Annotated in this window: 35 protein-coding genes, 1 tRNA gene and 1 pseudogene; 32 read left to right on the top strand and 5 right to left on the bottom strand. The window is 42.8% G+C overall.

What is annotated here, in order from left to right:
- From G625_RS22855 to G625_RS21300, 3 genes and pseudogenes are all read left to right on the top strand, one after another.
- Positions 1-244 (top strand): annotated as a pseudogene (locus tag G625_RS22855) (IS66 family transposase); the annotation flags it as partial.
- 273 nt (positions 245-517) lie between these two features.
- Entirely contained in the window at positions 518-706 is a 189-nt protein-coding gene (locus G625_RS0110265; protein WP_029201057.1) for a hypothetical protein, read from the top strand.
- A 322-nt stretch (positions 707-1,028) separates the two neighbouring features.
- Entirely contained in the window at positions 1,029-6,263 is a 5,235-nt protein-coding gene (locus tag G625_RS21300; RefSeq protein ID WP_049895846.1) for an EAL domain-containing protein, read from the top strand.
- Between the two features lie 143 nt (positions 6,264-6,406).
- Here the strand turns inward: G625_RS21300 and G625_RS0110255 are convergent, their stop codons facing one another.
- Positions 6,407-6,961 carry a chromate transporter gene (locus G625_RS0110255; protein ID WP_029201056.1) on the bottom strand — a complete coding sequence of 185 codons (555 nt, stop codon included), beginning with the start codon at positions 6,959-6,961 and terminating at the stop codon, positions 6,407-6,409.
- Positions 6,954-7,523 carry a chromate transporter gene (locus G625_RS0110250; protein WP_044932276.1) on the bottom strand — a complete coding sequence of 190 codons (570 nt, stop codon included), beginning with the start codon at positions 7,521-7,523 and terminating at the stop codon, positions 6,954-6,956. Before G625_RS0110250 ends, G625_RS0110255 begins: the two co-directional genes overlap by 8 nt.
- Positions 7,524-7,844: 321 nt before the next feature.
- Here G625_RS0110250 and G625_RS21295 point away from each other — a divergent pair, with 321 nt between their 5' ends.
- From G625_RS21295 to G625_RS0110170, 16 genes are all read left to right on the top strand, one after another.
- Positions 7,845-9,416, top strand: coding sequence for a MotA/TolQ/ExbB proton channel family protein (locus tag G625_RS21295; protein WP_049895845.1), 1,572 nt, complete (start codon positions 7,845-7,847; stop codon positions 9,414-9,416).
- Position 9,417: 1 nt separating this feature from the next.
- On the top strand, positions 9,418-10,446 hold the full coding sequence (locus G625_RS19350) for an OmpA family protein (RefSeq protein WP_049895844.1): 1,029 nt from the start codon (positions 9,418-9,420) through the stop codon (positions 10,444-10,446).
- Between the two features lie 177 nt (positions 10,447-10,623).
- Complete coding sequence (locus tag G625_RS0110235) at positions 10,624-12,228, top strand: Na+/H+ antiporter NhaC family protein (RefSeq protein WP_029201054.1); 1,605 nt, start codon at positions 10,624-10,626, stop codon at positions 12,226-12,228.
- Positions 12,229-12,366: 138 nt separating this feature from the next.
- The gene (locus tag G625_RS0110230) at positions 12,367-13,011 is read left to right on the top strand and encodes a hypothetical protein (RefSeq protein WP_029201053.1); all 645 of its coding nucleotides are present in this window, start codon (positions 12,367-12,369) and stop codon (positions 13,009-13,011) included.
- Positions 13,012-13,345: 334 nt separating this feature from the next.
- Complete coding sequence (locus G625_RS21290; protein WP_049895843.1) at positions 13,346-14,647, top strand: sensor histidine kinase; 1,302 nt, start codon at positions 13,346-13,348, stop codon at positions 14,645-14,647.
- Positions 14,648-14,697: 50 nt separating this feature from the next.
- A complete protein-coding gene (locus tag G625_RS0110220; protein ID WP_044932274.1) occupies positions 14,698-14,976 on the top strand; it encodes an STAS domain-containing protein in 279 nt (92 codons plus the stop codon).
- A 50-nt stretch (positions 14,977-15,026) separates the two neighbouring features.
- Complete coding sequence (locus tag G625_RS0110215) at positions 15,027-15,815, top strand: response regulator (protein WP_029201051.1); 789 nt, start codon at positions 15,027-15,029, stop codon at positions 15,813-15,815.
- A 187-nt stretch (positions 15,816-16,002) separates the two neighbouring features.
- Positions 16,003-16,845: an SDR family NAD(P)-dependent oxidoreductase gene (locus G625_RS0110210; protein ID WP_029201050.1), complete on the top strand. Its 843-nt coding sequence runs from the start codon at positions 16,003-16,005 to the stop codon at positions 16,843-16,845.
- Positions 16,846-17,157: 312 nt separating this feature from the next.
- Positions 17,158-18,207, top strand: coding sequence for a 3-deoxy-7-phosphoheptulonate synthase (locus G625_RS0110205; protein ID WP_029201049.1), 1,050 nt, complete (start codon positions 17,158-17,160; stop codon positions 18,205-18,207).
- Between the two features lie 117 nt (positions 18,208-18,324).
- Positions 18,325-19,545 (top strand): tyrosine--tRNA ligase, encoded by a 1,221-nt coding sequence (gene tyrS, locus G625_RS0110200; protein WP_029201048.1) that lies wholly within the window; start codon positions 18,325-18,327, stop codon positions 19,543-19,545.
- A 312-nt stretch (positions 19,546-19,857) separates the two neighbouring features.
- Entirely contained in the window at positions 19,858-20,433 is a 576-nt protein-coding gene (locus G625_RS0110195; protein WP_029201047.1) for a hypothetical protein, read from the top strand.
- A 235-nt stretch (positions 20,434-20,668) separates the two neighbouring features.
- Positions 20,669-22,477: a DUF5722 domain-containing protein gene (locus tag G625_RS19340; protein WP_156885092.1), complete on the top strand. Its 1,809-nt coding sequence runs from the start codon at positions 20,669-20,671 to the stop codon at positions 22,475-22,477.
- A gap of 397 nt (positions 22,478-22,874) precedes the next feature.
- Positions 22,875-23,177: a DUF6110 family protein gene (locus G625_RS0110185; RefSeq protein WP_029201046.1), complete on the top strand. Its 303-nt coding sequence runs from the start codon at positions 22,875-22,877 to the stop codon at positions 23,175-23,177.
- A gap of 8 nt (positions 23,178-23,185) precedes the next feature.
- Entirely contained in the window at positions 23,186-25,273 is a 2,088-nt protein-coding gene (locus tag G625_RS0110180; protein WP_029201045.1) for a heavy metal translocating P-type ATPase, read from the top strand.
- A 241-nt stretch (positions 25,274-25,514) separates the two neighbouring features.
- Complete coding sequence (locus G625_RS0110175) at positions 25,515-26,096, top strand: Uma2 family endonuclease (protein ID WP_029201044.1); 582 nt, start codon at positions 25,515-25,517, stop codon at positions 26,094-26,096.
- Positions 26,097-26,248: 152 nt separating this feature from the next.
- The gene (locus G625_RS0110170) at positions 26,249-27,520 is read left to right on the top strand and encodes an SPFH domain-containing protein (RefSeq protein WP_029201043.1); all 1,272 of its coding nucleotides are present in this window, start codon (positions 26,249-26,251) and stop codon (positions 27,518-27,520) included.
- Between the two features lie 62 nt (positions 27,521-27,582).
- On the opposite strand, the gene G625_RS0110165 is transcribed toward G625_RS0110170, so the two are convergent.
- Positions 27,583-27,655, bottom strand: a tRNA-Arg gene (locus G625_RS0110165).
- Between the two features lie 403 nt (positions 27,656-28,058).
- Here G625_RS0110165 and G625_RS0110160 point away from each other — a divergent pair.
- Positions 28,059-28,922: a MurR/RpiR family transcriptional regulator gene (locus tag G625_RS0110160; RefSeq protein ID WP_029201042.1), complete on the top strand. Its 864-nt coding sequence runs from the start codon at positions 28,059-28,061 to the stop codon at positions 28,920-28,922.
- A 40-nt stretch (positions 28,923-28,962) separates the two neighbouring features.
- Here the strand turns inward: G625_RS0110160 and uvrB are convergent, their stop codons facing one another.
- A complete protein-coding gene (gene uvrB, locus G625_RS0110155) occupies positions 28,963-30,957 on the bottom strand; it encodes an excinuclease ABC subunit UvrB (RefSeq protein WP_029201041.1) in 1,995 nt (664 codons plus the stop codon).
- Between the two features lie 223 nt (positions 30,958-31,180).
- Here uvrB and leuB point away from each other — a divergent pair, with 223 nt between their 5' ends.
- The 5 genes from leuB to ftsH all read left to right on the top strand — a co-directional run bounded on the left by leuB (position 31,181) and on the right by ftsH (position 38,834).
- Complete coding sequence (gene leuB / locus G625_RS0110150; protein WP_029201040.1) at positions 31,181-32,275, top strand: 3-isopropylmalate dehydrogenase; 1,095 nt, start codon at positions 31,181-31,183, stop codon at positions 32,273-32,275.
- Positions 32,276-32,597: 322 nt separating this feature from the next.
- Positions 32,598-33,680, top strand: coding sequence for a 3-phosphoserine/phosphohydroxythreonine transaminase (gene serC / locus G625_RS0110145; RefSeq protein WP_029201039.1), 1,083 nt, complete (start codon positions 32,598-32,600; stop codon positions 33,678-33,680).
- A gap of 21 nt (positions 33,681-33,701) precedes the next feature.
- On the top strand, positions 33,702-34,871 hold the full coding sequence (locus G625_RS0110140; RefSeq protein ID WP_029201038.1) for a phosphoglycerate dehydrogenase: 1,170 nt from the start codon (positions 33,702-33,704) through the stop codon (positions 34,869-34,871).
- A gap of 241 nt (positions 34,872-35,112) precedes the next feature.
- Positions 35,113-36,402, top strand: a complete 1,290-nt coding sequence (locus G625_RS0110135; RefSeq protein ID WP_029201037.1) for a DUF1015 domain-containing protein — start codon at positions 35,113-35,115, stop codon at positions 36,400-36,402.
- 239 nt (positions 36,403-36,641) lie between these two features.
- Positions 36,642-38,834: an ATP-dependent zinc metalloprotease FtsH gene (ftsH, locus tag G625_RS19330; RefSeq protein ID WP_084152850.1), complete on the top strand. Its 2,193-nt coding sequence runs from the start codon at positions 36,642-36,644 to the stop codon at positions 38,832-38,834.
- Positions 38,835-38,944: 110 nt separating this feature from the next.
- Here ftsH and G625_RS22750 read toward each other — a convergent pair whose 3' ends face one another.
- The gene (locus G625_RS22750) at positions 38,945-39,205 is read right to left on the bottom strand and encodes a helix-turn-helix domain-containing protein (protein ID WP_044932258.1); all 261 of its coding nucleotides are present in this window, start codon (positions 39,203-39,205) and stop codon (positions 38,945-38,947) included.
- Positions 39,206-39,338: 133 nt separating this feature from the next.
- Here G625_RS22750 and G625_RS0110120 point away from each other — a divergent pair, with 133 nt between their 5' ends.
- From G625_RS0110120 to G625_RS19315, 7 genes are all read left to right on the top strand, one after another.
- On the top strand, positions 39,339-40,271 hold the full coding sequence (locus tag G625_RS0110120; RefSeq protein ID WP_029201035.1) for a metallophosphoesterase: 933 nt from the start codon (positions 39,339-39,341) through the stop codon (positions 40,269-40,271).
- An 11-nt stretch (positions 40,272-40,282) separates the two neighbouring features.
- Positions 40,283-41,083: a segregation and condensation protein A gene (locus G625_RS0110115; RefSeq protein WP_029201034.1), complete on the top strand. Its 801-nt coding sequence runs from the start codon at positions 40,283-40,285 to the stop codon at positions 41,081-41,083.
- Positions 41,084-41,086: 3 nt separating this feature from the next.
- Positions 41,087-41,842, top strand: a complete 756-nt coding sequence (gene scpB, locus G625_RS19325) for an SMC-Scp complex subunit ScpB (RefSeq protein WP_084152848.1) — start codon at positions 41,087-41,089, stop codon at positions 41,840-41,842.
- Positions 41,843-41,916: 74 nt separating this feature from the next.
- The gene (locus G625_RS0110105) at positions 41,917-42,354 is read left to right on the top strand and encodes a dUTP diphosphatase (RefSeq protein ID WP_029201033.1); all 438 of its coding nucleotides are present in this window, start codon (positions 41,917-41,919) and stop codon (positions 42,352-42,354) included.
- Positions 42,355-42,380: 26 nt separating this feature from the next.
- Positions 42,381-43,007: a tetratricopeptide repeat protein gene (locus tag G625_RS19320; protein ID WP_084152847.1), complete on the top strand. Its 627-nt coding sequence runs from the start codon at positions 42,381-42,383 to the stop codon at positions 43,005-43,007.
- 178 nt (positions 43,008-43,185) lie between these two features.
- Positions 43,186-44,532 (top strand): aminotransferase, encoded by a 1,347-nt coding sequence (locus tag G625_RS0110095; protein ID WP_029201032.1) that lies wholly within the window; start codon positions 43,186-43,188, stop codon positions 44,530-44,532.
- 227 nt (positions 44,533-44,759) lie between these two features.
- Positions 44,760-44,926 (top strand): transposase (locus G625_RS19315; RefSeq protein ID WP_031553846.1); only part of this gene is annotated, 167 nt, incomplete at its 3' end.

Genomic DNA, 44,926 nt, shown 5'->3' with positions numbered 1-44,926 from the left:
TTTGAGAATGAGAAAACATTCCAAAGAACATCTTCTGTTTCTTCATAATGTCAATGTACCGAGCACAAACAACATAGCGGAGCGCTTTCTACGTGGCTACAAGCGCAAACAAGGGCAGGTGATGTCTTTCAGATGCTTTGATACAATAACGCATCATTGTGAAGGCAGGAGCGTGCTTGTTAAGATACGGCAAAATGAAGGAGCCAATGTGTTTGATGAAGTGACACAAAGATTTGACTCATAGTTGGCAGAACAGCCGACCCGTTATTACTGAGACTCAGTTTAACGGATCGGCTGTTTTACTACAAGTTCACCTGTGAACAGTAACCAAATTTGACTAAAATTTAATGAAAATGATCTGAAGCCCTTTTAAAATGCGGAAAATAGATTATAATATGTCAAGCGGTTTGCAGAAGGCAGACATATAGGCTTATTGGCGGGACATTAGGTTCGGATAAAAACCATGACGATATATTTTTATTCCCGCAGGATTAAAAATTCAGAGAGGTTTATAATAATGAGCGCACAGTCAACAGAAGAAATGGTAAAGAACAATAATCTTGTTTATGTAACGGATTGTGAAACAGGAGATAAGATGAAATTTCTTGTAAAAGGCTTCAACAATCCATTTTATGGCAAAATGATCGGAAACAATGTGACAGTTGGTTCAGACAGATATGTTATCGAAGGAATCATTTCACAATAAATCTCCCTTTCTGTGTACTCTGCTTCGCACGGAACAGCCGGAGTAGAGATTTAAAACAGGAAAGCTGCGGAAAATTAAAAAACAATGGTTAAAGCTTAACCGGCGGAATCATTTTGGAAAGAATGAATATAATTCTTATCTGAAAGGATACCGCCGGTTTTTTATAGTATTAAAGAAAAATCCGGGAATCTTTTATAAAAGAATAAAAGTGTCGATACTAATAGTATGAAAATCTCTGATCATAACCTTTTTTCAGGGTGTTTTAAATACTTCATGGGGATGAAATGACACGGCAATATTGCTACGTGTCACTGGTGTGCTAATGATGGATCACAGACTGCATAAAGGAAAAAATTTCATATTAAACGGTTTATCTGCTATGCCTGGAGGATTTTTTATCTATCGTAGCGGTGAAAATGATGAAATTTTATATGTTAACTCTGCGCTATTAAAAATATTCGAGTGCGATACCGAAGAAGAATTCATGGAGCTTACCGGCGGGACATTTACCGGTATGGTCCATAAGGATGATTGCAGCAAGGTAAAGAAGAGCAAGGAATATCAGATTGAGACCGGCAGCGATCAGTTTGAAAAGGTACGCTACAGGATCATAACCAAAAAAGATAATATAAAATATGTTGAGGACTTCGGAAGATATTATAAGGATGATGAAGAAGGCCCTCTTTTCTATACATTTTTTTCCGAGATCCAGTTGATGACTGACCCTCTTACGGCTCTTTCAACAAGATGGGGATTTTTTATAGGTGCGGAAAAATATGTAAAGATAATTTTTGAGGCAATGGAGAGTCCTGTCATACTGGCTCTGGATCTAAGCGGCATGAAGGGCTTCAATGCAAGATACGGCACACACGAAGGCGACAAATTCCTTTGCATGTTCGCAGATCTCCTGAGGAAATATTTTGGTGATCATTGCTCAAGATTCGGAGAGGATCATTTCTTTGCCATAGCCCCCCATGAAGGACTTGAAAAGAAGCTTGATAAGCTCATACAGGAGCTTTGTGAGATGAACAGCGGGAAAACTTTGCCTGTTAAGATCGGTATGTGTACCATTCGGGAAGGTATGTCGATCCATCTGGCCTGCGATTATGCAAGGATGGCCTGTGAAGCACAAAAAGTCCAGTATGGCTCAAGCTATGGCAGCTTTGATGAAAGGATGGGTCAGCATTATGTAAAAGCTGAGTACATTCTCAGCCATCTGGATCAGGCTCTCGATGAAGGCTGGATACATGTTTATCTTCAGCCTGTTGTCCGTACGCTTACAGGAAGAGTCTGCGGTCTGGAAGCATTGGCAAGATGGATAGACCCTGTCTATGGCATGATCAGCCCCGGGGATTTTGTTCCCCTTCTGGAAGAAAACGGATTGTCCTATAAGCTTGATATATTCATGGTAAAGCGCGTGGTCGATCTTCAGGCGCGTAATATCAGGGCCGGAAATCCTGTTATACCCATATCTGTCAATATCTCCCGTTCTGACTTTGATTACTGCGATCCTGTGAAGATCATCAAGGATACTCTTGATGAAAATAATGTCCGCAGAAATCTCATTTGTGTTGAGATAACGGAAACGACACTTATGAATGATACCGGCCTCATGAAAAATGAGATCAAAAAGCTTCATGAAGCCGGGATAGAGATATGGATGGATGATTTCGGGTCTGGATACTCTTCGCTGAATGTGCTTAAGGATTTCGAATTTGACGAGATCAAGATCGATATGCAGTTCATGAGGGATTTCAGCGAAAAGTCAAGGACTATCGTGACCATGGCGGTTAAGATGGCAAAGGAGCTTGGTATCCATACTCTTGCGGAGGGTGTTGAAACAGAAGAGCAGCTTGAATTCCTGAAATCCATAGGCTGTGAAAAAATCCAGGGTTATTATTATTCTAAGCCCCTGCCTATTTCGGATATCAGAAGATATCTGGCAGATCATGGGCTTATCATGGAGACCAGGGAAGCCAGGTCTGTTTATGAAAAAACAGGCCTTGTTGATGTTGCCCGGGATCAGGCCCTGGCACTGTTGTTCTATGACAGATCCAGCTTTAGCTTGTTGTTCATAAATGATAAGTGCCGGAGGATCATCAGCAGGCATAAAGAGCTTTCCGCACAGGAAATAGAAAGAGAGATAAACACGGAAGATACTGTGTACCATCAGAGGTGTGTGTCTCTCGCGGAAAATTGCATCATCAGTCATCAGGAGGAAATGATGTCTTTCTTCTCCGAGGGAAGATATGTTGAATTAAGCTTTAAAGATATAGCTGACAGCAGGCAGGGCTGCATGATCCTGGCATCCTTTGATGACAGAAGATATGAAGAGAGCAGGCAGCTCCAGATGCATGAGTATGTAATGAGAAATGTGATCTCTTACTATGACGCTGTTTATTATCTTGATTTTTCGGAAGACACCAGAACGGTTATTTACACCAATCTTTATGATGAGAAGGTGGGAAGTGTAATAAAAGGACTTGAAGACTATTACAGTGATTATCGTTTGAAATATATACACCCTGATGACAAAGAAAGGTGGAAGGAGTTTACTGCTCCGGTGCGCTATAAGGAAAAGCCTGAACGTAAGGACAGCATCGTCAGGGATATCTTCAGGGTCAAAAAACCGAATGGAAATTATGTGTGGACGGAATTTATGATCGTCCTTATTTACGGTGCGGAAGAGAGAAAAGCCATTGCCTGTGTGAGACCTTCATCCATTGAACATGAAGCTGAGGTATATGGCTCGGTTACAGATATCACCACAAGAACCTCGCAGATCTCAGGTGAGGCTCTTATGGATGCCTTTAGGAGGAACTCGGATCTATGCTGCTTCTGGAAGGATAAGAACAGAAGGTTTGTCGGAGTTTCAGATGCCTTCCTTAGGTTCTACGGATTTGAATCCAGGGATGCTGTACTTGGAAAGACAGATGAAGAGGTAGGCTGGCATATAGATGATACACCCTTCATGACTGATGAAGAGAGAGTGCTTCTGAAAGGTGAGATCATCCGTAATGCCGTAGGGCAGAATGTTATTAATGGTGTAACTCATTATATAGCCGCAAGCAAATTCCCTGTTTATAACAATGGGGAGATCGTGGGGCTCATGGGCTATTTTATTGATATCAATCAGGATATGGAATCCGATCGGTCCATTCAGAGCCAGATGGATAATGTTACCGGCCTTATGAACAGCTTTGGGCAGATGGTGACACTGGCTCAGCTGATGGATAATCTGCAGACTAACGGAGAGGATTTTACCTATGCTGTACTGGAGGTTTCGGAATTTGAAAATATCAGGGAGGATTACGGAAGGGAAGTTGCCGAAAAACTGATCAGGGTTGTTGCAAAATACATAACTTCATGTTTTGGCCATGCGGCTTTGATTTCCCGTTTATATGGCTGCTGCTTTGGCGTATGCAGGAGAAATGCGTCAAAGGAGGAGATCATCAGGAGAGCAGAGCTTTGGAAGAGATATGTGGGCACCTTGAGAGAGATCGATGGAAAAGAGATCAGAGTGGAGGGTAAATTCGGGCTTATCAACGGTTCTGAGTGTTCAAACACCCATGAGGTCATAGAAGGGGGTAGAAAAGATCTCATCACGAGACTGAGCAAGAAGAATGCCGGGAATACGGCATCTCAAGATAAAAATGAATACTTTGACAGTATGCCCATTTCCTATGTGGTTTTAAAGCCTTTGCTCAGTGAGGATAAAAAAACTGCTCTGGATTTTGAGTATATCTATGTAAACAATAAATATTGTGAGGCTACGGGAAAGAGAGCCTCAGAACTTGTAGGGCATACCTATACAAGTGTATATGATGATAACCGGAGTGAGAACTGGATAAATGTGGCTTTCCGGGCATCCCTCGGAGAATATATATATGACAGGGCATACAGCCATGCCCTTAGGCGCTGGATTAATTTCATAGCGGCTCCGTCTTCCCATCTAGGCATTTGCTCACTTGTGATATTGAATTCTGATGAAGATAAAAAGAATAAGGCTGAGTCAGTCTCCGAAAGTATATCTCATGATCTCATACAGGATGAGCCGGAGATGAGCAGGGAAAAGCATGAGGTTAACAGGAATCATAAGCTCGAAGACATCAGCCTCCGCATAGCAAGGGTGCTAAGCGGAGATGATGATTATGAAAGAGCCATGAACGGCGCCATCAGTATTATTAAAGAAAATATAGAAATTGACCGTCTGTATATCATGGAGTGTACGGATGAAGGTATCAGCAATACCTTTGAGTGGTGTGCCCAGAACGTGAGACCGGTCATCGATAAATGGCAGAATATGTCTCTGGTGGAATATGCCTCTGAAAACGAGGAGATAAAACCCGGAACCGGCATTGTTTTAACCGACCTTGAGAGATATAAATACATCAATCCTTCCAGAGCCATTTATATGATAAGCCAGGGTATCAGGAATGTAATAGAGGTTCCGTTCTTTTTTGACGGAAAGCTTCTTGGTTTCATCGGTGTTGACAATTATAAGGAGGAGGATGAAGAATACGTAAAGACATTGCTTGAAAACGCATCATACTTTATGGCCTTCAGGGTTCATAATAACGCACTTATCAAGAAGAATAAGGCTCTTAATGTAGCCAGATTACAGAATGCAAATGTGTCAGTAAGAGATACCGGGGCCGTGAAGACCGAGGATCACAAGGGTATATATATCCCTGATCCCTATACGGATTTCCCGGTGGATTATATCGTAGGAAAGATAATTCTCGATAATCAGAGCCTTCATCCTGTAGACTTTGAATTTATATTTGCCAATAATAAATTCTGTGGGAAGGTGGGCAAGAGCCAGAGAGAGATAATCGGCAAACGATTCAGGGATACTTTTTTCAATGCTGACTCCACATGGATATTCGAAGGTTATCAGGCGGCAGTCCACGGGAAGATCATAAACGGAAGGAAGTACAGTGCTTTGGGTAAGGCATGGGTTGCCTATCGCATGGTTCAGGGACATGAGGAGGGAACCTTTATCCTCACGATGATAGACATTAATGAAAGCTACAATAAAGAGGTGGAAAAGCAGAAGGAAAACAAGAGAAATGTTTCCCTTGTTAAGCTTGCAAACATTCTTTCCGGGACCGAAGGCCACAGGACAGTCATTGATAAAGCCCTTGAGGAGCTTGCGAAGTTCTTCTATGCCTCCAGAGTTTATATCATACTGAAGGAAGGCGATGAGTATAAAACCGAATTCCAGTACTGCTCAAAGGGTATAAAGCCCAATGATTACAAATTCAGTGATGTCGATAAGGATTTTAACAGGCATTGTCGTGAGAATCTGATCGAATATGGAAACATCATAAGATTCGATGTGGAAATGATAAGGGATCTGTATCCTGAGATATATGAAAAGCTTCGGTATATCAATGTGAGAAATATGACTGGAGTTCCCATCTTAAGGGGAGAAGAAGAGATAGGACTTCTGTGTATAGAAAACTACGAACTCAGCAGGATAGAAGAGACTGCAAGCCTGATAAAGACTGCTTCAAAACTGATATCCTTCAGATTGAATATCATGATGAAGTGATCACCGGAGTATAAAACAGGGGTTTCTGATATAGGAAGAAGAGCACTGTCCGGACCATTGATCCGGGGAGCCACTTTAAGTGCTTTATAAGGATCCGGAAGGATCCTTTCTATATCAGAAACCCCCTTTGCTCTATAGTAGGATCATAATTTCAGAACACCGTAAACCACTATTCCTATCACTGCACTGATGATGATCACAGTGGGTATTCCGAGATTTGCGAATTTCAAAAGTATAATGTCTAAGATGCTTATGACTATGGCTACCATGGAAATGCTTCCCTCCGACATATAGTTTGTCTGGGACAGTGTGAAAAGGACACCGATAACCATGGCGATACATGCGGGACGGACACCTATAAGGATCTTATGCATTATCTTTGAATTTTTGAATTTTTCAAAGAAAACTGCTCCTACAAGACAAAGAGTCAGTGAGGGGGTTATGACACCAAGGTTTGCGAATATGGCTCCCGGATAACCGCCTCCTTTAAGACCTGCGAAGGTTGCACAGTTAAGTCCGAGAGGCCCCGGAGTCATTTCGGCAATGGCAACTATATCCGAGATTTCGGAACTGTTAAGCCATCCATGCGCCAGCATCTCACTGGTGATGAGGGGGATCATGGATAATCCGCCGAAGCTGGTGAAACCGATTTTTAAAAAACTCCAGTAAAGCTGCAGACAGGTTAATGCCTCATTCATGATCTGCGGCCTCCTTTCTCTGATAAATCTCACTGATGATCATTCCGGCGATGCCGCCAAGTATCACAAGATATACACAGCTGACATTGAAAAAAAGATAAAGGATGACACATAATACCATCACAAAGTAGCAGGGTGGATATTTGAAGGCACCGTTTACCATTTTCAGGGCTGCAATAAATATGATGGGTACAACAGCAGATCTTATGCCGCTCATGGCTGCGGAGATCCAGTAGTTGGTACGGAAAGCATTATAGAAGTTTGCTACAATGAGAAGAACCAGAAAAGGAGGAAATATCATTCCGAATAAGCAGATGACTGCTCCGGGTATTCCGGCCTGACTGTAACCAAAAAGAATAGCGATGTTTCCTATCATGGTCCCTGGAAGGCTTCGTCCCACACTGGTCATATCAAGGAGCTCCTCACTCGTTATAAGCTTTCGTTCCTCCACGTATAGCTTCTGCATCTGGGCCACTATGCTCCAGCCGCCACCGAAGGTGAACAGTCCGAACTTCAGAAAATCAACGAATAAAGTGACCAGAGATATTTTTTTATTTTTCATAATTACCTCCGCGTTACGCTGGTTCATTAACAAAATCAAGTCTTATTATACATAGTGTCTGCATTTTTTCATAATATTAATACAATAAATAAGGAAAAATAAAATGACAATTTTGTCAGTAAAAGCCGGGCGACATTTAAACCGTCGAAATATATTATCTTTTTTAATCCTAATTTAAGGTAAATTTTAAGAAGAATTGCTATAATTTTATTCAGATAGCCTGAATAGGAAAGGCATATGAAAGTATCAAAGTTCTGAGTATCATAAGTGGATGCATTTATGACACCTGTACAATATGTAACTGATCGGAGGGAAAGAAACATGCAGAGAAAAAAATGGTATGAATGGATTATGGCTGTGGTATTTATCGCCATGGTGGGATTGTGTGTATACCTTAACCTGTTTTCTGCCCAGGGCAGGGATATGTCAAGTATAGTGGTTAACAGTGCCATGTTTTTTATTGTTGCCATTATTCTCATCGCCTGTGATAAGAAGGCATTTACACCTATTAACCGTATCATTCACGATCTTCAGCGTGTAACCGGAAAGATTAAAAATGATGCACTGAACAGTCATGCTTTTCTTTTTGACAGCTATAAGGCAAACCAGGAAATGCTTTTTGAAGAGGCACATCTCAAGGACCTGTATCAGGATTATAACTTTGAACTCAATCGCATAAATGAGATGAGAGAGCACAGCTATAAATGTGATATAGAGGATTTTATAAATGATAGTATCATCGACAGTGTTATGCATCGTGACCAGCTGAATCAGGTGGCCGGTGCCATGACGGGCCTCGGAATTCTCGGAACCTTTATCGGTCTTTCCCTGGGACTTCAGGAGTTTAATACCGGATCCACCCTTGAGATCACAAACAGTATCGCTCCCCTTATGAACGGTATAAAGGTTGCATTCCATACATCTATATATGGAATGATATTTTCTCTTACCTTTAATTATGTTTTCAGGAGAAAGCTGGATGAGGCTGAAACCTCTGTCCGTGATTTTGTTAATGCTTACAGAAAGTATGTACTTCCGGACACTGAGTTTGACAGCGTAAACAGACTGATCGAGCTTCAGGAAAAGCAGCTTGGTTCCATTGAGAACCTCGGAGATAAGATAACTGAAGAACTCACAAGAGTTCTGAATCCTCAGTTCGACCGCATGAACAGAGTCATTACCGATTTTGCCAATATTGCAACCCAGAATCAGAGTGATGCCCTCAGGTCGGTTGTTAATGCCTTTATCATCGAGATGAATAAATCCCTCAACGATGCATTTAAGCAATTATCCGATACCATATCCGAGTGTTACAACATTCAGAATAATAATGCAGATCTCATGAGGCAGGTAATGGATGAAACCGGCAGCACCCGCGAGATTGCTCATCGTATAAATGAAGAGGCCAAGCTTCTCGGTGAGCAGCTGGCAGGCTTCACTGCAAGTGTTGTGGAGACACAGCAGGAGATCAAGCGCAGCATGAATGATCTTTGGGTATCCAATGGCACAAACCAGAAGCTTATCGCTGATGACAGACAGTACCTTAGAGACCTTGAAAGCTACAGAAGTATGCTCAACGAGTCCGTTAAGGTATTCCAGAAGGAGCTTAATGCCCAGAAGGAGCTGCTTGATGCCATAAGACTTTCCGTTAACCAGCTGCCGAAGAATATCGACAACACCTTCAAGGTTATCGATAACAATCTTATAAATGTTGAGTCACATCTCGTAAATCAGGCAGCTGAGATAAAGAAAGCCAATGATCAGCTTCCGAGGCTCATTAATAACAGTTACAGAGATATGCAGGATGCGGTTGAACGGGCTGTGTCTTCTGTGAATGGTCTCACTCTTGCCATTGAAGAAGCAAAGAGAGGCAATGGCGTAAGGAGAAACTAAAATGTTTAAAGTCAGAAAAAAGAATGATCGTCCGGTAAAACAGGACGGAGAAACCACCTACTGGCTGTCGTATTCCGATATGATGGCGGGACTGCTTTTGTGTTTCGTTCTTATCATTGCCCTTACGACCCTTCATTCGCAGATGAAGTTTGATCTTAAGGAAGAACAGCTGGCAGGAAAAGAGAAGGAACTGGTGGTTCAGGCATCGGAACTGGATGAACAGAAAAAAGTAGTGGCTACCCAAAAGGAAGAGCTGGAAGAGCAGCAGGCAAAGCTTGCTGCTCAGAGGGAGCTTCTGCTTACACAGGAGAGTAAGCTTAACTCCCAGGAAGAGACGCTGAACGAGCAGTCACGTCTTCTTGCGGAGCTTCAGGAAATCATGAATACCCAGCAGGCAAAGCTTGACAGGATCATAGGCGTAAGGTCTGAGCTTATCGAGGAACTGAAAGAAGAGTTTTCCGGTTCCAACTTAAACATAAAGGTTGATGAAAAGACCGGTGCCATCACCATGGATTCAAGCATTCTCTTTGAATATAACAAATCGGAACTGAAGGAATCGGGTGAGAAATTCCTTGCAGAGTTTCTTCCGAGATATGCCAACATTCTTCTGAATGATAAGTATAGGGATTATGTTTCGTCTATTTCCATAGAGGGACATACGGATACAAAGGGTAATTATCTTTTTAATCTTGATCTTTCACTTAAGCGTGCATATTCCGTGGCCGCATATTGTCTTGGAGATAATTCGACCATTCTTTCCGGTAAACAGCTGAGTGAGATGAGAGAGCTTGTATCTACTGACGGAAAGTCCTATACGGATCCTGTTTACAATGAGGATGGTACCGAAAACAGTGAGGCTTCAAGGCGAGTAGAATTTCTGTTCACCCTGAAGGATGAGGATATGATCCGTGAGATGATCGAGATTCTGAATGAGCAGGAGAATGCTCCTTCCGCTTCTGAAATCATAAGTGCAGGACCTACTGTGCCGACAGAAACCGAAGCTTCGGGACCTTCGGATGAACCCGGCTGAACTGTTACTGTATATTTATTAATTATGTGTATATATACCATTGAATGAAATATATTTGGAGTGTAATATATAGGATATTAAGTTTTTGGATTGCCACATTAATCTGTTAAAGCGGTAAAGAACCGTCTTTGTGTGACAATTTGAAGCAATGTTAAATCAAAAAAGAAGGGGAGTAACATGAAACAAAATATCAAGCGCTATTACACCATAGGCTCTCTTGGTCTGGTGGTTTTCATCCTGATCATTGCCGGGTTTATGACTACGGCAGAAACGGTTCAGATGACTGCCTGGTCGCTTTTGCCGCCTATCATTGCCATAGGACTTGCTCTTGTAACTAAGGAAGTTTACAGTTCTTTGTTCATGGGTATACTGACGGGTGCGTTACTTTATTCCGGTTTTAATTTTGAGGGAACCATCAATCATATTTTTTCAGATGGTATAATCTCTGTTCTTTCTGACAGTTATAATGTCGGAATCCTTTGCTTCCTGGTTATACTTGGAGCTATGGTACAGCTTATGAATAAGAGCGGAGGCTCCGCAGCTTTCGGAAAATGGGCTTCAAGTCAGATTAAGACAAGAGCGGGTGCCCAGCTTGCTACCATTGCTTTCGGATGCCTTATCTTTATTGATGACTATTTCAACTGTCTGACTGTAGGCTCTGTTATGCGTCCTGTAACTGATAAACATAAGGTAAGCCGTGCAAAGCTTGCATATCTTATCGATGCCACGGCAGCACCTGTTTGTATCATTGCACCTATCTCTTCATGGGCAGCAGCTGTTTCCGGATTTGTTGAGGGTGAGAACGGAATGAAGCTTTTCCTTCAGACCATCCCTTACAATTTTTATGCGGTTCTTACTATCGTTATGATGATAATGCTGGTTATGTTCAGGGTTGATTATGGTCCTATGCGTAAGCATGAGATCAATGCCATTGAAAAGAATGATCTTTTCACCACAACAGACAGAGATGTGGAAACAAATCCCGAGGAGAATATGAGGGAAGACGGTCATGTGCTTAACATGTTGGTTCCTATCGTTTCACTCATAGTATGCTGTGTTATCGGAATGATTTATTCCGGCGGATTTTTCAGTGGCACAGGTTTCATTGATGCTTTTGCGGGATCTGATGCTTCGGTAGGTCTTGTTCTCGGTTCTTCTTCGGCACTGGTTATCACAATTGCGTTCTATCTTATCGGAAATGTTCTTTCTTTCGATGATTGTATGGGTTCACTTCCCGATGGATTTAAGGCAATGATCGCTCCTATACTGATCCTTACTTTTGCATGGTCTCTTAAGGCTATGACAGACAGTCTCGGAGCAAAGGAATTTGTGGCAGCGGTTGTTGAGCATTCAGCTGCAAACTATCTCAGCTTCCTGCCTTTCATCATTTTCCTTATTTCAATCGGTCTCAGTTTTGCAACAGGTACCTCATGGGGAACCTTTGGTATTCTCATTCCTATCGTAGTTGCCTGCTTTGAGGGAATCGATCATACAATGATGATCATTGCCATGTCTGCATGTATGGCAGGTGCGGTTTGCGGAGATCACTGCTCACCGATTTCGGATACTACCATCATGTCAAGTGCCGGTGCCCAGTGTGTTCACATTAATCACGTATACACACAGCTTCCTTATGCACTCACTGCAGCAGCTATATCAGCATTGGCATATATTGTGGCCGGAATCACCAAGAGCGCGGTTATTTCGCTTATTGTCGGAGCTATAGCCATTGCAGCGGTACTTTTTATGATCCGCAGCAAGACCGGTATAGAAAAAGAATAAATAAAGGTGTTTTGTCCAAAGGCGGTGCAGAAATGCACCGCCTTTTTGCAGTCATAATTGATTAAAAATTTATCAAAAGTGTGACTCTTTTGTGATATTTCATGTTGTATCATGCCGCTATAGGAGTGAAAAAAGAAAATGAGTTCTTATTTTGATGTTGAAAATCCGGTTAAAACTGAGACCGAAGAACTGATCGGCATTTCTTCGAATAATCGGAATATACCTGATATAAGAGTCGTCATGGTGCCGGAAGTGATTTTTCCGGAGAACTCAGAAGGATTTAAGCTTGTTGATTATCTCCGAAGATCCACGAGGGGGTATCAGACTGTTGAGGAGCATGATGAATTTCTGAGATATGTATTTGAACCCTTCAGTAATACAGAGAAGCTGAAGCTTGGCTTCTGGTGTGTTGAAGAAGTTGGTAAGATGCCTTTAAATCTCATTGAGATGTATTCGTACATATTTACCAACTGCTTTGGGGACAATGGCAGAGACCTTGTTACATCACCAAGTGCCGTCAGAGATGTTTTTGAACGGATCTTTATAAACGGTGAGAACTATATCGATCATTATAAGCTTAGTCCGGTAAATAAGATGAACTACTACGAGATGGTTTGCGAGTTTATCGAGAATGTAACAAGAGGAGAAGTGGCAGGCAGTTTTTTATCAAAGGAACAGGAGCACATGGTTGTTACCTACATGCCGCCGGGGAAGGATTATGTTAATGTCTATATTCCGGCAGCTTCCGAAGCTTCTGTAAATCCTGAAAAAATGGTGATATGACAATCCGGTACATTATTTAGGGGGTATCGGAAGGTCTTTCAAAATCGGTAGACCTCTTCAGATAACAATATTTGGTCTGTGTTTTCACTTATTGGATGGGAATGTGGGTTAAATCGTTTTCCAAGGTCGGCCTGATAGAAGAGTATAGGGAAAAATCGCTTAAGTCATTATGGAATCTTTTAAAGATTATCCATTGGCTTAAGCGATTTTTCTTTTTTTATGATGTATTATATAAGTATGGTTTACAAAGCTGAATTACCGGCAGATCATATCTCGATTGTGCTGCCGCAAAATGATACTAAAGTAACAGATTAACGGGAACAGGTACAGCCTTATGTTGATTGCAAAAGTCGGGTCGGAAGCCTATGGGACATGCATAGCATTGGTGCTTCTTGTGGGAATGCTGACAACCTTTAAAAAAAGCACAAAAAATTATTGTCTCATATTGATACTTGCCGCCAATAGCTTAATGCTGATCATAGATGCACTTACATGGTGGCTTGAATACAATGATAAGGTAAGGACACTGTATGTCATATTTACCATAAGCTCAGTTTCGCTTTTATACCTTATAGTTACGGTTTTTAACTATTACATCTATTTTTATCTTTCCGAAAAGTGCATCGTGCCGGCATGGATCGGGCACTTTGGAGTACCCTTTTGTGTGCTGGGATTTGTGATGTGGCTGACATCCCCTATACACGGACAGGTTTTCTACATTGAAAACGGGGCATATATACACGGACCTTTATATATGTTTTCCCAGCTTCTGGGTGCCGGAGTTATTTTCTTTGATTTCGTGTTGACCATCATTTACAGAAAAAATCTGGAGCTTCTTGATTTTATTGCTGTAATCGGCTACATGATGCTGCCGCTATTTGCTGTAGCTATGACGATTCTTATGCCATTCGTTGGTTCGGTTTTTATTTACCTGTCCGTAACCCTCAGTATGTTGATGGTATACACTTTTATTCATGTTCAGCAGAGCATAGAACTTAAAGAAAAGGAAAATGCTCTTACCCAGGAAAGACTCGCCATCATGATGAGCCAGATACAGCCGCATTTTTTGTACAATTCCCTTAATGCTATTTATTATCTTTGTGCCAAGGATCCGGAGATGGCTCAGGAAGCCATAGGTAAATTTTCTGATTATCTGCGTGGTAATCTTGATTCCTTAAGGACTAAGGAGCCGGTTCCTTTTGAAAAGGAACTCGACCACATCAAAAACTATCTGGCTCTTGAAAAGATGAGATTTGATGACGATCTGAACATTGTTTATGACATTGAAGCAAAGGATTTTAAACTCCCTGCACTGTCGGTACAACCCATTGTTGAGAATGCAGTGAAATACGGAGTGGGAAAATCTCCCAATGGCGGTACTGTTACGATTTCCAGCCGGGAATATGATGACAGATTTGAGATTGTTGTGGATGATGACGGTGTGGGAGGCTACACGGAAGAAAAGAGAGAGTATGATGGCAGATCTCATATAGGTATACAAAATGTCCGTGAACGCCTGAAGCTTCAGTGCAAAGGTTCCCTTAACATTGTAAGTGAACCCGGAGTAGGAACAACAGTCACCATTGTGATACCAAAAGAGGATGAAAATTATCATAAAATTTTGTATCATATTTAAAAGACTTATTTTTAAACAAACAATAAACATTAAGAAGGAGCGGAATAGTTATGGCAGTAGATTATGTAATGATGGAAAGAGTAGACGGAAAAACTGCACCGCAGCTTGATAAGGATCTGAGAGATTTTATCGAAGCCGGTAATACCGAGATTAATATAGATATGACAAATACAAAGTATATCAGTTCTGCAGGTTTGAGAGCGCTTCTTTCAGCCCAGAAACAGATCAATAAATTGTCAGGCACCATGGTGCTTAAGGGAGTTTCCGAAGCGGTTCGTGAGATATTTGATGTTACGGGATTTTCGGGATTTCTGACTATTGAAGATTGATGACCGTCTTTAAGGGGTGTAGATAAAATTCTAAATTAAGGGGTACAGATATGCAGGTGCTTGCTATTGATGACGAGAAGATAGCATTGGAAGGACTGACGGACCTGATTAAAAAGGCATTACCTGACGCGGAGGTGTATTCTTACAGGAATGCTTTAAAGGCCGTAGAGGAACTGGAAGGGAAGCACATAGATATAGCTTTTCTTGACATTGAAATGAGAGATATAAACGGTCTTCAGTTTGCCGATCATTTAAAAGAACGTTTTCCAAAGATAAATGTAATCTTCACAACCGGTTACAGTGAGTATGTGGGTGATGCTATGGATCTCCATGCCAGCGGTTATATCATGAAGCCGGTAACGCTTGAAAAGATAAAAAAAGAAATAGGAGATCTGAGATATCCTGTTGAGGATGCCGGAAAGAAGAAGGATGTTCTGAGAGTTCAGACCTTCGGGAATTTTGAGGTGTTCAAGAACAATGAGGTTCTTCATTTTCAGTACAATAAGACAAAGGAGCTTTTTGCATATCTTATCGACAGGTGCGGAGCCAGGACCAGTAACGGTGAGATTCTGGGTGTTCTTTGGGAGGATGATGCCAATCCTGAGCGAAAGGCTTCATATCTCCAGAATCTCCGTGCAGATATGATGTCAACTTTAAATGAAGCAGGATTTTCTGATGTTATCGTTCGCCAGAGGGGAACCATCGCTGTTGTTCCCGATAAGATGGAGTGCGATCTTTATGAGTGGAAAAAGGACAGAAATTCCGCAAGCTCGAAGTACACCGGTGAATATATGAATCAGTTCAGTTGGGCGGAGTATAGTAAGGGTGCGTTGGAATAAACCGGCCGGAGCCGGAGGGCATTCAAATGGATGCCCTCCGGCTCCTACGATATGATCTCCGATATGAATCGTTACTTTGTATAAATATTTGCTGAATAATTCATTGAAATTAGTACTACAATTATTTTTTACATCTGCTAAAATATAAATATTGTATGACAATATTTCAAATAAAGGAGTAAATATCATGGAATTGCCATTTAAGATTGATCTTTCGGGAGAAGTTGCTGTTGTTACCGGAGGTACCGGTGTTATCGGTGGTATGTATGCACGCGCACTTGCTGAATGTGGTGCAAAGGTTGCGGTACTTGGACGTAAGAAGGAGAACGGTGCTCAGGTACTTGCTGATATTGAGGCTGACGGCGGTGAGGCTATGGCTGTAGCTGCCAACGTTCTTGACAAGGATAGCCTTCTTGCTGCAAGACAGGAAGTGCTTGATAAGTGGGGACACATTAATATCCTCGTAAACTGTGCCGGCGGTGCTATCAAGGCTGCTCAGGTTCCTCAGGACCATTATCACGAGAAAGAAGAGGGAACAGACACACTGTTCACTATGGACCTCGAAAATGTACACAAGGAGCTTGATCTTAACATTTACGGAACCATGCTTCCTACACAGGTTTTCGGCGAGGTTATGGTTGGTCAGGACAATGCCAACATCGTCAACATTTCCTCTATGGGAGCATATCATCCACTCACCAGAATTCCGGGATATTCTGCAGGTAAGGCAGGTGTTGCAAGCTTCACAGAGTGGTGTGCAATCTACTTTGCAAAGAGCGGCATCAGAGTTAATGCAGTTGCTCCGGGATTCTTCCAGACAACTCAAAATCATGCTCTCCACTTCAACGATGACGGATCACCAAAGCCTCGTGCACAGCACATCATCGACGCAACACCTATGCTGAAGTACGGCGATCCTTCAGATCTCGTAGGAGCTCTCCTTTACCTCGTAAGCCCTAAGGGCTCAGATTTCGTCACCGGCATGGTACTCCCCGTCGACGGCGGCTTCCATGTATATTTGGGTGTTTAAAAAATAAAATCACCCCCTAAGTGGTGGTTACAATATGTAAAGAAAAAGCAAGGGATGGGCCGTCGCCCATCCCTTGCTTTTTCTGTACCATTTCAATAAAAGTTATGGTTTTCATACCTTATTATTACTTGATTTTATGCCTTATAAGCACTATACTTCAGCTAATGCGGCTTTTATCTGCATTTCCGATATCCGTAGGGTGCGGAAAAATATTCCGGAAATCGTCATGACCGGTAAGCATCGGCATGAATTCGGTTAAAAGTCCACGGGAAGGGTAGATATGAAGACCCTCGCATTGAAAGGAGTACACCTATGGGATTTGAATTCAGAGCAAAGCTCCCCTCAAGCTCTGAGATCAGGGAGCAGCTTCCGCTTTCGGCAGAGCTTGCAAAGATAAAAGCGGAAAGAGATGAAGAAATTAAAGCAATATTCAGAGGAGACTCACGAAAGTTTCTTCTTATCATAGGACCGTGTTCTGCAGATCATCCGGATCCTGTACTTGATTACTGCAATCGCCTGAAAGAGATTGCAGATCAGGTTAAGGACAGCATCATGATCGTGCCTCGTATATATACAAACAAGCCACGTACGACAGGACAGGGCTATAAAGGTATGCTCCACCAGCCGGATCCTGAGAAGGATGCCAATGTTTTGGGCGGCATCGCAGCCATCAGAAAGCTTCATATGGAAGTCCTCCAGCAGACAGGTATGTCAACAGCTGACGAGATGCTCTATCCTGATAACCTTCGCTACTTAAGCGACATTATGAGCTATGTTGCGGTAGGTGCGCGTTCCGTAGAGAACCAGCAGCACAGACTTGTGGCTTCAGGCATAGACGTACCTACAGGTATGAAGAACCCGACTTCCGGAGACTTCGGGGTAATGCTTAACTCCATCTATGCAGGACAGCATGCTCACGATTTCATCTTCCGCGAGTGGGAAGTACAGTCGGACGGAAATCCTTATACACATGCCATTTTAAGAGGTGCCCAGTCAAAGCACGGTCAGATGATGCCGAACTACCACTATGAAGATCTGAAGCTCCTCTACAACCTGTATACCAAAAAAGAACTTGTATATCCTGCAGTAGTTGTGGACACCAACCATTGTAATTCAGCCAAGAAGTACAAGGAGCAGCTCCGTATAGCCCAGGAAGTAATGCATTCCCGTAAGTATTCACCTGAGCTTGCAGGCTTTGTAAAGGGTCTCATGGTAGAGTCCTACATTGAAGAAGGCAGCTGCAAGGTTGAAGACCACATTTACGGAAAGTCTATCACCGACGCCTGCATCGGCTGGGATGACACCAAGCGCCTCATTTCAAACGTCTACGATTATGTTCAGATGACAAAATTCGAGGACTGAGAAGACCAGGCCGTCTCTGGCCGTATTGTATCGATTTTATTTGCATTTAGAATTATGCTGCGTATAATAGGGTGATATGAGTGTGAACACACATTATTTGCAAAGGAGAATGATTCGATGGGAGTATACGAAGAATTGGTAGCCAGAGGCCTGATTGCTCAGGTGACAAATGAAGAAGAGATCAAAAATCTCGTTAATAACGGTAAGGCTACATTTTATATAGGCTTTGACCCGACTGCTGATTCTCTGCATGTCGGACACTTTATGGCACTGACACTTATGAAGCGTCTTCAGGAAGCCGGCAATAAGCCGATCGCTCTTGTAGGCGGAGGAACCGCCATGATTGGTGATCCTTCCGGACGTTCAGACATGCGTTCCATGATGACCATTGAGCAGATCGATCATAACTGTGAGTGCTTCAAGAAGCAGATGAGCCGCTTTATCGAGTTTGGAGAAGGCAAGGCCATGCTGGTAAACAATGCTGACTGGCTGAGAAACCTCAACTTCCTTGATTTTATGCGTGAGATCGGTCCCTGCTTCTCAGTAAATGACATGCTTCGTGCAAGATGTTATGTAAACCGTATGGAGCAGGGACTTACCTTCCTTGAGTTCTCATACATGCTTATGCAGGGATATGATTTCTACAGACTCTTCAAGGATTACGGCTGTAACATGGAGTTCGGTGGCGATGATCAGTGGTCAAACATGCTTGCCGGAACAGAGCTCATCCGTAAGAAAGAAGCTAAGGATGCCCATGCCCTTACCATCACACTTCTTACAAACAAAGAAGGAAAGAAGATGGGTAAGACTGCAAGCGGCGCTGTATGGCTTGATCCTGAGAAGACTACACCTTATGACTTCTACCAGTATTGGAGAAATGTTGACGATGCAGACGTAATCAAGTGCCTTAAGCTCCTTACCTTTGTTCCTCTTCCGGAGATTCAGGAGATGGAGAAGTGGGAAGGCGCAGAGCTTAATAAGGCTAAGGAGAGACTTGCATACTCACTTACAGAACTTGTTCACGGAAAGGAAGAGGCTGACAAGGCCGATTCAGCTGCAAAGGCTATATTTGTAAGCGGAAGTGACAGTGAGAATATGCCTAAGTACACACTTAAGGCTGAGGATTACAGAGACGGCGCTGTAGACATTTGCGGAATTCTCACAGTTTCCGGACTTACAAAATCAAGATCCGAAGCACGTCAGAACATACAGCAGGGCGGTGTTTCGGTTGCAGGAGAAAGGGTTTCCGATATAAAGGCAAGCTACACAGCGGACTTCTTTAAGGAAGGTGTTGTAGTACAGCGCGGAAAGAAGAAATTTGTAAAGATTTTCTCCTGATTACTTAAATTAAAGAATCCTTACGTATTCTTTTGTGTCTCTCAAAGCTGTGTGTATCACCCGTTTGAAAATTGAGAGCAGTAACGAAATACTGAAAACTCACCGTATCCAAAGACTTTTCGGCTTTTTTAATGGTGGGTTTATTTAGAAAGAAATACTTCGTTAGTCTTAAATTTAGTTTACAGATGGAGCTTCGGTATTGTCGGGCTCCATCTTTTACTTTATAATGGATTTGTAGGTTGATTAAAATTTAACGTGTTTATGTGCTTTTTAAGTATTTACACGAAATCTTAGAAGGAGCTATATCAATCCATGCTATTAAAAAATATCCTCCGTGGGACAATAGCGGTTTCTGTTATGGCAGCTGCTTTGAGTTTTACGGCATTGGCTTCCTCATCAAAGGAAGGTGCTGTGGATCCCATAAAGATAGTGGTAGACAGCGACTATATATTGTACAAGGTTAATGATCCTGTTACACGTATGACCAAGCAGGCTTATATCGTGTGTGACAATGCAGAATTTCATTTTGTTTCCGGTTCGTACAATGAGGCTGAAGCGATATTCTATATCAACGAATTTATCTCAGGACAGGATGCAGGTGTATCAAACAGAGTGCTGAAGAAGAAAGTACGTATGGGTGAACAGCTTACCATGCTCCCGGAAGATGTATTCGATGAGGATGTAAGCGACGGTTCGGCTTACAGATTTACAGACCGCTGCTATGATGTAAGGGTTTATTACGGACCAGGCGACAATTACAACGATTTCTATTTCGGACTTGTGGACTACAAGACATTTGAAAAGATGTCAGAGAGTATCGGACTTCCGAAAGAAGAGGAAGAGGTAACTGATGTTACCTACATTCCGGGACCGGTTACTGAGAGATGATATCGTTTTAAAATTAAATATTGATGACCAAAGGATACGTACGGGTTCGCCTGTAGGTATCCTTTTTTTATCCACCGGGGACGGTTCTCACCGGTGAGAACCGTCCCCGGTGGATTCACAACAATTAATAATCAAGATATTTATATTTAATCAACTCTTTCGTAAGAGTAAGAAAAAAGCTATAGGTTGGGATTTTTTGAAATGATATACTTTTCATACCTGGGAGGAAAAGTAAATGAAATTTAAATCATATAAGCTCAAATTGATGACATTGGCTGTTACAGGCACATTCGTTGCTTTTTCACAGCTTACAGCCCTTGCGGAGGTTGTGGGAAAAGGTGTGGATCCTTCCCTTATTCAGGGGCCGGTCTCGACCACAACACAAGAGGCTTCTTCGGGAACTGCTGCCAATGCTTCCATCGGCGTCGGAAACGGTTATGGTTACAGAATAGACTATACTACAGCGGATTCCCTGAGAGCATCCTCGGTGGTATCGGGACAGGCAACCATAACAAATGTAAGCTTGAATATCAATGACCCGACCAAAATAAGCATTGCGGTTGATGCAAGCGCTCTTCTTGGTCAGGTTCAGGAATTAGCACTCTTTGATATTAAGCCCTACGAAACAGACCTTTTTACCAGAACAGACCCGCTGTTGGTCCAGCCCATAGGAAACGGAATATTTACAGTGACTGTTGACCTTTTTAAAGAAGATGGAAGCAACAGATTATACGATGCTTTTGTTCTGGGGATTCCTACAGAAAACGGGTACTACGTAGTTTCCAACAGATGTTATATTTCAAATCCGGAGGCCATAGCTGCGGATCAGACACCGGCTCAAAACCTCGGAAAAAAAGGTCTGATGGTTGACCCAAATATACTGGATGATGCCATTGATCAGAACATAAAGCATGCCTTCATTGCCGTAACCACCAGCCAGCTTTTCGGAACCGGAATAAACTATTCCTTCGAAGGAAAAACCTATTCCTTTGATTCGGGACTCATCAATCAGCTGGATCAGGAGATAAACCGTCTCAGCTCAAGCGGCATAGCTGTGACAGCCGGTATCGTAAACGGTTGGAATGCTTCATATCCTGAGCTCTACAGACCCGGTACGGCAGTTCAAAGCTCGGCCGCAGCACTTTACTACGGTTTCAATGTTGAGACCGAGGAAGGCTTCCAAATGGTGAAAGCATTGGCCTCATTCCTGGCTAACCGATACAACGGACATAACAGCCACGGAAAGATCACCAACTGGGTTATAGGAAACGAGATCAACAATCAGTATTGGAATTATGTAGGTAACTATAGTGTCAATGATTATACCAGGATATTCCAGAGAGCCTTCAGAGTATTCTATAACGCTATCAAATCGGTTTCGGCCAATGATAATGTCATGTTCTCACTGGACTTCTACTGGACGATTCCCGCAGAATCCGGATTTGTTGGTAAATATCCCGGAAAGGATGTGCTTGACAGCTTTGCGGCGCTTGATAAACAGGAGGGAAGCTCCAACTGGGCACTTGCCATCCATCCATATCCATATCCCCTGATCGATCCGAATTTCTGGGATGATGAAAGCTCCGGAAAGGTTACTCAGGAGCTTACCACACCTGTTGTAAGCTATCTGAACCTTAGTGTACTTACAAACTATATGCATAACAGCTACATGCTTGATAACAGCGGAAACGTACGTAACATCTTTATGACAGAACAGGGCTTCAGTTCTGTAAGAAATCTGTCCCAGGATGCACAGACGGAACAGGCTGCGGCAGTTGCCTACGGACACTATATAGTGGAAAACAATCCTGACATAGATGCATATATGCTTTCAAGGCAGCTGGATAATGCCGGAGAAACAGTGGATGGTCTGTATTTCGGCCTTTCCACCACAAGTGCCGACGGTTCTCTGGTGGCAAAGCCTGCAAGAGAGGTGTTTAAGTACATCGATGATCCTGCAAAATCTTTACAGGTTTCCGATTTTGCCAAAAAAATAATCGGTATAACAGACTGGTCGGAAGTCATTCCGAATTTCCATATTTAAATAAGATAATGTCTCATTCAGGGCAGACCGGATTCATTCCGGTCTGCCTTAATTAATTTGTAGGGGGGTCTGGTCTGATCCCATTGCATAATTCTTAAGGCAAACCCATCGGGGACGGTTCTCGCCGACGAGAACCGTCCCTACCGGCGAGAACCGTCTCTGGTGGGGTTGCATGAAACAGGAAAAGAGCAGTACAAGTTAGTTATGAAGTGTACAGGTTTCAAAACTAACCGGATGAATTTTTTGTGAAAATTTGTATTAATTTTGATAAAATATAGACGTGACTAACGTTATAGTAAAAAACTATAATTGACTCATATACAGTAAAAGGATTAGGTCAGGGCATCTCATGCCTGATGATCCATCCCGATATATAATGCCGAAAGGAGAACATATTATGTGGTTAACAGATTGTTTTGGTAAGATCAACTGGAAGAAGGTTGGCATTTTCATGAGCGGATTTGCTTTTGGAACAGCCGGTCTCAAGATACTCGCATCAAAGGATGCAAAGAAGGCTTATGTTCAGGCAACAGCCGCCGCACTTCGCGCTAAAGAGTGCGTTCTTGATACAGCAGCCTGCATCCAGGAGAATGCTGAGGACGTTCTTGCCGCTGCAAAGGAAGAAAACGAAAAGAGAGCCGCAGAAGTTATAACAGACGAAGATCTTGCAGAAGATACAGAGTCAGAGGATGAGGCTTAATCAGCATAATGAAGATCATCATTCGTGATGAGAGCAGAGGGCGTATACGTTTCACTTTAGGTAAAAAGAGATTTACTGAAAAGCAGGCGGATATGCTCTTATATTATCTGCTTTCACTTGACCAGGTAGAAAAAGCAAAGGTTTACCAGCGTACGGGGAGTGCGGCAGTCACATATACGGGAGATAAGCAGACTCTTTTAAAAGAGATACTAAGGTTTAGATTTGAATCCGATGAAATTGCAGCTCTTGTGCCGGAGCATACCGGAAGAGCTCTTGCAAATGAATATCAGGATCGTATCGTGACAAAAGTGGTTCTGCATTATCTTTTAAATGTGATTCTTCCCAGACCTCTCAGGAACCTTAAAGCACTTATTCTGTCTGTTAAATATCTTAAAGAAGGACTCAAATGTCTTTGGGAGAAAAAACTTGAAGTCCCTCTGCTGGATGCAACGGCCATAGGAGTATCTATTCTACGGAAGGATTTCAAGACTGCCTCCAGTGTCATGTTTCTTCTCGGCATCGGTGACATCCTTGAAGAATGGACTCACAAAAAATCCGTTGAAGATCTTGCCCGGTCCATGGCCCTTACAGATGAAAAGGTATGGGTTAAGAGCGGTGAGGACGAAGTTCTGGTTCCTGTCAAAAGTGTCAAAGCGGGAACATTGATATGCGTTCATATGGGCAGACAGATTCCTTTGGACGGAGTCGTTGTTGAAGGTGAGGCGATGGTCAACCAGGCATCCCTTACCGGAGAGGGCGTTCCGGTTCACAAGGATGCGGGTGCCTATGTTTACGCCGGAACTGCCATAGAGGAAGGCGATCTCATTATCAGAGTAGAAAATGCCAAGGGATCAACAAGATATGAAAAGATCATCAAGATGATCGAGGACTCCGAGAAGTTAAAAGCCGGACTTGAAACCAAAGCTTCAAATCTTGCGGACAGACTTGTGTCCTGGAGCTTTGCGGGAACAGGATTAACCTATCTTCTCACAGGAAACATCACAAAGGCCATATCCATCCTTATGGTGGATTTCTCCTGTGCTCTTAAGCTCAGCATGCCCGTATCTGTTCTTTCTGCAATGAGAGAAGCTCAGGATCACAATCTGACAGTTAAAGGCGGTCGTTATCTTGAGGCCGTAGCCGAAGCAGATACACTTATATTTGATAAAACGGGAACCCTTACCAAGGCTACTCCGACAGTCGCGGATGTCATACCATTTAACGGTATGGATGAAAAAGAAGTATTGCGGATTGCAGCCTGTCTGGAGGAACATTACCCTCACAGTATAGCCAATGCAGTTGTGAAAAAGGCCGAAGAAGAGGGACTTGACCACGAGGAAATGCACAAGGAAGTTCAATACGTGGTGGCCCATGGCATAGCTTCGCTTATTGATGGCAAGAAGGTAGTGATCGGAAGCTCACATTTCGTTTTCGAAGATGAAAAGGTGAAGATACCTGCAAAGGAAAAGAAAAAGTTCAATTCGATATCTACACAGTACTCACATCTTTACCTTGCCATAGGAGGAAAACTCGCTGCCGTAATTTGCATTGAGGATCCACTCCGTCCGGAAGCTCCTGAAGTTATCAGAAAGCTTCACGAAGCCGGCTTCAAACACATAGTTATGATGACAGGAGATTCAAAGCACACTGCTGAGAATGTTGCTTCCATCGTTGGTGTTGATGAGTTCTATGCGGAAGTATTACCGGAGGATAAAGCATCCTTTGTGGAAAAGCAGAAGGCAATGGGACACAAAGTCATCATGGTGGGAGACGGTATCAATGACTCCCCGGCACTTAGTGCTGCGGATGTAGGCATTGCCATTTCGGAAGGTGCCCAGATTGCAAGAGACATAGCGGATATCACCATCTCAGGCTCCGATCTTGAGGGACTTCTCACACTTAAAGAGATAGCCAATGGTCTCATGAAGAGAGTAAATCACAATTACCATTTCATAATCGACTGGAACCTCGGCCTCATTGCACTCGGTCTCATGAGCATTATCCAGCCAAGCACCAGTGCCTTGTTCCATAACCTGAGCACCATAGGCATCGGAATGCACAGCCTTACAAATCTGCTTCCGGAGAAGAAAGCGTGAAATGCCCGGTAACTTTTTCACACTGTTTAGTTAAGAGCGACAAAAAAAGCTTGTCAGATACAAAATCTGACAGGCTTTTTCTTTTTACTAAAAGATCGACATGAAAAGGAGGCAAATCAAAATCACACACTAAGTTATAGCTATGTGATATAATCAAATCACAGAAGAAATCCATAACGTGTAAACAGAAGGGTTCATCAGAGCTTTCTCTGTCGCTTGATGAGTTAGAGAATGGAGAAATATGGAGGCATTGAACATTATGAATAATGCTTTTAAGAATGATACAAGAAAATACACCGTGGATGAAGTTTCTAAAATGGAAAACCACGCTGAATTAATAGACGGTAATTTAGTGATAACGGACGCTGCTAATACAACACACAATAGAGTTGTAAAAGCGATATATCTTGCGCTTGTACAGTATATCGAAGGCAGACATGGAGAATGTGAAGCTTTTACTGAAAATGAAGGTTTGTTTTGCGATGAATTGTGTGACAGCAAAAATAATTACTTTATGCCTGATGTCATGGTTGTATGCGATAAGTCGGGAATAAAAGAAGATGGAGTACACGTTGCACCACGTTTTATTGCTGAAGTCACATCTGTTTCTACAAGGAAACATGACTATATGGATAAATTAAATGTATATGGCAAGATTGGTGTTCAGGAATATTGGGTAGTGGATCTGCAGAAAAAATTGGTAGTGCGTCACCTTTTGGATAACGATTATATGCCTGAGCTATTCTGTTATCCTTCTATTTCAGCTATACCGGTATACACATATCCTGGTTTAGAGATAGATTTATCCCGTTTCTTTAAATGATCATTCGAGACCTCGCATCCTGCGGGGTCTTTTTTGACTCCTGAAACCGTAAAATAACTCATGAAACAAATTTTATTGTTTCGAGAAAAAATTTGTTTTATAATTGAGGAAATAAAACAGATTTTTAATAGTTTTAGAGGAGGAATGTAAATATGGGACTTTTGAGTGTTGCTGCGGGTGCTCTGAATACAGTTCTCGCCGATCAGTGGCGTGAATACTTCTACTGCGATTCCTTAAGCGAAAATGTGCTTATGACAAAGGGCTTACCCCGTAAAGCAAAGAACAATCAGAACACAAAAGGTTCAGACAACCTGATATCAAACGGATCGGTTGTAGCTGTTAATGAAGGACAGTGCATGATCATCGTTGACAATGGTGCCATCGTTGAAGTCAGTGCAGAACCCGGACAGTATGTGTACGATTCATCAACTGAGCCTTCAATCTTCTACGGCGGACTTGGAAAAGGTATCGTAGATTCCTTTAACCAGTGGAAGAAGCGTGTAGGCTTTGGTGGAGATACCGCAACAGACCAGAGAGTTTATTACTTCAACACAAAGGATATAATGGGAAACAAGTACGGAACCCAGAATCCTATCCCGTTCCGTCTTATTGACAAGAATATCAATCTGGATGTTGAATTTGGTGTACGCTGCCACGGTGAGTACAGCTACAGACTCATTGACCCGATTCTTTTCTACAAGAAGGTTTGCGGTAATGTAACTGAAGAGTTCACCCGTGACCGTATCGACAGCCAGCTTAAGTCAGAGCTTCTTACAGCACTTCAGCCGGCATTTGCAGATATTTCAGCAAAGGGAATTCGTTATTCAGAGCTTCCGGCACATGCAGATGATATAGCTGCAGCCCTTAACCAGCATCTTACAGAGACCTGGGGCAAGAATTACGGCGTTGAGATCGCTGCCTTTGGATTAAGCTCTGCAACTATCTCTGAGGCAGATGCTGAGAAGATTCAGACCCTTCAGCTCAATGCTTCCCTTCGTGATCCTGGTATGGCTGGTGCGACCCTTGCGGCAGCTCAGGCTCAGGCTATGAAGGACGCTGCAAACAATCAGAGTGCAGGACCTATGATGGCATTTGCCGGTCTTAATATGGCTAATATGGCCGGCGGAATGAATACCGGCAATCTTTACAACATGGCTGCTCAACAGCAGCAGATGGCTCAGCAGGCTCAGCCACAGATGCAGCAGCCCGGAGCACCTGTAGCAGGAGTTGTAGCAGGCGGACCGGCTGAAGCTCCAAAGATGCAGGCAGGCAGATGGACATGCGAGTGCGGAAGTGAGAATAACGGTAACTTCTGTACAAATTGCGGAAAGCCGAAGCCACAGCCCAAGAACTGGTTCTGCCCACAGTGCGGAATTGAAAACACAGGAAATTTCTGCACAAACTGCGGAACAAAGAAACCATAAGATTTGAATTGTTGATAAATAAAAGAGAGAGTCATTCCTCAAAAAAGGAGTGACTCTCTTTGTGTTCCTAGACGGACTCGAACCGTCACTACAGGCGTCGGAGGCCTGCGCTCTATCCTGTTAAGCTATAGAAACAAAATTTATTCTATTCAGAACTACTAGAGTATAAAACATTTGAACTTAAAAAACAAGACTGCCCTCGACTTGTCTTTTCATCATGGGAGCCGCGCGGAATTCATCGTTTCAAAAGAATCCTCAAAGATTCTCTCCTTGTTGAATATAAAAAAGAAAAATCATATACACCAATAAATAAAAGTGATATTTTTTAATACTCTTTAGATTGAAAGTAATTTCCGAAAGTGTTATGATGTTATCAGTGTGATAAATCTGTCTCACGATCTGTTGATGTGCATTTGTCTCTGATCAGATTAGCATCTGTGTATCTGATATTACGTCGGATAATCAGCATTAACAGATGAGGAGGAGACGGATTTGGTATCGTTTTATAGAATGTTTAGGCTTTTGAGAGGAGAAAGAAATGCAGGAGGATTATATCTCAAAAATTCGTTCCGCATATAATCAGTTTACTAAGGCTGAAAAAAAGGTAGCAGATTATATCCTGGCACATCCGAGAGAAGTATTGTTTATGTCCATATCAGATTTGGCGGAGGCTTGTGATGTAGGTGATACGTCTGTATTCAGATTTTGCAAGACCATGAATGTGAAGGGATATCAGGAATTCAAAATGATGCTTTCCCTCAGCATGAGATCCGGCGAAACCGCCATACCCTCAACTGATGATGACGTTATAGATCTGGAAGATGATTTTGATAACCTTTCAAAAAAGGTTCTCATGGAAAATATTTCTGCAATAAAAGAGACCTACAACCTTATCGATGCCGATCAGATGAAAGAAGTCATGAATGCCATGACATCAGCAGAAAGGATCGTATTCTTCGGAATCGGAACCTCCATGCTTACAGCCATGAAAGCCATGAATAAATTCCTGCGTATCGAACCGAAGGTTGTATGTAACATGGATGTCAATATGCAGCTGATTATGGCATCTACACTAACCGACAGGGACGTAGCTCTGATCTTTTCCTACTCAGGCTCAACCAAGGATACAGTAGAAATTGCAAAGTATGCTAAAAAGGCCAATGCCAAAACCGTGGTGATCACAAGATTCGCAAAATCCCAGCTCACCCAGTACGCCGACATCCTTTTACTCTGCGGAGCCAACGAAGGCAACCTCCAGAACGGTTCCACCTCCGCTGAAATATCCCAGCTATTCCTTGTAGACGTAATGTACAGTGAGTATTACCGTCGCCACTACAAAAAATGCAAACAAATCTGGGACAGCACCACCGAAGCCGTGAAGGACAAAAACTATTTGAACTGAAAATAAGCCGGAGGGTCATCCCCTCCGGCTTTAATAATGATTAATCTTCCTTGCTGAGTCGCTTCCTGATCTCCTCAATCCTGTCGCGGTACTTTGCCGCATCCTCAAAGTTGAGCTCCATGGCCGCAGCCCTCATCTTCTTCGTAAGCTCCCTGATAAGCTTGTCAATCTCCTGATGATTCATGGACTCGATATCCTTCTTTATACCGGTCTTATCATCAGAATCCGCCGCCCTGGAAATAGCGATAAGCTCCGCCACCGCCTTTTTGATGGTGGTAGGTGTAATATTGTGCTCCTCATTGTAAGCCATCTGAACCTTGCGGCGCCTGTTAGTTTCATCAATGGTACGTTTCATGGAGTCGGTGATACTATCCGCATACATGATGACGTGACCCTCCGAATTTCTTGCGGCACGACCTACCGTCTGGATAAGAGAAGTCTCCGAACGAAGGAAGCCCTCCTTGTCGGCATCAAGAATAGCCACCAATGCAACCTCGGGAATATCCAGACCCTCCCTCAAAAGATTGATACCCACAAGAACATCAAACTTATCCAGACGCATATCCCTTATGATGGAAGCACGCTCCAAAGTGTCGATATCCGAGTGGAGATATTTGACTCTGATATCTGCATCCTTAAGATATTTCGTGAGATCCTCCGCCATACGCTTGGTTAATGTTGTAACCAGAATCTTATGATTTGCTTTAGTCTCCTTATGAATCTGAGCAATGAGATCATCAATCTGACCCTTAGTTGGACGGACATCTATTTCGGGATCCAGAAGACCGGTAGGTCTGATGATCTGTTCAGCCCTCAAAAGCTCATGATCAGCCTCGTAGTCACCGGGAGTGGCAGATACAAAAAGCATCTGATCAACCTTCTGTTCGAACTCTTCAAAGTTTAGAGGACGGTTATCAAGGGCAGAAGGCAGTCTGAAACCGAAATCTACAAGAGTGGTTTTTCTGGACAGATTTCCATTGTACATACCCCTTACCTGCGGAAGAGTAACATGCGACTCATCGATAATGATGAGATAGTCATCAGGAAAATAATCCATGAGAGTATAAGGCGGCTCCCCGGGCTTTGCAAAATTCAGATGTCTCGTGTAGTTCTCGATACCGGAACAGAAACCCGTCTCCTTAAGCATTTCCACGTCGTAATTGGTTCTTTCGGAAATGCGTTGTGCCTCGATAAGCTTGTCATTATCCTTGAAATACTTAACCCGTTCCTCAAGCTCGCTTAATATATTCTCGCAGGCAAGATTCAGCTTTTCCTGGGGGATGACATAAGGACTCGCCGGGAATATCATGATATGTTCCATGGTGGCGGTGGACTTGCCGGTTAATGCATTAATACGGGTAATGCGGTCCACCTCATCTCCGAAAAACTCAACCCGATAAGCTTCCTCGCCCTCACTTGCGGGAAAAACATCTACCACATCACCCATAACACGGAAAGTACCACGCTTAAAATCCATATCATTACGATTGTATTGAATGTCTATAAGCTGTCTTATAAACTGATCCCTGTCCTTCTGCATGCCGGGACGAAGAGATATCGCCATATTCAGATATTCCGTGGGCGCACCCAGACCATAGATACAGGAAACGGAAGAAACCACGATGACATCATCCCGCTCTGAAAGAGAAGCCATGGCAGAGTTCCTCAGTTTATCAATCTCATCATTGATATCCGAGTCCTTTTCGATATAGGTGTCGGTAGAAGGAACGTAAGCCTCCGGCTGATAATAGTCATAGTAAGACACAAAATACTCCACCGCATTCTCCGGAAAAAACTCCTTCATCTCGGAATAAAGCTGGGCTGCCAATGTCTTGTTGTGTGAAATGATAAGCGTCGGCTTCTTTACCGCCTGTATAACATTTGCCATTGTAAACGTCTTACCGGACCCCGTAACACCCAGCAGCGTCTCAAACTGATTTCCCTCTTTGAACCCCGCCACCAAAAGATCAATGGCCTGCGGCTGATCTCCCGTAGGCGCATAATCAGAGTGTAGTTTAAATTCATGATGTTCCATATATAAAACCTCTTGTTATTTGTATTGTTGCATATGATGACCAAGAGTCAGGCGACCCGCTTTTAAATGGATGCCCCCTGACTCTTGCGGCCCTACGGCTCATGGCCTGTTACATCACATTGTATCATATCAGTTATAGCGTATATATATTTGTTTTCTCATTATGGAAATGTAGTATAATATATATAATAGTTATATCGAATTCACAGAGAGGAAAACACCGATGAATTACAAGATCGTAACCATTCCGGGGGACGGAATAGGACCTGAAATAGTCAGGGAAGCACAAAAGGTACTTGAAAAGGTGGCTAATGTTTACGGCCACAATTTCACCTTCGAAAAGGTACTCATGGGCGGTTGTTCCATAGATGCCTACGGAGTCCCCCTTACAGATGAAACCATAGAAAAGTGTAAAAGTGCAGACGCAGTACTTATGGGTTCCATAGGAGGAAAAGTAGGAGTTTCCAAGTGGTATGAACTTCCTGCAGACAAGCGCCCGGAAGCAGGATTACTTAAGCTCCGTAAGTCTCTGGGACTGTTCTGCAATCTGAGACCGGCGCACCTTTATCCTGAGCTTAAAAACGCCTGTCCTCTTAAAGAATCAATAGCAGAAAAAGGCTTTGATGTAATGATGGTAAGAGAGCTGACAGGAGGTCTTTACTTCGGCGCCCGTAAGACTGAGATCGTGAACGGAGAAGAAGTTGCTATCGATACTCTCGAGTATCATGATTATGAGATCAGACGTATAGCAAAAAAAGCCTTTGAAATCGCCGGAAAGAGAAAAAAGAAACTTACCTCTGTTGATAAGGCAAATGTTCTGGATTCTTCCAGACTCTGGAGAAAGATATTCAAGGAAGTATCAAAGGACTATCCTGAGGTGACTCTGGAGGATGCACTTGTTGACTCAACCGCCATGCAGCTGGTTCGTAACCCCGCACAGTTTGATGTGGTAGCAACAGAGAACATGTTTGGTGACATTCTTTCCGATGAAATGGCAGAAATTGCAGGATCCCTGGGAATGCTTCCCTCTGCTTCTCTCCGTGAGGACAGCTTCGGCCTTTATGAGCCGTCAGGCGGATCCGCACCTGATATTGCAGGAAAGAATATAGCCAATCCTCTGGCAACGATACTCAGTGCTGCCATGCTTCTCAGATATTCCTTCAATCTTTCAGAGGAGGCAGATGCCATTGAGAATGCGGTGGAGAAGGCATTGGCACAGGGCTATCGCACAGGAGACATCCTGGAAGAAGGCGTTGAAGGTCTGAAGCTTCTCCATACAGATGAAATGGGAGATAAGATCGCAGAGCTGATCGGTTGAACTTTATAAAACAGATATTTACCTGTATGAGTCCAATGTTTACTGCGGACACATACAGGTAAATGTATCTTTATTAATACATAAAAATATTTTATATATACGATAAAGTCTAATGGTGCTATATTATGCACATATCCGAAAGAAATCAGAAAAAACATTTATATGAAAGCAGGTTATATCTGACAAATGCGTGTTTTATGGCTTATGGGGGAGTGGTCCTCCGGATTAATGTTTTATTGATTCGATGGATCAAAGACAATGATACTGCACATTCCGCCGGAACAGGTGGGTGCCGTAAAATAAAATGAAGGGGAAACAAATTATGAGCAGAGTTTACAATTTCAGTGCAGGTCCGGCAGTATTACCGGAGGAGGTTCTTAAAACAGCAGCAGCAGAGATGCTTGACTACCATGGATCAGGCATGTCAGTCATGGAGATGTCCCACAGATCAAAGGACTACCAGGCTATCATAGATACAGCAGAGGCTGATTTCAGAGAGCTTCTCAACGTACCTGATAATTACAAAGTACTTTTCCTTCAGGGAGGCGGAAACACACAGTTCGCCATGGTTCCTATGAACCTTATGAAGAATAAGGTTGCAGACTATATCATTACAGGTCAATGGGCTAAAAAAGCAGCCAAGGAAGCTGAAATGTACGGAAAAGTCAATATCATCGCAAGTTCTGCGGACAAGACTTTCTCATATATTCCCGATCTTACAAATCTTAAAATATCTGACGATGCGGATTACGTATACATTTGCCAGAATAACACAATATACGGAACTACCTTCAAGGAGCTTCCTGACACACAGGGCAAGCCACTGGTTTCAGATGTTTCTTCCATGTTCCTTAGTGAGCCTATGGACGTTTCAAAGTACGGTGTTCTCTGGGGCGGCGTTCAGAAGAATATCGGACCTGCCGGCGTAACCATAGTAGTTATCCGTGAAGACCTCATCACAGAAGATGTTCTTCCCGGAACTCCTACCATGCTCCGTTACAAGATCCATGCCGACAACAAGTCGCTTTACAACACGCCTCCTTGCTACAACATCTACATTTGCGGACTTGTATTCAAGTGGCTTAAGGAAATGGGTGGTCTTTCGGTTATGAAGGAGCGTAACGAAGAAAAGGCAAAGGTTCTCTACGATTTCCTGGATGCTTCAAATATGTTCCATGGAACAGTGGTTCCGAAGGATCGTTCTCTTATGAATGTTCCTTTTATCACAGGCAACGAAGAGCTTGACAAGAAGTTCATCGCAGAAGCTTCTGCAGCAGGCTTCAAGAACCTGAAGGGACACCGTACAGTAGGCGGTATGAGAGCTTCCATCTACAATGCTATGCCTAAGGAAGGCGTAGAAAAGCTTGTAGAGTTTATGGACAATTTTGAAAAGAACAATAAATAAGCGGAAGGGTCGTGAGATAACATGAAAGATCGTGAAATATTTTGCCTCAATAACATTAGCCGTGTCGGTACCACAAAATTCAGAAAGGGCTATACACTTGTAGACAGCATTGATAATGCAGCAGGCGTTCTTGTACGTTCTGCGGACATGAAGGCTATGGATTTTCCGAAGACTCTTCGTGCCATCGGACGTGCCGGTGCAGGAGTGAACAACATCCCTATCGACAAGTGCTCCGAGCAGGGAATCGTTGTTTTCAACACACCGGGTGCCAATGCCAACGCCGTTAAGGAACTGGTTATCGCAGGTCTCATGCTGGCAAGCCGTGATGTTATCGGAGGAGCAGAGTGGATAAAGGCCAATGCCTCTGACCCTGACATCGCAAAGAATGCAGAAAAGGCAAAGAAGAATTTTGCGGGAAATGAGATCAGGGGCAAAAAGCTGGGAGTTATCGGACTCGGAGCCATCGGCGTTCTGGTGGCCAATGCCGCAGTTGAACTTGGAATGGATGTTTACGGCTATGATCCATATCTTTCAGTAAATTCCGCCTGGAAATTAAGCCAGAAGGTTCATCACGCAGCAGTAGTTGATGAAATCTATGAGAAGTCAGACTATATCACAGTTCATGTTCCTGCACTTGATTCAACCAAGGGCATGATCAATAGAGACTCCATCAGCAGAATGAAGGACGGAGTTCATATCCTGAATTTTGCAAGAGATGTTCTGGTTAATGACGATGACATCGCAGAAGCATTGGCAAAGGGCAAGGTAAAGACCTACGTTACCGATTTCCCTAATGCTAAATCCGCTAATATGCAGGGTGCAGTTGTTCTTCCTCATCTCGGAGCATCCACAGAAGAAGCAGAAGATAACTGTGCTGTTATGGCTGTTGAGCAGGTTCAGAATTATCTTGATAACGGTAATATCCATAACTCGGTAAACTTCCCTGAGACAGATATGGGAGTTTGTCAGAGCGGCGGACGTATCGCAATCCTTCACAGAAACATTCCTAACATGCTGGGACAGATCACAAAGGCTCTCGGCGAGGCTTCCATAAATATCGACGGACTTCAGAATAAGTCAAAGGGTAATTTTGCATATACTCTTATGGATATCGATAAGCATCTCACAGACGACGGGCTTGAAAACCTCGGAAAGATCGAAGGAATCCTGAGAGTTCGCAAAGTTAAATAAAAAAGATCAGAACATAATAACGAATATCAGTCGGAGAAAAGCTTCTCTGGCTGATATTTTTGTGTAGTATCCACCGGGGACGGTTCTCGCCGGCGAGAACCGTCCCCGGTGGATAAGCAGGCATTTCATCAGTCAGGTTTACTTGCAAGGATATCCTGACATCTGATACGATATCAGGTATCGAAATTTAGAGTGTCAGCATAGTAATGCAAAGGATTTATAGATTGTGGAGGACAGATATATGGCAACAGTCAAGCCTTTCAAAGCCATTAGACCAAATATCGATGTTGTAAGTGAGGTAGCGGCACTTCCTTACGACGTTTACTCAAGAGCAGAAGCAAGGGAAGCAGTCAAGGGTCACCCGCTTTCCTTTTTAAACATTGATAGACCGGAAACGCAGTTTCCTGAGGATCAGGATATGTATGCTCCCGAGGTTTATAAAAAAGCCTCAGAGCTCCTTTCCGAAAGAATAAAAGACGGTACTTATATAAGAGATGATGAAGCCTGCTTCTACGTATATGAGCTCACTATGGAGGGACGTACCCAGACCGGAATCGCAGCCCTGAGTTCCATTGATGACTATCTTAACGGAGTATGTAAAAAGCATGAAAACACAGTGGAAGAAAAAGAACAGGACCGCATAAGACATGTAGATACCTGCTCCTGTCAGACAGGACCCATCTTCCTTGCCTACAGGGAGAAAAAAGAAATCTCTGAAATAGTAAATGATGTCAAAAAAAGCGATGCTGTCTATGATTTTGTTTCGGAAGACGGCATAAGACACAGAGTGTGGGTGATTTCAGACAGATTCATCGTTGACCGGCTTGAAAAGGAATTTTCAGAGGTTCCCGCTACCTACATTGCAGACGGTCATCACCGTGCAGCCAGCGCCGTAAAAGTAGGACTTAAAAGAAGAGAAGAACATCCGGACTATTCCGGAAACGAAGAATTCAACTTCTTCCTTTCCGTTCTGTTCCCTGATGACCAGTTAAAGATCCTTGATTATAACCGTGTGGTAAAGGATTTACGGGGTCATGATCCTGAAGAACTGATGCTTAGCATAGAAGAAAACTTTACCGTATTTAATGTAAAGGAAGCCTTCGTGCCAAAGGTAAAAGGCGAGATGCTCATGTACATATCCGGCGAATGGTTCCTCCTCCGTGTCAAGGATGAAGTTATGGAAGCACGAAAGAACGATCCCGTTGCCTCCCTTGACGTCTCCATACTTCAGGATCTGATACTTGAACCATTACTCGGAATAGGAGATCCAAGAACAGACAAATGCATCGAATTCGTTGGCGGCATCCGCGGCTTAAAAGAACTCGAAAAACGTGTAAGCCAGCATACCTACAGCCATGTTATGGACGGAACGCTTGAGGAAACCGGTCCCGCCGCAGCCTTCGCCATGCATCCGACAGACATCAAAGAACTCCTGGACGTAGCTGACCACAAACTCCTGATGCCCCCGAAATCAACCTGGTTCGAACCCAAACTCCGTTCCGGCATCTTCCTTCATGAATTTGAAAGATAAAAGTTCAGCTAACGGTTCCTCAAAACCATTGATCAAATAGTAAAAAGAATATGTCAGAAAATGCACGTCCCTTGCATTTTCTAACCGGTTATTGTTTCAGCTGAATTATTCCTCATGCCGGATATTGAACCAATGCTTCATTCGGTCTGTCTTGATTTTAGCTTATACGTTCTTTATAATTAAAATTGCTGCAAAAGCAGTATTCTACCCTTAAACAGGGTAAGGAAATGGAGTATTAGATGGATAACAATAACAGCCAGGGTAATGACGGAAAGAGATTCAATCATTCAAGTCAGACTTTTATAATTCTGATAATAGCCGCAGTTATTACTTTCTTTGTTTACACCATGATAAGAGGAGTTTTCGTCTCGGGTGTTACACAGGAAGTTAGTTACACAGAGTTCATTTCGATGATAGACGGAAACCAGATTTCCGAAGTGGAGTGGGGGGACTCGGATATAACCATATATCTTAAATCATCAGCAGAAGCTCCTGCCAAAAATCCTCAGGCAAATACAAAGGATCAGTACAGCCAGTATCTCAGTCAGATGAATGTGAGATATTATGTTGTACCTGTCAATGCTGACGCCGAAAATCTTGTGGACCGCATGCTTCGTCATGGTGTCGAGATCTATAAGCTTAAGCCTGATAATTCAGGCTATATCATGGAAGCCATGATAAGTATAGTTATTCCTTTCGTACTTATCTTTGTGATCATGAATATGACCATGCGTCGTATGGGAAACGGCGGCGGTGGTCTTATGGGAGTTGGAAAATCCACTGCAAAGATGTACATGCAGAAAGAAACCGGAGTTACATTTAAGGATGTTGCCGGTGAAGATGAAGCCAAGGAATCACTTGTGGAAATAGTCGACTTCCTTCATAATCCGACGAAGTATACCGCAATAGGTGCAAAGCTTCCGAAAGGAGCACTTCTTGTGGGACCTCCGGGAACAGGAAAGACACTTCTTGCAAAAGCCGTTGCCGGTGAGGCACAGGTACCATTTTACAGTCTCTCGGGTTCTGATTTCGTAGAGATGTTTGTAGGTGTGGGTGCCAGCCGTGTAAGAGATCTTTTCAAAAATGCAACACAGTCTGCACCTTGTATCATATTCATCGATGAGATCGATGCCATCGGCAAGACCAGAGATACAAGGTACGGTGGAAACGATGAGCGTGAGCAGACTCTGAATCAGCTGCTTTCAGAGATGGACGGTTTTGATGCATCAAAGGGTATCATGGTCATGGGTGCAACAAACAGACCTGAGATTCTGGATCCCGCACTTTTAAGACCCGGTCGTTTCGACAGACGTATAGTTGTTGAAAAACCGGACCTTAAAGGCCGTGTCAATATCCTCAAGGTTCATGCAAAAGATGTCCAGCTGGACGATTCAGTTGATTTCAATGAGATAGCCCTTGCAACTTCAGGTGCGGTAGGTGCGGATCTTGCCAACATGATGAATGAAGCAGCCATTACGGCTGTCAAGCATGGACGCAAGAAGGTGTCACAGGCAGATCTTTTTGAAGCTGTTGAAGTAGTCCTGGTAGGTAAGGAAAAGAAGGATCGTATCCTTTCAAAAGAGGAGAGACGTATCGTTTCCTATCACGAGGTTGGACATGCACTTGTATCCGCTATCCAGAAGGATGCAGAGCCTGTACAGAAGATCACCATCGTTCCCAGAACCATGGGCGCTTTGGGATATGTTATGCAGGTTCCCGAAGAAGAGAAATATCTCAACACCAAGGATGAGCTTCATGCCATGCTTGTGGGCTATCTCGGCGGAAGAGCAGCTGAAGAGATAGTATTCGGCACAGTCACAACCGGTGCTTCCAATGACATTGAAAAAGCCACAAAGCTTGCAAGAGCCATGGTCACACAGTATGGTATGACCGAAAAGTTCGGACTCATGGGTCTCGCCACTCAGGAATCCCTGTATCTCAATACCGGAAGAACGGTCATGAACTGTGGAGATGATACAGCTACACAGGTTGATCAGGAAGTCATGCGTATCCTTAAGGAATGCTACGAAGAGGCTAAGGAGATACTTAACAGTAACAGATTCGCACTTGATCGTATAGCTGAGTATCTCATTGAAAGAGAGACCATAACAGGAAAAGAGTTCTTACATATCCTTCATGATGTACAGAAGGAAGAAGATATGAAGCTTCATCCTGAGAAGTATGCAAATGAAAATGCAGTAACAGATACTTCTTTTGATGCCGGTTCTACTGAAACAGTTCAAAGGATTGAGGATTCCGGTACAGGCTTTTCTTCATCTGTTTCCGGATCCGGATCACAGGAGAATAAAGGAAAGATGCCTTTTGAAGAAGTAAGAGCAAAGTATGCTGCACAGGATGTCACAGAACAGCTTGATAAAACAGCTTCGGACAGTGGCGAAAGCTCAGGAAACGATAGCACATCTTCATTATGATCGGTTTTTGTTCAATAAAAAAAGTGTCGGTACTTTATCCCGGCACTTTTTTTCTTCGTAGAATACCATTGATTTCACATTAGAGTGAAAAAGATCATATGATAATCTGATTAAATGATTGCCGGTTTCTTTCTGTCGGGACATAGGATGAAGATATCAGAAGGATGAATATTAAGTCGTAAACATAGCATGGCTATGGATTTTAAAGTCAGAGGCTGGTCTTTTCTGAGCTTCTGAAGCATGCTTGAAGAAATATAAAGCTTATTTACCAGATCGTATTGAGATAGCTTTTTCTTTTTGAGTGTGTTCCAGAACGGAGCATAAGAGATTACATCCTCATAAGAAGATGGTTCGTCGAAATAATTGTTCATACTACTTGTTACCTTTTGAAATATGGGGTTGATAGTTACAATCGGGTTATTTATTAAAGATGTGATTAAAAGACCAAAGAAATGTGAGAAATTAATAAAAATAACCGAATGAAATAATATAACGAGAGGTTTTATGTTTTCAATCGTAATAAGCACCATTTTTTTTATTCTGATTTTTGTCATAATCACTATAACTATATCAAATTGGGAGAGAAATAACCTAAAAGTATACCGGTATAATATTCACTCCGGAAAGCTTAAGGATACTCACAGATTTGTATATATAAGTGATCTTCATGAAAAGGAATTTGGTGAGAATAACAAAGAGCTTTTAGAAAAAATTGACGAACTTAATCCGGAATTCATCATAATCGGCGGTGATCTCATCAGATGCCGAAAGGTTAGAGACCCTGAGAAATATAAGGATAAAGATAAAATTGAGGTTTCATTAAAGCTTTTAAATAACCTGAAAAACAAATACAGGTTATATTTCTGCTATGGTAATCATGAACAGAGACTCCTGGACAAAGCCGGTTTCAATGATTGCAATGAGACCTCAAAATATGATAAATATATACAGGATATTTCTTTGGAGAGAGCCACACGTCTGAAGCAGACTTTGGAAGGAATAACGGTATTGGACGATGAAACCGTAAGCTTCTCTGACTTCGATCTGACGGGCTTTACTCTGCCGCTTGATTACTACAGGCCTTTGTTTATGAAATCCAAAGAAATGCTTCAAGAAGAAGACATTGCCATTCACATAGCTAAACCGGATAATGAAAAATTTCATATAATAATGCTTCATACCCCTATGTATTATAAAGAAATTATAGACTATGGAGCAGATCTGGTACTTTCCGGTCATTATCACGGAGGAACCGTAAGATTACCGTTTTTGGGTGCTCTTATGACTCCGCAATACCAGTTTTTCGTAAAGGAATGTGCAGGGGAGTTTAAATATAAAACCGGAACCTTGATAGCCACCAGGGGACTGGGAACCCATTCCATAAATATACGCATCAATGACCCTCCGGAAATAAGTTTTATAACCATTGAACCATAAGGAAGTATTTTATGTCTGAAATCACATATAAACTGGATAAATTTGAAGGTCCGCTGGATCTTCTCCTTCATCTGATCGAGAGGGATAAGGTTGATATATTTGATATCCCTATTGTTCAGATTACAGCAGAATATCTCGAGTATGTCGGCAATATGGAAGAAGAGGATCTGGATGTGGTTTCGGATTTCCTGGTTATGGCAGCAACTTTACTTGAGATTAAATCCCGGATGCTGCTTCCGAGAGAGGTAGATGAGGAAACCGGTGAGGAAGTTGACCCGAGAGCAGAACTTGTCGAGAGACTCCTTGAGTACAGGAAATACAAGCTTATGGGACAGATACTTCAGGATCGTGAAGATGCCGCAGACAGATTCTATTACAAAGGACCGACTATACCAAAGGAAGTGGAAAAGTATGTTCCGCCTGTTGATCTGGATGATCTTTTGAAAAATGTTTCTCTGGAAAATCTCAAAACCGTTTTTGAAGATGTAATGAGACGTAAAGAGGATTCCATAGATAAGGTTCGTTCAAAATTTGGTGTAATAAAGAAAGAAAAGATATCCCTGGAAGGCCGTATCAGAGATGTTTTAAAGTATGTCCGGGGACATCATAAGTTTTCTTTCAGACATATGATAAGAAAGAAAAAGGACAAGATGGACGTGGTAGTAAGCTTCCTTGCCATACTGGAGCTTATGAAGATGGGACGTATAACCCTGGTTCAGGATACTCCCTTTGGAGATATGGATATAACTGAAGTTGAAGATCCAAATCAGAACGATGAAGAACTGGATCTTACAAATCTGGAGGACTTGTAATTAATGAATGATGTTGAACAGTTAAGACTTCCCATAGACGGAGATCAGCTTTCCGAAAAGGAAAGGAAGCTTGCAAAGGAAATAGACAAGGAATTTACCGATGAACTCCAGATGGAAGAGAATATTATCGAAGCCCTTTTATTTGCGAAAGGGAATTCCGTAAGTCTTGAAGAGATTAAGACAGCCCTTGACTGTGGAGAAAAGCCGGCCCTAAAGGCTCTTAACAGACTGATAAAAAAATATGAAGAACGCCATGGAGGTATCATTATCCAGACTGTGGGTAATCATTATCAGATGACCACAAATCCCGAATGCTTTGACGGACTTATCAGAGTCGCAAAGCATCCAAAGAAGCCGGTGCTTTCAGATATTGTTATGGAAACACTTGCTATAATTGCATATAAACAACCTGTAACAAAGGCCGAGATTGAAAGAGTCAGAGGCGTATCCTCGGATCACGCGGTAAACAAGCTTGTAGAGTATGGACTTGCTTACGAGGTTGGACGTTTAAATGCTCCCGGCCGTCCGGCATTATTTGCCACCACAGAAGAATTTTTGCGAAGATTTGGTGTAAGTTCCCTGGATAACCTTCCGAATCTCAATCCTGAAATGGAGGATGAGATCAAAAAGGAAGTTAATGAAGAAGTTATCGACATCATGGGAGCTGCTCCAACAGAAAATCAGGAAGAAGTGAAACCTGAACAGCAGGGAACTATCGATTCAAGCCCGGAAATGGCAAATGACGATACTATCGTTTAAGAGCCGGTTAGATAGACATCTGTGTGTCAGATATAAACGGCGGAAAACATGCATTTATAGATGAGGAGAAAATCATGGAAAAGACAATCAGAATAAAGTACCACTCAGAAGAAATTGAAAAGCTCGAGTACATAGCCGGAAAAAGTGACTGGATCGATCTGAGAGTTGCCGAGGATGTAACATTAAAAAAAGGCGATTTCAAGCTTATAAGTATGGGTATCTCACTTCAGGTTCCCGAAGGCTATGAGATGCTTCTGGCACCGAGAAGCTCAACCTTCAAAAACTTCGGACTCATCCAGACCAACTCTCTCGGAGTTATTGATGAAACCTATTGCGGAGATAATGACATTATCCGCATGCCGGTTTACGCCACAAGAGATACCGAGCTTCACGTAAACGATCGTATCGCCCAGTTCCGTATCATTGAGCATCAGCCTCATATAGTATTTGATGAAGTTGATTCTCTCGGAAATGCTGACAGAGGCGGATTCGGATCTACCGGTAAAAATTGATTTTATTTAGATTGGATGTTTTTAACATGTTCAAAAACAGATCATTAGCAAAATTTATAAAAAGAACAGCCATCATAGCTTCGATGCTTCTTCTTACCGCCTGTTCCTCCAAAAAGGTATACGAACTCAGAGAGAAAGGCATAGAAGAGCTTCAGATGGCTAAATACGAACAGGCCATCGAGACCTTTAACGAAGCTTTGGATAACAGCAACGGTAAAGTCACAGAAACCCAGTTTGACATCCTTCTCTACAGAGCTGAAGCCGAGTATATGCTTGGGGATTATTCTTCTGCCCAGAAAACCATTGACACCTTAAGGGAAGTTGACGGAGACAAAGAAAACTATCTTAAATTCCAGGGTCAGCTGGATGCAAAAAAGCTCATTGCAGAGGCAACCGAAGCCCTGAACAACAACGATCCGGAAACTGCAAGGGAAAAGCTGGATGCAGCAAAAGCAGCAGGAATCTCCAACGATCGTGATCTTCAGTTTAACGAGATAGTCTACCTTGAGAAAACTGCAAAATGGCGCGAAGCCTACGAGGCAGTAAAAAACTACCTCACTCAGTTTCCCGGAGACGAAGCCGCCGAGCGGGAAAAATTCTTCCTGGAAACTCGAGTCGAAGCGTTAGACGGTAACCCTTTACTTTCAGAGTAGTAGTGGGTAGAGCGGTCGGGCATCCATTTAAATGGATGCCCGACCGCTCTTTCAATGTGCACCTGATTATCCTTGCTATCACGAAGAGTTATGGATTTCTACCGCCCGATGCTTGCAAGCATCGGGCTTTTTGATTATACTCGGAAAGTATAAAAACATAACAGGCGGGAGGCCACTTATGAAAGCTTACACAAAAATGACAAAAGAAGAGCTTCAGAAGGAGCTTGTGAATCTTAAAAAAGAGTATGAAAAATATCAGGCAATGGAAATGAGCCTTGATATGAGCCGCGGAAAACCATGTAAAGAGCAGCTCGATCTCAGCATGGGACTCATGGACGCTCTTACCAGCGGCGCCGACATGTATTGTGAAGACGGTACTGACTGTAGAAATTACGGCGTTCTCGGCGGTATAGATGAAGCCAAGGAGCTTCTTTCCGATATGATGGAGAATAATCCCAACAACATCATCATTTACGGAAATTCATCCCTGAACGTAATGTATGACTCGATTTCCAGATCCATGACACATGGCGTTATGGGAAATACACCCTGGTGTAAGCTTGATAAGGTTAAGTGGCTCTGCCCTGTACCGGGATATGACAGACATTTCGGAATAACCGAGTATTTTGGCATTGAGATGATCAATGTTCCTATGACACCAACCGGACCTGATATGGATATGGTGGAAAAGCTTGTAAGTGAAGACGAAGCTATAAAGGGAATCTGGTGCGTTCCCAAGTATTCCAATCCTCAAGGCTACAGCTATAATGACGAAACAGTCCGTCGTTTTGCCAGACTCCGTCCTGCTGCCAAGGATTTCAGAATTTATTGGGACAATGCTTACGGCATCCATCATCTTTATGATAAAAATCAGGATTACCTTATTGAAATCCTTGCCGAGTGTAAACGTGCGGGAAATCCTGACCTGGTATATAAATTTGCATCCACTTCCAAGATAACCTTCCCTGGTTCGGGAATTGCGGCACTGGCTACCTCATCAAACAACCTGGATGATATAAGAAATCAGATGCAGCATCAGACTATCGGATACGATAAGGTTAACCAGCTCCGTCATGTACGTTTCTTCAAGGATATTCATGGTATGGTAGAGCATATGCGTAAGCATGCGGATATCATCAGACCAAAGTTTGAAATGGTTGAAAAGATTTTTGCCGAAAAGCTTGATGGTCTTGGAATAGGAGAATGGACTAAGCCTAACGGAGGATATTTTATCAGCTTTGATACTATGGATGGCTGTGCAAAGTCTGTTGTAGATCATTGCAAGAAAGCAGGTGTCAAGCTCACAGCTGCCGGAGCTACCTTCCCTTACCATAAGGATCCTAAGGACAGCAATATCCGTATCGCACCAACATATCCGCCACTTGAAGACCTTAAGACAGCTGCCGATCTGTTCGCACTCTGCGTCAAGCTTGTTTCTGCCGAAAAGCTTCTTTCTCAGAAAACCGGCGAGGACATCGAGACTCTGGATGCCGAAAAGCCTGAAGAGGTTATTGTAAAAGGTTAATGATAAAAATAAGGACGGTTCGCAATGAACCGTCCTTATTTTTGATTTTGTAGGTCGTGACCACGTGCCGCGCGCTGCTTCAAGTTTTGCCGGCAGCAAAACGATCAAGCGCGTGGCACACAAAACCACCCGCTATGCGGGTGGGTGTTCAAGTTATACAAAATCACCGTATCCTCACTATAATAGTAGTGCTCAAGCCACTATACAGAAAGGATACGGTGATATAAATGGCGAATAAAGAATACTCGCTCGCCCATACGAAATGGATGTGTAAATATCATATCGTATTTACACCAAAGTATAGACGAAAAATAATTTACAATCAATATAAGGAAGATTTGCGCGATATAATAAAGCACCTATGTAATTACAAAGGTGTAGAGATAATAGAGGG

This window comes from Oribacterium sp. NK2B42 (genome assembly GCF_000424445.1).
In the GTDB taxonomy this organism is placed as follows: Bacteria; Bacillota; Clostridia; order Lachnospirales; family Lachnospiraceae; genus Oribacterium.
Note: the sequence above shows the minus strand (reverse complement) of the source record. Positions and strands in the feature narration are given on the sequence as shown.

What these genes read in the sequence shown, in the direction of transcription:
- G625_RS0110105 (WP_029201033.1), top strand. Translation starts at nt 41,917, where the DNA reads ATGGAAAAGACAATCAGAATAAAGTACCACTCAGAAGAAATTGAAAAG.
- G625_RS0110170 (WP_029201043.1), top strand. Translation starts at nt 26,249, where the DNA reads ATGGGACTTTTGAGTGTTGCTGCGGGTGCTCTGAATACAGTTCTCGCC.
- G625_RS0110220 (WP_044932274.1), top strand. Translation starts at nt 14,698, where the DNA reads ATGGCAGTAGATTATGTAATGATGGAAAGAGTAGACGGAAAAACTGCA.
- G625_RS0110160 (WP_029201042.1), top strand. Translation starts at nt 28,059, where the DNA reads ATGCAGGAGGATTATATCTCAAAAATTCGTTCCGCATATAATCAGTTT.
- G625_RS19340 (WP_156885092.1), top strand. Translation starts at nt 20,669, where the DNA reads ATGAAATTTAAATCATATAAGCTCAAATTGATGACATTGGCTGTTACA.
- G625_RS0110140 (WP_029201038.1), top strand. Translation starts at nt 33,702, where the DNA reads ATGAAAGATCGTGAAATATTTTGCCTCAATAACATTAGCCGTGTCGGT.
- leuB (WP_029201040.1), top strand. Translation starts at nt 31,181, where the DNA reads ATGAATTACAAGATCGTAACCATTCCGGGGGACGGAATAGGACCTGAA.
- G625_RS0110265 (WP_029201057.1), top strand. Translation starts at nt 518, where the DNA reads ATGAGCGCACAGTCAACAGAAGAAATGGTAAAGAACAATAATCTTGTT.
- G625_RS0110095 (WP_029201032.1), top strand. Translation starts at nt 43,186, where the DNA reads ATGAAAGCTTACACAAAAATGACAAAAGAAGAGCTTCAGAAGGAGCTT.
- tyrS (WP_029201048.1), top strand. Translation starts at nt 18,325, where the DNA reads ATGGGAGTATACGAAGAATTGGTAGCCAGAGGCCTGATTGCTCAGGTG.
- G625_RS21300 (WP_049895846.1), top strand. Translation starts at nt 1,029, where the DNA reads ATGATGGATCACAGACTGCATAAAGGAAAAAATTTCATATTAAACGGT.
- G625_RS0110175 (WP_029201044.1), top strand. Translation starts at nt 25,515, where the DNA reads ATGGAGGCATTGAACATTATGAATAATGCTTTTAAGAATGATACAAGA.
- G625_RS22750 (WP_044932258.1), bottom strand. Translation starts at nt 39,205, where the DNA reads ATGAACAATTATTTCGACGAACCATCTTCTTATGAGGATGTAATCTCT.
- G625_RS0110235 (WP_029201054.1), top strand. Translation starts at nt 10,624, where the DNA reads ATGAAACAAAATATCAAGCGCTATTACACCATAGGCTCTCTTGGTCTG.
- G625_RS0110230 (WP_029201053.1), top strand. Translation starts at nt 12,367, where the DNA reads ATGAGTTCTTATTTTGATGTTGAAAATCCGGTTAAAACTGAGACCGAA.
- G625_RS0110135 (WP_029201037.1), top strand. Translation starts at nt 35,113, where the DNA reads ATGGCAACAGTCAAGCCTTTCAAAGCCATTAGACCAAATATCGATGTT.
- G625_RS0110215 (WP_029201051.1), top strand. Translation starts at nt 15,027, where the DNA reads ATGCAGGTGCTTGCTATTGATGACGAGAAGATAGCATTGGAAGGACTG.
- G625_RS21295 (WP_049895845.1), top strand. Translation starts at nt 7,845, where the DNA reads ATGCAGAGAAAAAAATGGTATGAATGGATTATGGCTGTGGTATTTATC.
- G625_RS0110210 (WP_029201050.1), top strand. Translation starts at nt 16,003, where the DNA reads ATGGAATTGCCATTTAAGATTGATCTTTCGGGAGAAGTTGCTGTTGTT.
- serC (WP_029201039.1), top strand. Translation starts at nt 32,598, where the DNA reads ATGAGCAGAGTTTACAATTTCAGTGCAGGTCCGGCAGTATTACCGGAG.
- G625_RS0110120 (WP_029201035.1), top strand. Translation starts at nt 39,339, where the DNA reads ATGTTTTCAATCGTAATAAGCACCATTTTTTTTATTCTGATTTTTGTC.
- ftsH (WP_084152850.1), top strand. Translation starts at nt 36,642, where the DNA reads ATGGATAACAATAACAGCCAGGGTAATGACGGAAAGAGATTCAATCAT.
- G625_RS0110185 (WP_029201046.1), top strand. Translation starts at nt 22,875, where the DNA reads ATGTGGTTAACAGATTGTTTTGGTAAGATCAACTGGAAGAAGGTTGGC.
- G625_RS21290 (WP_049895843.1), top strand. Translation starts at nt 13,346, where the DNA reads ATGTTGATTGCAAAAGTCGGGTCGGAAGCCTATGGGACATGCATAGCA.
- G625_RS0110195 (WP_029201047.1), top strand. Translation starts at nt 19,858, where the DNA reads ATGCTATTAAAAAATATCCTCCGTGGGACAATAGCGGTTTCTGTTATG.
- G625_RS0110115 (WP_029201034.1), top strand. Translation starts at nt 40,283, where the DNA reads ATGTCTGAAATCACATATAAACTGGATAAATTTGAAGGTCCGCTGGAT.
- G625_RS0110180 (WP_029201045.1), top strand. Translation starts at nt 23,186, where the DNA reads ATGAAGATCATCATTCGTGATGAGAGCAGAGGGCGTATACGTTTCACT.
- G625_RS19350 (WP_049895844.1), top strand. Translation starts at nt 9,418, where the DNA reads ATGTTTAAAGTCAGAAAAAAGAATGATCGTCCGGTAAAACAGGACGGA.
- uvrB (WP_029201041.1), bottom strand. Translation starts at nt 30,957, where the DNA reads ATGGAACATCATGAATTTAAACTACACTCTGATTATGCGCCTACGGGA.
- G625_RS0110250 (WP_044932276.1), bottom strand. Translation starts at nt 7,523, where the DNA reads ATGAAAAATAAAAAAATATCTCTGGTCACTTTATTCGTTGATTTTCTG.
- G625_RS19320 (WP_084152847.1), top strand. Translation starts at nt 42,381, where the DNA reads ATGTTCAAAAACAGATCATTAGCAAAATTTATAAAAAGAACAGCCATC.
- G625_RS0110255 (WP_029201056.1), bottom strand. Translation starts at nt 6,961, where the DNA reads ATGAATGAGGCATTAACCTGTCTGCAGCTTTACTGGAGTTTTTTAAAA.
- scpB (WP_084152848.1), top strand. Translation starts at nt 41,087, where the DNA reads ATGAATGATGTTGAACAGTTAAGACTTCCCATAGACGGAGATCAGCTT.
- G625_RS0110205 (WP_029201049.1), top strand. Translation starts at nt 17,158, where the DNA reads ATGGGATTTGAATTCAGAGCAAAGCTCCCCTCAAGCTCTGAGATCAGG.